Genomic DNA, 57671 nt, shown 5'->3' on the forward strand with positions numbered 1-57671 from the left:
AGAAAATCAAGATAAAAAAGAGAATCAATCAAATAATAAAAAACAAAGTGATTCTTTAAAAAAATCAAAAAATCAAACAAATAATCAAATTAATCAAGAAATATTAAAATATCTAGAAAATTTAGATAAATCTCAAAAAAATGATTTAAAAAACAACTTTAATATATTAAATCAAAATCAAGAAAACCAAGAAAATCAATGGTAAAGAGGTGTGAAATGCTAAAAAAGTTAATATTAATATTTTTTTTAATACAATATATAAGTTTTGCAGAAATAATATTAGATGTTAGTGATACAACCGTGTCATTAAATCAAACTTTTAATTTAAGTGTAATATTTAAAAATGAAAAACAAAAGAAATTTAAAATAAATGGAATAGAAAATTTTAAAATTTTAACTACTTCAACACAAAGTAATACATCTATAATAAATACTAAAGTTACAAAAGAGATAGTTTATAATTATAAACTTTTACCTATAAAAGAAGGTGAATTTAAACTTTTTATAAAAAATTTAAAAAGTAATGAAATATTTATAAAAGTAACAACTACTAGTACAAGTAATATAAATCAAAAAAAAGATATATTTTTTAAAACAAATGATTTAAAGAAAACATATTATTATGGCGAAAAAATAGTTTTTGAAAATCATTTGATTTCTAAGAAAAATATTAATGGATTAAATATTGTATCTCAGGATGATTTTACTAATTTTTCTAAAAAGGATATGACTCCTAAAAATTATGATGGTAAATATATTAGAATAGAAGGGGAAAAAGCTATAGATTTAACAATACAAAAATATATATTAACTCCAATTCAAAGTGGAAAATTTGAAATAAATCCTACAGTATTAGAAGTAACAACTACATCTTTTGATAGTTTTTTTGATAAAAATGAATATATTTCTTCTGAAAAAAAAAGTATAAACATTTTACCTTTGCCAGAAAAAAATAAACCACAAAATTTTTCTGGAATAGTAGGAGATTTTAAAGTAGATTATAAATATGAGAAGCAAAATAATAATATTGTATTAAAATTAAAAATAAGAGGAGAAGGAAATCTTGATTATTTAGAAAATTTAAATATAAATTCAAATGATTTTAATATATTTCAATCAGTAAAAAATAGTAATGAAATAGTAATGAATAATAAAGTTTTTGTAGAAAAAGAGTTTGAAATAATATTTATTCCAAATAAGAATGGTAAAGTAAAAATTTCAGAGATAAAAATACCTTATTTTAATATAAATAAAAAAGACTATGAAAATTTAATTATTAATAAACAAATATTTAATATATCAGGTGTTAAAGAAGAAAAAAAACAAGAAATTATAAAAAATAAAGAGAATAAAGAAAATAAAGAAAATAAAATAACAGAGGATATACAAAAAGAAAACACTAATAATATAGTTTATAAAGAAGTTGAAATAAAACAAATTAATAAACAAGATGACTTTAAATTATATTTTTATATTTTATTAATAGTAAACATTTTTTATCTATTAATAAAAATTGTTGTTATAATTTCAAATAAAAAAAATAGAAAAAATAAAATAAAATTAAAAAATTTAAAAAACTCTAAAAATATAAAAGAATTTTATAATAATTATATAGCGATTATAAAAAATAAATATAATATTAATTTAAAAAATACAAGAAAAAGTGAATTAAAAAAAATTAATCAAGAAATATTAGAAATTTTTGAAATATTAGAAGAAAAATTAGTTAAAAATAAAGATCTTAATAAGACAGAAAAAATAAATCTTATAAAAGAAATAAAAAAAATTTGCAAATAATTAAAATTCACTTATAATAGTATTAAGAATAAGTGAAGAGGTGTTTTAATGAAAAAAGTATTATTACTAATATTACTAATATTTTCAATAAATATATATTCTAATGAAGATAAAAAAATAGGTTTATCTCTTGCAGGAGGTGGAGGAAAAGGTTTTTTTCATGTAGGAGTATTAAAAGTTTTAGAAGAAGAAAAAGTTCCTATTGATTATATTGCGGGGAATAGTATAGGGTCTATTATAGGTTCTTTATATGCTATAGGATATACAGCAAATGATTTAGAAAAAATAACTACAATGATAGATTGGGTAACAATTTTTGATGACACCCCTTCGCGTAGAGAAAAACCTATGGATGAAAAAATATTTTCTGATAAATATGCTTTTGCTTTACCATATGAAAAAAATAAAGTGAGAACTCCACAGGGAGTTTTTTATGGTGAAAAAATATATTTAACATTAAAAGATCTTATGTGGAATGCAAGATATGTAAAAGATTTTGATGAATATCCAATACCATTTAGAGCTATAGCTACTGATTTGATATCAGGGAATCCCGTTGTATTTTCTAAAGGAGATTTAGCTAAAACAGTACATGCGAGTATGGCAATTCCTTCAATATTTGTTCCCGTAAGAATAAATGGTAAACTTTATTGTGATGGATTGGTTTCTAGAAATTTTCCTGTGAGTGATGTAAAAAAAATGGGAGCAGATTATGTAATAGGTGTAAATATTTCCGAACAAGAAGAAGAAATTGAAAATTTATCAGTATTAGGAATATTAAATCATATTGTTTCATATAGAGGATTTGATTCAACAAAACAAGAGAGAAAGTTAGCAGACTTACTTATAGAGACAAAAGAATTAAAAAACTATTCTCCAACAGATTATTCTAAAGCAAAAGAACTTATTAAACTTGGAGAAAGAATAGCTAGAGAACATATAGAGGAAATAAAAAAATTATCAAATCCAGAAAAATTTGAAAGATTACAAAAAAGAAAAAAAGAATTTTTAAAACAAGTAGAAAAAAATTATAGAGAATTAAATTTTATTTCTAGAGTAGAAATAAAAGGATTAAAAAAGATACAACCAGAACTTATTTATACAATACTTTTTAAAAAAGTTCCATTTTATATTACAAAAGAAGAGATGTTTGAAAAAATAAAAAAAATATATGCTACTCAACAATTTGATAAAGTATATTTTGAGTTTGAAGGAGAAAAATTAATTATTGAAGTAGAAGAAAGGGCAGCAAATTATTTAAGAGTTGGATTTGCTATTAATAGTTATACAGGTACAAAATTATTTTTAAGTACAGATATAAATAATTTTAATTTAAAGGGGTATAAAACAGTTATAGAAAGTGAAATTTCAGATACTCCTATGGTAAGTTTAGCACATTCATTTTTTTATGGGATAAGAAACAAATATGGAATGAGAGCAAAATTTAAATATAAAGCTAATAAATTTGTTTATAAAAATGAAAGATATAGAACAGGATTATATAATTTTGATAATTTTATTGGAACAATAAGTACACCTTATTTAGATGGTGGTATAGGTTTAGGAGTGGATTTTTTAAAAACAGAGTATAGTAATAAAAATTCTGAATTTGATTCTTCATATTTTTATTATATTTTTAGATATGATGACTTAGATAAAGATAATTATCCCGAAAAAGGACAACAATTAGTTTTAAAAAATAGATTAAATATTGATATATTTAATTTTGAAAAAAATACAAAACCTAATAAATTTGAATTTAAATACAAAAATTATATACCGATTTTTAAAGAAAAGTTAACTTTAATAAATGAATATTTTTATGATAATTTAAAAATGGAAACTAATAATATTGGAGATATCCACTATTATAGTAGAGTAGGAAGTATAAAAGATAAAGAAAATTTAGAATTTTATGGATTAAGAAAAGATGCAGTAATAACAGATAGCATAAATATCTATAGGATTGGATTACAAAAAAAATTAAATAATTTAACTTACTTAATAGGGAAAATTAATTTTGGAAATTATAAAGATGAAAATTCACAAAATAAATTTATTAGGGGTTATGGACTTACTTTAGGATATAAAAGTATAATAGGACCTTTAAACGTGAGTATTACTAACAATGCACTAGTATCTGGAAGTTTAATTCAATTTAATTTCAGATTTGAAATATAATTAAAAAGATGGCTATTTTATTTAAGCCATCTTTTTAATTATAATATAAAATTTTATATTTATTTTTTAATTTTTTTAAGGCTATTATTTGAATTTGTCGTATTCTTTCTCTTGTTAAATTTAGCATATTTCCTATTTCTTCTAAAGTATGAATTTTTTCATTAAATAATCCATATCTATAAATAATAACAACTTTTTCTTTTTCATTTAATTTGTTAAGTTGCTGCCATAATTCATAATATTCATATTGTGTGAGTAAGTTTTCTTCGATATAAGTTTCATCAGCGACCATACTATGTAGATCAACATTGTCTTGAAATGAATCTTCTAAAGAAACAAAAGATTGATTTGTTAAATGTAGATATTTTTCAACATCTTTAACTTTCATTTCTAGCTCATGGGCTATTAAGTTTAAAGGAGGAAGTTCTTCATTTTCTGACTTGTATTTTTGAATAAACTTAGATATTTTAGAGATGTTATCATGTACATATGCTGGATAACGCATGGCACCTTTTGTAGTTGAAAGTGCTCTTAGAATAGATTGCTTTATCCACCAAGTTGCATATGTAGAAAATCTTCTACCCAAATCAGGATTAAATTTTTCAACAGCTTTAATAAGGCCTATATTTCCTTCTTGAATAAGGTCTGGCAATGATAAACCACAACCAAAATATTTTTTAGCAACACTAACAACTAATCGTAAATTTGAATTTATAAGTTTTTCTCTAGCTTCATCTGAACCAGCCAGAGCTTTTTTTGAAAGCTGATATTCTTCTTCTTTTGTTAATAACGGATAATAGCTAATATCTTTTAAATATTCTGTTATATACATTACACCCTCCCTAACTTAAATATAAAACTTTGGTATTCATAATCCCATATTTATTATATGCTATAAATAAAAAAATCCTTTTTTATTTATAGAAATTTTTTATTTTTTATGTTAAACTTTAATACAGTAGGAGGAGTAATTATGATAATTTTAGGTATAGATCCAGGTACGGCAATAGTCGGATTTGGGATTATAGAGTATAAAAATAAAACATTTACTGTTTTAGATTATGGATGTATATATACAGAAAAAAATTTAGAAATGCCGAGAAGATTAAGTATAATTTATGAAGAACTTGATAAATTAATAAAAAAATATAATCCAGAGTATATAGCTATTGAAGATATCTTTTATTTTAAAAATAATAAAACAGTTATTTCAGTAAGTCAAGCTAGGGGGGTAATACTTCTTTGTGCTGAAAAAAATAATTTAAAAATATCTGCTTATACACCTCTTCAAGTAAAAATGGGGATAACAGGTTATGGAAGAAGTGAAAAAAAACAAATTCAAAAAATGGTACAAAAAATTTTAAAATTAAAAGAAATACCAAAACCAGATGATGCAGCAGATGCATTAGCTATAGCAGTTACACATATAAATGAATTAAATTCAAGATTATCATTGCATATTGCAAAAATAAATAAAAAAAAATTAAAGGATATACCTGATAAAATAACAGCAAATGAATTTAAAAATCTTTTTGCAGGAGAAAAAAAATGAAAAAAATCCCTTTAAGATTAAGGTTATTTATAATAAGTACAATCTCAATTTTTTTATTTATATTATTAAATGGAATTACAATATCTTCTTATTTAGAAAAAGTATTTAATAAATTTCAAGCAAACTTAAGAACAGAAGCAACAAATAATCTAAATAAAAAACTATTATCACAATCGAAGGTATTGCAAATTGAACTTAATAACAGAAAAGAAAAAGGAATATTATTGTTAAGCACTCTTTCTAATAATTTACAACTTTTAGAAAATACTTATAAAAATATAGGTGATTTAAAAACAAAAGAATATATAAATAATTTAATAAAAAAAGAAAATATAACATTAAAGTTATATGAAGAAATTGATATTATTTATGATATAGATAAAGAAAATTTGGAATCTTATAATAACTTAAAAAAATTAAAGAACAAAGAAATCCCATATTATATTAATTATTTTAAAGAAAAAGATTTTTTAGGTATAAAAATTTATAAAAGTATTTTTTATAATGAAAAATTTTTAGGGTTTTTAGTATACAAAGCTAATTTTATAAGTTATTTTGCAAAAGAATTATCTAATATAATTCAACTTGAAATAACTTTTTATAAAGATAAAAAAATATATTCTACTAGTTTATCTCCTTTTGTATTTTATGAAAAAAAATGGAATGTAATTGAAGAAGATTCTTTAAAAACAAATACTTTAATAATTCCTGTAAAAAATTATGAATTTGATAATAAAATATATAAATCAGCTTTTTATCCTATCAAAAATAATAATTCTAATACTATTGGAATGATTGCTATTAGTTTGAATTATAGTGAATTTGAAAATTTATTTAATAAGATTAATGATGATAAAGGGGTATTAATATTAAATTTTAAAAAAACAATATTAAAATTTACTATGTTTTTTTTATTGATATCACTTTTAGTAGTTTATATATTTATAACAAGAGTTTCAAAACCAATTAAAGAAATATTAGAAACTATACAAATAGTAAATGAAGGAAACTTAAACAGAAAAGCAAAAGTATATAATGATGAACAATTTGGAGAAATTGCTAAGAATTTAAATCAATTAATAGATAATTTGAAAAGTGTAGAAAAAATTAAAAAAGAATTTTTAACAAGAAATTTAAATGAACTAAAAACGCCGATAAGTGGAATAATAGGGATATCAGATTCCTTATTAAATAATGACTTAGGAAATTTAAATACTATTCAAAAAGAAAATATAAAAATTATTAATGAAAATGCTGAAAAATTATCAAATATAATTAATAAAATAATGGATTTTTCTATATATAATAAAAAAGAAAAAATATTAGAATTAAAAACAATAAATATAAAAAAAATAATAGATGAAAATATAATTAATATTTCTAATTATTATAAAAAAAATAATTTAGATATAAAAAACTATATTTCTGAAGATAAATCACATATTATGGGAGATTATAATAGTATTTATCAAATATTTAGTAATTTAATAGAAAATGCTTATAAATATACAGAGACAGGTTCAATAATAATAGATGCCAAAGATTTTGCAGATATGGTAGAGATAAGTATAATTGATACAGGAAAAGGTATAAATAAAGAGAAATTAAATAGAATATATGGAAGTTTTGAAAATGATATAGATTATGAAGGAATTGGATTAGGTATAGTAAATAAATTAGTTAATTTACATGGAGGAAAATTAGCAATTGATTCGAGAGAAGGAGAAGGTACAACAGTAAGTGTTACATTGAGAAAAAGTTATGAAAAATTTGCTAATAAAAATAATAGTATAAATAAACTAAAAGAGTTAATAGCAGCTAATAATTTAACAAAAGATAATAAACTTTCCTCAAAAATACTGATATTTGACAATGATTTTTTAAATATACAAGTAATAATGAATTATTTAATAGGAACAAATTATTATCTAAATGTAGTAGAAACAAAAGAAGAACTTTTTAGAGAAATAAGCATAAGAGAATATGAATTAGTTTTAATGGATTCTTCTGTACTTGGATTTGAAGGATATGATATTTTAAAAAAAATTAGAAGAAGATTTTCTATTTTTAAACTTCCAATAATGATTATTTTTCCACAAAATAGTGCAATAGGGATATCAAGATATTTTGAAAGTGGATTAAATGAATATATAGAAAAACCAATATATAAAGAAGCGTTTATTAGGAAAATTGATTCGATGCTAAAACTAAAAAACTCACTTGAGGAAATACTAAATGTAAATCAAAAATATAGAAAAGAAAAAAAAGAAAGATTAGTAGCAGAAAATTTGAAAAATATACATACTGAACTTACATCTACTTTGAATATAAAAGAGATATTTAGTATTTTATTTAAAAAAATAAAATACTTATTTGATTATGAAAGTGGAATGGTTTTATTAAAAGATAGTGATAGATATAGAGTAGTATTTCAAGATAAAGCATTAAAATCATCAGAAAAAAATGTTAGATTATTTAAAAGTAGATATTTAGATCCAATTACTAATAAAAAAAGAATAATAATACTTAGTGAATATAAATGTAAAAAATATTTTGGAGAAAAAGTAAAATCAGCAATAGTTATACCGACAGTATATGGAAATAATCATAATTGTGTAATAATTTTAAAAAGTAGTAATAAAAAACATTTTATGAAATTGGAAAAAGATAAAGTAGATGCGTTATTTTATCAAACAAATATAGCTCTTAAAAATGCAGCACTTTATCAAGAAGTTGAAGAAAAAAATAAGACTTTAAAAGATTTGATTGAAAAAATAAAAACAATTGAAAAATTGATTTCTGTTGTGTATAATGAAAAGGATAAAAATACAGCAATATATTATAATTTACTAATTATTATTAATCAATTAGGGCTAAATTATAAAGAAGGATATTTTTTTGAGTATAAAAAAGAGTTAAATTTATTAGAATGTAAAAGTTACTATTATAATGTAAATGTAGTATCTGAGAAAACAGAATCTAGTATAATAGAGCATGAATTATGGTCAAAAAATTTAAAAATTCCATTAACGATTAATAATATTTTAACAAAAGCATTTAATAAAAATAAAGATATTTACATGAAAAAAATAGATGAAAATAATAATATGCTTATAGAAAAATTTGAAAATGTTACAATTTTACCTATAAATTATGAAAATATTCGTTATGGGGTATTAGTATTAGAAGGAAATGGAATAAAAACAACTATAAATGAAGAGGAAAAAGAGATACTAAAAATATTTAGTTTGAATTTAGGAATTTATTTACATACCAGATATTTAGAAGAAAATAATCTTAAATATGAACAAATAAGAACAATGGGGAAATTTGCACAATCAATTGTACATGAACTTCGAACTCCACTTGTTGGAATAAAAGGATTTGTTTCTATTGTAAAATCTAAATTTGAAAAAATAAAATTAAATGATAAAATAAATATGTATTTAGAAGGAATAGAAAAAGAAACTGAAAGAATACTAGATGTAGTAAATCAAGTAGTAAATTTAGTAGATTATGATAATAAAAAATATGTTTTTAAAGAAGAAAATATTAAAAATGTATTTGAAGAAGTTGTAGATAATTTTAAAAGTGAAATAAAAGAAAATGAATTATCGCTAGATATATCTTTAGAAGAACAATATTATTCTATTGATAAAACAGAATTTAAAAAAGCAATAATTCATATATTAAAAAATTCTATTGAAAACGTTGATTTTGGAAAAACAAAAAATATATTAAAAATAAAAATGGAATCAATGGATAAATTTGATAGAATTATAATAGAAGATAATGGTGTAGGAATAAAAAAAGAAATATTAGAAAATATTTTTAAACCACTTGTATCTACAAAACTTCAAGGAACAGGATTAGGATTAACATTAGCAAAATCAATAATAGAAAAACATGGGTTTGAACTTTTTATAGTATCAAAATATTTACAATATACAAAAGTAATAATCCAGATTCCTAAAATTTTAGAAAGGTGAGAAAGATGAATATAGTTTTATTAGAACCAGAAATACCATATAATACAGGAAATATAGGAAGAACATGTGTTCTTACAAATACAAATTTGCATTTGATTAAACCTTTTGGTTTTTCTTTAGACGAGAAACAAATTAAAAGAGCAGGTCTTGATTATTGGAAAGATGTTAAGCTATATATACATGATAGTTTAGAAGAATTAATAAAAGCAAACAAAAATTCAAATTTTTATTTTGCTACAACTAAAACAAAACAAAAATATAGTGAGGTAAAATATAATAAAAATGATTTTATAGTATTTGGACCTGAATCAAGAGGGATTCCAGAAGATATATTGAATAAATATAAAGAAAACAATATTACTATTCCAATGACTCCTATAGGACGTTCATTAAATTTATCAAATTCTGCAGCAATTATTTTATACGAAGCACTTAGACAAATTGATTTTGATTTTTCTTAAATATAGGAGATTACTGTGAAGAAGAAAAAATTATTTTTAATATTAATATTAGTAATAACAGCTATAAGTATTAAATTGTTTTATAAAATTAAATATTATGAAGAAATATACTTTTATTCAAAAAAATATAATATAGAAGATAAATTATTATTGGCTATAATAAAAGTTGAAAGTAATTTTAATAAAGAAGCAATTTCTTATAAAGGAGCAGTAGGCCTTATGCAAATAATGCCTTCTACTGCTCGTTGGATAACTAAAAAATATGATTTTAATAGAGAGTATGATTTATTATTTCCTATTGATAATATTGAAATAGGAACTATATATTTAAATTATTTGACAAAAAAATTTAATGGGGACTTAAAAAATATATTAATTGCATATAATGCAGGCTCACAAAGAGTGTATAATGATAAATGGAAAGATATAAAAGAAACAAAATTATATATTTATAAAGTTAAAATTGCTTACTTTTTTTATAAATATATTGTTTGACTTTATTTAAGATTATGATATAATAAATTATTGGAGGTATATTTGTGAATAGAATAGCAACCTTATCTATTTTTATTGAAAACAAAGATAGTATAAATAAAGTAAATCATATTCTATCAGAATATTCAGAAATTATTATTTCAAGAATGGGGATTCCTTATAGAGAAAAGAGAATATCTGTAATAGTATTAATAATTGATGGTAGTAATGAAAATATTGGTGCTCTTTCTGGTAAAATAGGCAATTTAAATGGAGTATCAGTAAAAACAGCAATGAAAAAATAGTTTTAAATTATATTATTAAGCATAAGTATTAATTTTTTTAATTTAAATGGCGAATAAAATTTTATTAATAAAAGTTCCTGATTACAAGGAGTAATCTAAGTAAAAGGGAAGGTATATTTGAAAAAAATATTTATATTTTTTGTTTACCTTCCTCTTTTTTTAAGTGGAAGCTTTTTTATTTTATGGAGGGAAATATGAATAAAGAATTATTAGGTACAACATGGCAAGAGGAAGTAAAGGCAGAAAGTTTTGTAAATGAAGAATTATTAGAAACATTATTATTAGAAACAAAAAATCCTAGTGAAGAAGAGTTCAATGCAGTAATGGAAAGAGCAAAACATCAAGAAAGATTAACTCTTAAAGAAGTAGCAATTTTACTAAATACTGAAGATAAAGATAAAATTCAAGAAATATTTCATTTAGCAAAATCGATAAAAGAAAGAGTGTATGGAAATAGAGTGGTGTTATTTGCACCTTTATATTTAGGAAATAAATGTACAAATTTATGTACATATTGTGGATTTAAAGCAACAAACCAAGATACATTAAGAAAAACACTTTCTTTAGAAGAAGAAAGAAAAGAAATAGAAGCTTTAATTGATGAAGGACATAAAAGACTTATACTAGTGTATGGAACACATCCTGATTATAAAGCGGATTATATTGCAGAAACAGTAAAATTAGCGTACTCAATAAAAAATGGTAATGGTGAGATAAGAAGAGTAAATATAAATGCAGCACCACAAACGATAGAGGATTATAAACTTATAAAAGATGCAGGAATAGGAACATATCAAATATTTCAAGAAACTTATCATCAAGAAACATATAAAAAAGTTCATATAGCAGGAGAAAAATCTAATTTTAAATGGCGATTATTTGGATTGAGTAGAGCAATGGAGGCAGGACTTGATGATGTAGGAATAGGAGCTTTATTTGGTTTATATAATTGGAAATTTGAAGTATTAGGACTTATGCAACATGTAGAACATTTAGAAAAAGAATATAATGTAGGACCACATACAATATCTTTTCCTAGATTAAAAGAAGCAAATGGATTATTAAAAAATGAAAAATATTTAGTTAATGATGATGAATTAAAAAGAATAATAGCAATATTAAGACTTGCAGTACCATATACAGGACTTATCCTAACTGCAAGAGAAGAACCAGAATTAAGAAGAGAATGTATGGAACTTGGAGTATCACAAATTGATGCAGGAACTCAAATAGAACTACAAGGATATTCAAAACACAAAAGGGAGCAAGATTTAAAAAAAGAACAATTTAAAATAGGTGATAGTAGAAGTCTTGATGAAGTAATGAGAGAACTTATGCAAGGAGGATTTACACCATCATTTTGTACAGCTTGTTATAGATTAGGGAGAACAGGTGAACATTTTATGGAGTTTTCAAAACCTGGATTTATTCATAATTTTTGTACTCCAAACGCTGTCCTTACATTAGCTGAATATTTAGAAGATTATGCAAGTGAAGAAACTAAAAAAATTGGATATGAATTGATAGAAAAAGAAATTGATAAATCAAATGTAAAAGAAGACATAAAAGTTACATTAAAAGAAAAATTAGAAAAAGTAAAAATTGGTCAAAGAGATTTATACTATTAGGAGCTTAAGTATGAATTATAGAATAGAAAAAGATAGTTTAGGACAAGTAAAAATAGAAAAAAATAAATATTATGGAATAAATACTAAAAGAGCTTTGGAAAATTTTGAACATAAAGGTAAAAAATTAAACTTAGAAATTATTAAATCTATGGCCATTGTAAAAATGGCTGCTGCTATTGCAAATAAAAAAATAAATAAATTAGATAAAAAAATGGCTGATTTTATAATAGAATCTTGTGAGGAAATATATAGTGGGAAATATAATACTGAATTTCCATTGTATGCTATACAAGGTGGTGCAGGAACTTCGATTAATATGAATATAAATGAAGTGATTGCAAATATTATATTAGAAAAAATGGGCTATGAAAAAGGAAGATATGATATAGTTAATCCTATTGAACATATAAATTTGTCTCAATCAACAAATGATGTTTTTCCTACTGCAGTGAAAATAAGTGTAATAAGAATTCTTAGGGAATTAATAAACGAAGTAATGAAATTACAAGAAATTTTACAAGAAAAAGAAACTGAATTTTCAAATGTATTTAAAATAGGAAGAACACAATTTCAAGATGCTGTACCAATGAGTGTAGGATCAGAATTTTCAGCTTATGCAGAAGCTGTCTCTAGAGATAGATGGAGATTATATAAAATAGAAGAAAGAATAAGAAGAATAAATATTGGTGGAACAGCAATAGGAACAGGAGTTGGAGCTAGTTTAAAATATAGATATTATGTAAGTGAGGAACTTAAAAGACTTACAGGATATGGATTAGCTAGAGCAGAAAATCTAATAGATGCAACACAAAATATGGATGTATTTGTAGAAGTATCTAGTTTATTAAAAACACTTGCGGTAAATTTAAATAAAATGGCAAAAGATTTAAGAATATTGTCTAGTGGACCAAATGCTGGATTAAATGAAATAAATCTCCCAAAATTACAAATAGGTTCTAGTATAATGCCAGGGAAAATAAACCCCGTAGGTCCTGAATTTATCCAACAAATATATTTTAAAATTATAGGGAATGATCTTACATTAACTATGGCTTGCGCAGATGGTGAATTAGAATTAAATGCATTTACACCAATAATTGCAGAATCTATATTAGAATCAATAGAGCTTTTAAGAGATGGGATAAAAGTATTTGCTGAAAAAGTTGTAAAAGGAATAACTGTAAATAAAGAAACATGTAGAAAATATGTAGAAAGTAGTTTAACAAAAGCAACAGAGCTTATTGATAAATTTGGATACGAGTTTTTATCTGAGATATTGAAAGAAAGCAATAAAACAGGAAAACATTATTTAGATATTTTAAAAGAAAAAAAATTAATTTAATAAAACCACCTTTTGGCCAAGCCAAAAGGTGGTTTTATTATTGAACACATTTTTTAATTGCATTAGCTACATTTTCAACAACTTTTTTATTAAAAGCGTCTGGAATAATATAATTATCTGCTAATTCTTCATCTGGTATAACATTAGCTATAGCATATGCTGCAGCTATTTTCATTTCCTCAGTAATGGTTTTAGCTCTAGCATCTAAAGCACCTCTAAATATTCCTGGAAAAGCTAATACATTATTTATTTGATTAGGATAATCGGATCTACCTGTACCAATTATTTTAGCTCCTGCTTTTTTTGCAAGTTCTGGCATTATTTCAGGAGTAGGATTGGCCATTGCAAAAATAACTGGATCAGTATTCATAGATTTTATCATGTCTTTAGTTACTATATTAGGAGCAGATACTCCAATAAATACATCAGCATTTTTTAAAGCAGTGGCTAAAGATCCTTTTATTAAATTATTATTAGTAATTGATGCTATTTCATTATGAAGAGGATTTTCATAATGAATATTTTTATTTAAAATTCCATTTATATCACAAGCTATTATATTTTTAGGATTTAACTGTTTTATCATTTTTATAATAGCACTTCCAGCAGCACCTATGCCATTTACTACTATAGTAGCTTTTGTAATATCTTTTTTAAGATATCTATAAGCATTTATTAGTGCAGCAGTTACAACTATAGCAGTACCGTGTTGATCATCGTGAAATACTGGTATATCAAGCTCTTCTTTTAATCGTCTTTCTATTTCTACGCATCTGGGAGCTGAAATATCTTCTAAATTTATTCCACCAAAATTTGGAGCAATAAGTTTTACAGTTTTAACTATTTCATCTACATCATTTGTATTTAAACATAAAGGAACAGCATTTACACCAGCAAATTCTTTAAATAAAATAGCTTTACCTTCCATTACAGGTAGACCAGCATAAGGACCAATATCTCCAAGTCCAAGAACAGCACTGCCATCACTAACTACAGCAACAAGATTTCCTTTAGAAGTATACTTATAAATGTTTTCTTTATTTTTTACTATTTCTCTACAAGGTTCTGCTACTCCTGGAGAATATGCTAAAGTTAAATCATTTTTATTTTTGACATTAATTTTTGATATTACTTCAATTTTTCCTTTATTTTTTTCATGCAATTCTAACGCTTTTTTGTATATATCCATTTTTTCCCCCGATTATTTTAATTTTTTTATTATAAACAAGTAGTTTCATATAGATCATTACCATAAGTATCATTTACTACAAAAACAGGAAAATCTTCTACATATAATTTTCTTATAGCTTCTGTTCCAAGGTCTTCATATGCAATAAGTTCAGCACTTTTTACACATTTTGAAAGCAAAGCAGCAGTCCCACCAACGGCTGCAAAATAAATAGCTTTATTTTTTTTAATAGCTTCTTTAACTTTTTTATTTCGAGGCCCTTTTCCAATCATTGCTTTTAATCCATGTTCAAGTAAAATTGGAGTATAATCATCCATTCTATAACTTGTTGTTGGACCACATGGACCTATAATATCTCCTGGTTTTGCTGGAGCTGGACCAACATAATAAATTATTTGATTTTTTAAATTAAATGGTAATTCTTTCCCATTTTTAAGTAATTTAACTAATCTTTTATGAGCTAAATCTCTTGCAGTATATATATATCCTGAAATATATACTTTTTCCCCACATTTTAAGCTTTCCAAACTTTTTGGATTAATAGGTGTTGTAATTTTCATTATTCCCCCTTTGTAAAATTATATATTAAAAATATTTATTAGTTTTTTTAATACCCCATTATTATCATTTTTATCTATTACTTCGAGATGTGGCAAACTTTCCTTTAATTTATAGTGTGCATTACCCATAATAAATCCTAAACCAGATTCATTTAAAAGTTCATAATCATTAAAACCATCACCAAAAGCTATTGTTTCATGCTTATCAATATTAAAATTTTTAAGTATAGAAAATACAGCATGAGCTTTTGAAGTATTAGCATTAATAATTTCTAAAGAGTATTCTGTAGAAAACATTGTCTTTATTTTATTGCTTATAGATTGTATATCTTTTTCTAATTTCAATAATTTTTCATGATCACCAATATATACTAGTTTTGTAATGTTTTTATCTCTAAAATTATTAAAATTAGATATTTTGTATTTATATCCTGTTTTTTCTTGGTATTCAACTATTTCTTTTATAAAAATATCTTTTTCTACAAACCAATCTTCGTTGTAATATAAATTAGGAATAATATCATTGTCAATTTTTAAATCTAAAATTTCATTAACAATATTTTTGTCTATTTCATACTCTTTAATAAGTTTATCTTGATAGTAAATTCTACTACCATTATTTGTAACTAAAGGAGTATCTAAAGATAATTCTTTTTTTACAGGAAGAGCATCATATAAACATCTACCTGTAGCAATTATTACTTTTAAACCAGAATTTATTAATTTCTGTATATATAAATTTGTTTCTTTATCAATTTTTCCATTACTTTTAAGTAAAGTTCCGTCTAAATCAAATGCGATAGCTTTTATATGTTTCATTTGTCATCACCTATTTTTTTTATTATATTATAACATAAAATCAAATAATCATAAACAAAAAAAGTACACCTAAATTTTAGGTGTACTGAAATTAACCTATATATTTTTCAATACCAGACAGTCCAAAGAATTGTTCAAATTCGTCGTTATCATTAACAATTACAAGCGAAGGAACGCTTCTTACACCATATTTAACGGCTAAGTCCATATTTTCATGAGCATCAATGTGTATTATATCTTTATGTGTTTTTAATTTTTCTTTTGCAGTTGGACAATTTGGACAAGTATTAGTTGTAAATAAATATTTTTTAGTGATATTGTTAATAGCTTTATTTTTTTGATTTTCTATTTGAGTATATTTAATTTCTTTTATTTTTAATCTAGATTTTTCAATAATATATTCTTTTCTATTTTTATATTCAGAAGATTTTCCATCATTCCAATGTTTTAAAGGTCTATAATATCCAGTGATTCTACTATAAACTTCAGTTTCTTCATTACAGTCTGGACAAGTATATACTTCGCCTTTAATATATCCATGATTTTTACAAATAGAATATGTTGGTGATAGAGTATAATAAGGTAATCTATAGTTTTCAGCTATTTTTTTAACTAAATTTGCTGTTGTTTTCCAGTCACTTATTCGTTCACCAAGAAATGTATGAAAAACAGTTCCACCGGTAAATTTTGTTTGTAATCTATCTTGAATATCTAAAGCATCAAAGATATCTTCTGTAAAATCTACAGGTAAGTGACATGAATTTGTATAAAATGGTTTATCACTTTCTGGAGCTGCTGTAAAAATATTAGGATATCTTTCTTTATCCATTTTAGCAAGTCTATATGTAGTACTTTCTGCTGGAGTTGCTTCTAAATTGTATAAATTTCCTGTTTCTTCTTGATAATCAGCTATTTTATTTCTCATAAATTCAAGAACTTCTTCGGAAAATTCTATAGCATTAGGTTGAGTAAGGTTTTCTTTTATCCAATTAGCATTTAAACACATTTCATTCATACCAATTAGCCCAATTGTAGAAAAATGGGTATCAAAATTTCCTAAATATCTTTTTGCATATGGGAATAACCCCTCATCAAGTAATTTCGTAACGACAGTTCTTTTTATTTCTAATGAACGTTTGGCTATATCTAATAAATGGCTTAATTTTTGATAAAATTCTTTTTTTGTTTCAGATAAATAGGCAAGTCTTGGAAGATTTAAAGTAACAACACCTATAGAACCAGTTTTTTCACCACTTCCAAATAAACCACCAGTTTTTTTTCTAAGTTCTCTCTTATCAAGTTGTAATCTGCAACACATACTTCTTACATCACCAGGATCTAAATCACTATTTATAAAGTTTTGAAAATAAGGAGTACCATATTTTGCAGTCATTTCAAATAAAAGTTTTGCATTTTCACTATCCCATAAAAAGTCATCAGTTATATTATAAGTAGGGATTGGATATTGGAACCCTCTTCCATTTGCGTCACCTTCAAGCATAATTTCAATAAAGGCTTTATTTATCATATCCATTTCTTTTTGTAGTTCTCCATATTTAAAGTCTACTTTTTTTCCGCCAATAATAGCATATTCATCAGCTAAATCTTTTGGAGGTGTCCAATCTAGTGTAATATTGCTAAATGGAGATTGAGTTCCCCATCTACTAGGAGTATTTACTCCATATACAAATGATTGAATACATTGCTTTGTTTCTTTATAAGTCATATTATCTTGTCTTACAAAGGCAGCCAAATAAGTATCAAAACTACTAAAGGCCTGTGCACCTGCAAATTCATTTTGTAAAATTCCTAAAAAATTTACCATTTGATTGCACAAAGTAGATAAATGCTTTGCAGGAGAAGAAGTAATTTTTCCATTTACTCCCCCAAGTCCTTCTTCGATAAGTTGTCTAAGAGACCAACCAGCACAATAACCAGAAAGCATAGATAAATCATGTATATGAAAATCCCCATTTTTATGTGCTTTTGCAATTTCATCATCATATATTTCTGATAACCAGTAGTTAGCTGTAACTGCACCAGAATTATGTAAAATCAATCCACCAATTGAATAAGTTACAGTTGAATTTTCTTTTACTCTCCAATCTTCAACTTTTAAATAAGAATTTATCACATTTTTATAATCAAGAACTGTATTGGACATATTTCTTAATTTTTCTCTTTGTTTTCTATAAAGAATATATGCTTTTGCAACTTCTGTATATCCTGTTTCACTTAAAACTTTTTCTACAGAATTTTGAATATCTTCAATATTAATTTTTCCATGACTAATTTTTTCTTGGAAATCAGCTGTAGTTTTTAGTACTAAAGTATCTAGAATATCATTAGTATAATAATAATTTACAGATTCAAATGCTTTTTTAACAGCATTTTTAATTCTAGACATATCAAAATTACTTTCACTACCGTCTCTTTTAATTACAATCATAATTCTACCCCTTTATTTAATTTGATATATAAAATTATATCTTAAATAATATAAAAAGTCAAATAAAAAACACTATATATAGGTGTACTTTTTATGTACACAACTATATATAGTGTTTAAAATAGTTTTAATAATAAAAGTATCAGATATGTAACACTTCCTCCAAGAGCTGCACCAAAAAAAACTTCTGAAAAATTATGAATTCCATTTTTTATACGTGATTGTGCAACTAGTACAGCAATAAAAAATCCAAGAGCTACAATAACTATATTATTAGAAATAAAAAGTATAGCTGCCCATGCTGAAAATGCAAGTGCACTATGTCCACTTGGTTTACCTCCTTCTAAAGGAGAACCACTTTTATAATAAGACTTTAAAGCAATTACTAAAATAGATACAATAACAAAAATAACTGCAAGTGTATGAGCATAAGAGCTTTTTAAAAACTTAAAGATTTGCATAGAGCTTTTTCTTAAGTGACCAATAAAAATTAAATATCCAATAAATGTTGCTAAAACAGCAGACACAAATACAGCTCCAGAAGCTACATCTTTTATAAATTTAACCTGTGGATGATATTTAGGTTCTATAATATCAGCAAAACCTTCAATAGCAGTATTAATAAGTTCTGTTATCCATACTATACCTATTGTAATACCTAAAATAGCTAAACTTATAATATCTAACTTTAAAAAAAGAGATATTATAACAACAAAAATAGTAACTATTACATGAATTTTCATATGCCTTTCTATTATAATAGCATTTATTATACCTTCGATAGCATAATTAAATGAGTCTAAAATACTATGTTTTCTATTGTTATGATTTATTTTTTTATGTTCGAACATATCCATTCCTTTCAAGTATTTCTTCTTCTTTTGCCCGCATAATCTTTTTATCTTCTTCACTTATGTGGTCATAACCTAATAAGTGAAGAAGACCGTGTGTAAGGACATAATAAAATTCTCTTTCAAAAGAATGTCCATATTCTTTTGCTTGAGATTTAACACGTTCTAAAGAGATTATTATATCACCTAATGTTTCAATAGGTCCTTCTAAAAAATCTTCAGAATCTCTATAAGCAAAAGAGATAACATCAGTTTCAATATCTTTATTTCTATAATCTCTATTGATTATTTGTATATTTTCATTTCCTGTAAGTAATAGAGAAAGGTATATATCTCTATTTGAATTATATTCATCTTCAAGTAAAGTGACTATAAAATCTTTTATAGCTGTTAAATCTATTTTATCTTCATATCCTTCAATTCCTTTAGTTATATCTACAATGATTGCCATTTTTCTCCTTTCTATTTTTGACCTGGGTATTTTATTCTGCTATGATAAACGCCTTGGAATGTTTTTACAAAAGAATTAATAATAAGCTCAATTTCTTTGAGTGTAAGATCAGCATCAGAAAGTTGTGCATCCTCCATTTTATTTCCTATTATTCTTCTTACCATTTTTTCAACTTCAAGGGGATTTTTATCATCCATAGATCTTACAGCTGCCTCTATTGAGTCAGCAAGCATTATAATAGCAGATTCTTTAGTTTTGGGTTTTGGTCCATCATATCTAAAATCACTTTCATTTATATCGGGATTATTTTTTTTAACTTTATTATAAAAATAAGCAAGTAAAGTAGTTCCTTGATGTTCGGCCATGATATCTCTTATTTCTTTCGGTATTTTATATTTTTTTCCCATTTCTTGTCCATCTTTTGTATGTGCTTTAATAATCATTGTACTTAAAGTGGGAGATAAATTATCATGAGGATTTACGCCACTATGTTGATTTTCGACATAAAAATTTGGTCTTTTCATTTTACCGATATCATGATAATAACAAGCAACTCTTGTAAAAGTAGAATCAGCTCCTATACATTCTGCAGCTTGTTCAGATAATGTAGCAACAAGCATAGAATGATTAAATGTACCAGGTGCTTCAAGAGCCATTTTCCTAAGCAAAGGATGAGAAAGGTCTCCAAGCTCAACTAATTTTAGTTTTGTAAGAATATTAAATGTTTCTTCAAAATAAGGTAATAGAGCTATTGTAAGCATTCCTGAAAATATTCCAGATCCAAAAAGCTCTGAATTCATCAAGATAATATTAACTATATTTTTTTTACTAATGAGTAATACAGCAGTACCAACAAGTATTTTTATTAAAGAAATATATAAACCTACAGAAACCATATCAGTTCTATTTTTTATAGATTTTATTAAACCACTAGTAAAAATAAGTGAAAAAAGTAAGATAATAAATAATTGATAATTATAACCAAAAATTGGGAGCAAGTAAAGTAATAAAAATCCATTTATGATTAGTGAATAATTAATATTTACTAAAAGACCTAAAATTAAAGTTATTGCTTCAAAAGGTAATAGCCAAAATAAGTTTTTAGCTATAAATCTCGAAGTAATAAAATAAATTATGGTAATAATAGCTGTAGCTAAAAAAATATTATTATTTAAAATTTTATCTTTTATATTTCTTTCAAGTGCAAAATAAAATATTATTGATAAAATAATTAAATATATAAATGTACCAAAAAATATTTTAAAATTATCACGCATGTTAAATAATCCTAGTTGATTTAACATTTTTAATTTTTCCTTAGTGATGACTTCATTTTTTTTTAATATAATATCTCCAGCATTAATTGTTATATTAACGTCTTTTATATTTAATAATTCATTTTTTAGTTTCTCTTCAGTTTTTTCATAACTAAATATATAATTAGATTTTAAAAATGAAACTGCAATTTTTTTTGGTAATTCTGAATTAGAGTTTAAACTATTTTTGATTTTAATTAAATCTTTTTCTTTTATTCCTTGATTAAAATAATTATTTAATTCTAATAAGATTTGAGAATGAAGCTTATCATAATCTTTTATATTTAAAAGTTTTTCTATATCAGTTTTTGAAAGCAAAGGAAGTACTGCATTTATATAATCAATTTTTAATTTTGAATTTTCATACTTCATTGCATTAATAAAAGTGCTTAAATCCTCAAATACTTTTTGCTCAACAACTCTATTTCTTTCGTAAATGCCTTCACTATTTTTTATAAGATTATCTATAATTTCTTTTTTCTTTTCTTCATCGCTATATTTAAATGTAAAAGGAGCAATAATAGGTTTTTGTAGTGTATCTCCTATTTTATAAGGGTTTTTTCTAAAGATTTGTATATAATTACTAATAGAAAAAAAGAATAAAAACAATATAAAAAACATTATTCTATTAATAAATATTTTATCATCTGGAAGTTTTTTCTTTTCTTTTTTGGTAGAAATTTTTTCAATTTTAAAAATAAATTTTCTACCAAAAAAATCAAAATTAATCATATATCCTCCATTATTAAAAATAAATTTATGAAAAAATCCGATACACTTTTAGAGTATCGGATTTCACTTTACAATTATACTATATATTTTTTTTAATTACAAGTTTTTTAGCTCTTTTACTTTTTCAATAATTTTTTCAATATCACCATTATTTTCTTCAATAATTTTAACTATTGCAGAACCAACAATTATTCCATCAGCAATTTTTTCAAATTTTTCGACATCACTTCTTTTTGAGATTCCAAAACCAATAGCTAAAGGTAAATCAGTATATTTTTTTACTTTATTTAAATAGTTTTCAATATTGATTTCAAAATTATCTCTAACACCTGTAACTCCCATAGAAGATACACAATATACAAATCCCTGACTATCCTTAACGATATCTTTGATTCTATTATTTGAATTTGGAGCAACTAAAGGTATTAAATCTATAGATTTTGGAAGTGGTAAAATTTCATTTCTTTCCTCAAGAGGAAGATCCGGAATAATTAATCCATCTATTCCAACTTCTTCACAATTTTTTATAAACTTATTTTTTCCATAACTAAATATAATATTGTAATAAACTAAAAAAACTAAAGGGATATCAAGAGATTTTCTAATAGTTTTTACCATATTAAAAATATCATCTACTTTTATTCCATTGTCAAGAGCTCTTTTAGCAGCTCTTTGAATAACAGGGCCATCAGCTGGTGGATCAGAAAAAGGAATTCCAATTTCAATAATATCAACGCCTGCTTCTGCTTGAGCATATATTAATTTTTCTGTTTGCTTTATATTTGGATCACCAGCAGTTAAATATGTAATAAGAGCTGTTTTGTGTTCTTTTTTTAATTTATCAAAACATGTTTTAATTCTACTCATATTTCCCCCTATATATCTTTTTTCATAAATTTTGCAATAGTATGTATATCTTTATCTCCTCTACCAGAAACATTAACAATAATAACTTTATCTTTTTGCATATTAGGAGCAATCTTCATAAGATAAGCAATAGCATGAGAACTTTCAAGTGCAGGAATTATACCTTCTTCTTCACATAAAAGTTTAAATCCTTCTAGAGCTTCATTATCAGTTACTGAGACATACTGAGCTCTTCTTGTTTCGTATAAATAAGCATGTTCAGGACCTGTACCTGGATAATCAAGGCCAGCAGAAATAGAATGAGCTTCATGTATCTGTCCATCAGTATCTTGAAGAATATATGTTTTCATTCCATGAAGGACTCCAATTCTTCCTTGAAATGCAGCAGCATGTTTTCCAGTTTCGATTCCTTTACCAGCAGCTTCTACTCCTATAAGCTTTACATTTGTATCTTTTATAAATGGAGCAAAAATTCCCATAGCATTACTCCCACCACCAACACAAGCAATTATTGTATCAGGAAGTCTATTTTCTACTTCTAATATTTGTTTTTTTGTTTCTTCCCCAATAATTTTTTGAAATTCTCTAACTATTGTAGGATAAGGATGTGGACCAACAACAGAGCCAAGGACATAAAAGGTATCTTCTACGGTTCTAACCCATTCTCTAAGAGCTTCATTTGTAGCATCTTTTAGAGTGGCAGTACCACTAGTGACTGGGATAACTTTTGCACCAAGAAGTTCCATTTTAAAAACATTTAATTTTTGTCTTTCAATATCTTCTGCTCCCATATATACTCTACATTCCATTCCAAAAAGGGCAGCGCCGGTAGCAGTAGCAACCCCATGTTGTCCAGCGCCAGTTTCAGCTATAACTTTTGTTTTTCCCATTTTTTTTGCAAGTAATATTTGACCAATAACATTATTTATTTTATGGGCACCTGTATGATTAAGGTCTTCTCTTTTTAAATATATTTTAGCACCACCAAGTTTTTTAGTAAGTTTTTCAGCAAAATAAAGTGGATTTGGTCTTCCAACATATTGTTTCATATAATACATATATTCATTTTTAAATTCTTCTGTAAAACAATGTTTTTTAAATGCTTTTTCTAATTCAATGAGTGGATTCATTAATGTTTCAGATACATACTGACCACCAAATTCTCCAAATTTTTTTCTAAGCTCCATAAAATCCTCCCTTAGTTTATAATTAATTTTTTATGAATTATATATTTCTAATTAAATTAATGATATTTTTTATTTTTTCTTCATCTTTATAACTATTTATTTCAACCCCAGAACTAATATCAATAATACTAGGATTTACAATCTTTATAGCTTCTTTAACATTATTAATATTTATTCCGCCAGCAAGAGCTATTTTATAATTTTCGCTTAAATTTTTAGCATATTTCCAATTAAAGGTTTTTCCGGTACCACCTTTACCATTATCTAATAAAATTATCTCTACATATTTTTTATATATTTCCATTTGTTTTTTAATATTTTTATTTTTTACAGATAAAGCTTTCCATACGGTTTTTTTAATATTTTTTATATATTCAATATCTTCATTTCCATGAAGCTGGATAATATCTAAATTACAAATATTACTAATTTCATTTACTGTATCAAAAGTTTCATTTACAAAAACACCAACTTTTTTTATATTAGGATTTAAATTATTTAAAAATGGTGCAATAATATTTGGTTTGATATATCTTTTGCTTTTAGGATAAAAAATAATACCTATATAATCAGGATTATATTTATTTATAATATCTATATCTTCTTTTCTTCTTATTCCGCAAATTTTTATTTTCATAAATTACTCCTCAAAGGCTTTTTTAAATGATTTAGCTAAATGATTTATGTTACTACTTTTCATAAAACTTTCTCCAACTAATATTCCATCAATATTACCTTTTTTTAAATGTTTAATATCATTTTTGTCAAAAATACCGCTTTCACTTATTAATATTTTATTTTTTTCAATATATTGTGAAAGTTCAAGAGTAGTATTAAGTGATACAGAAAAATCTTTTAAATTTCTATTATTGATCCCAATAATATCTACATCTATATTAAGCGCTCTATTTAATTCCTTTAAATTATGAATTTCTACAAGACAATCAAGCTCTAATTCTTTTGCTAATGAATAAAAGTTTTTAATTTCATCATCACTAAGAATAGACACAATAAGTAGTATAGCTGAAGCACCAAGATATTTTGCTTCATAAATCTGTATAGGATCAATAATAAAATCTTTTCTAAGAAGAGGGATATCAACATTATTAGATATATCTTTTAAATATTCAGCTTTCCCCATAAAAAAATTTTCTTCTGTAAGAATAGACATAGCATCAACAATATTATTATATTCTTTAGCTATTTCAATCGGATTGAAACTTTCTCTAATAATTCCTTTTGAAGGTGAAGCTTTTTTGACTTCTCCAATAATAGATAAACCTTCTTTTTTCATTGCATTATAAAAATTTGGCTTCTTTATAGAAAAATCAATATTTTTTTCAAAATTAGATATGGTAAAATCAAAGTCGTATATAGAATTTTCTTTTAATTCTTTTAGTCGTTGTTTTTTTCTATTTACTATTTTTGCAAGTATAGTTTCCATAATCCTCCCTTTTACTAAGCTATAAATATATATTATATAAAGAATAAGAGCATCAAGAATATTTAAAGCTAGTATTTTATACAAATAATAATTATAAAAATCATTTTAAACTATGAGCTTTATAATTGTTTTCTGTAGAATTCTTTTTTTATGATTTCTTTTATTTTTTAAATTTATTAGTAAACTCTATAAATTGATTTAATTTTTCAAATGCTTTTCCAGATTCTATAATATCTTTTGCTAAATAAACCCCTTCTCTTATATTTTCAGCTTTTTTACCTACATAGAGAGCAGCACCAGCATTAAGAAGTAATATATCATATTTAGCACCTTTTAATTTATTTTGAAGAAGTTCTTTTATAATATTTGCATTTTCTTCGACAGTTCCACCTTTTATTTCGCAACTGTCATATAAAGGCATTCCAAAATCTTTTGGTGAAATATAATAAGTTTGAATTTCACCGTTATTTAATTCTGTTATTTTTGTATTATTACAAGAACTTATTTCATCTAATTTATCCATACCATAAACAACTAAAGCTCTTTCTAAACCCAAATTTTTTAGAGCAGAAGCTATGATTTCTGTAAGTGATTCATCAAATACCCCTAAAACTTGACCTTTTGCAAATGCTGGATTAGTAAGCGGTCCAAGAACGTTAAAAATAGTTCTTTCTTTTAATTCTTTTCTTACTGGTACAGCATACTTCATAGCTTTATGAAAATTTGGAGCAAACATAAATCCAAGGCTTGTATTTTTTACACACTCTTTTACTTCTTCTGGAGTTAAATTAATATTTACACCAAGTTTTTCTAATACGTCAGCACTTCCACTTTTACTGGAAACAGAACGATTTCCGTGTTTTACTACTTTTATTCCAGCTGCAGCAGCAACAAACGCTACAGTAGTAGATATATTATAAGTATTAGCTCCATCACCTCCAGTGCCACAAGTATCTATAGTATATTCATTTGAAATATTAACTTTTTCAGCTTTTTCTCTCATTACATATGCTCCACCAGTTATTTCATCAGCTGTTTCACCTTTCATTCTAAGTGCTGTTAAAAATGCAGAAATTAATACTTCTGATACTTGTCCTTCCATAATCTCTGTCATGACTTGTTTCATTTCTTCTTGACTTAAATCTTGCTTTTGAAATAATTTTTTTATTGCTTTTCTTATCATATATAATCCCCCTTTTTGTTTTAATATATTATACTACGCGAATTTTTTAATTAATTAAAAAATTATAAAATTATTAATAATAAAATATTAAATTATAAGTTTACAAAATTTTCTATCATTTTTAATCCTTCAGGTGTATAAATTGATTCTGGATGAAATTGCAATCCAATTAATTTATATTTTTTATGTCTAATTCCCATTATTTCACCATCATCAGTTTTTGCAGTTATTTCAAAATCATTACTTAAAGTACCATCTATAATAGCAAGAGAATGATATCTAGCTACTTGAGTAGGATTAGTAATTTTTTTAAAAACACCTTTTCCATCATGTTTTATCATAGAAGATTTACCATGATAAATAGCTTTTGCATAACTAATGGTAGCGCCAAAGGCTTCTCCGATTGATTGATGGCCAAGGCATATTCCAAGGATTGGAATTTCTTGATGCAATTTTTGAATAAGTTCTACACATATCCCTGCTTCTTTTGGTGTTTTAGGACCAGGTGAAAGTACAATTTTTTCAGGATTGAGAGCTTTAATTTCTTCTACACTCATTTCATCATTTCTAATAACTTTTATATTTTTTTCAAATGTTCCCAAATATTGATATAAATTATAAGTAAAAGAATCATAGTTATCTATTAAAATTATCATTTTTTCTCCTTTCATTTTATGAAATTTTCTAATATAGTCTGCATAATTTTATTATTAATTTCAATGTTTTCTAATTGATTTAAAATTTGATTTTTAGATTGAATGTAATTTTTATTTTCAGTTAATTCATCATTAGAATTATCAATTATAGATATAATATTTTCTTTTTTCATTTCTAAATGAAATTGTAATGCAATTATGTTATTAAAAATAAATCCTTGATTGTCACAAGCTTCACTTTCAAATATTTTTTCTGCTTTATCAGGTATTAAAAACTTATCACCATGCCAATGCATAGTTTTAAATTCAGTTGGCACATTGTATAAAAATTTATGATTAGATACTTTTTTTACATTAAACCATCCTATCTCTTTTTCTTTATTTTTAACAACTTTTGAGCCAAGTAAATCTGCTATTAATTGAGCACCTAAGCAAATTCCAATAATTTTTTTATTAGCATTAATGACTTGCTTTATAAATGTTTTTTCTTCTTTTAAGAATGGATATTGTTTTTCTTCATAAATATTCATAGGACCACCAAGAATAACTAAGATATCAATATCATTAATATTTGGTAGTTTATAGTTTTCATACATTTTAATATATTTAAATGTATAATTATTTTTTATAGCCCAATTTTCTATTATGCCTGGATCTTCAAAAGATACATGTTTTATACAGAATATATTCATTGACATCTCCTTTTTTTATAATTTAGCTTTTTATAGCTGTTAATAGAGCTTTTACTTTATTTTTTGTTTCTTCATATTCCATTTCCGGATTTGAATCAGATGTTATACCTGCTCCAGCTTGCATATATACTTTATTATCTTTTATTATCATAGTTCTTATTGCGATACAAGTATCCATATCACCATTATATGAAAAATATCCGGCAGCACCTCCATATATTCCTCTTTTTTCCTTTTCAAGCTCTTCAATTATTTCCATAGCTCTTATTTTAGGAGCTCCTGATAATGTACCTGCAGGTAAAAATGATGATAATATAGAAAAAGCATCTTTGTCTTTTCTTTTTTCTCCTTCAACTAATGAAACTATATGCATTACATGAGAATAATAATGAATTTTCATAAATTCAGTTACTTTAACACTACCAATTTTTGATATTCGCCCCATATCGTTCCTAGCTAAATCGACTAACATAATGTGTTCTGCTTTTTCTTTTTCATCATTTAATAAATCTTTTGCAAGTAACAAATCTTCTTTTTCATCTTTTCCTCTTTTTTTAGTACCCGCAATAGGACAATTAAATACTTCATCTCCTCGAAGCTCTACAAGCATTTCAGGAGAACTACCAGCTACTTGATAATTACCAAAATTAAAATAAAATAAATATGGAGAAGGATTTAAACTTCTTAGTTTTCTATATAAATTGAATGGATGTTCATTTGTTTCTAGTGTCCATCGTTGAGAAAGAACTACTTGAAAAATATCTCCTTCAAATATATATTTTTTAGCTTTTTGAACCATTTCTATAAATTCCTCTTTTGTTGTATTACTTATAGCCTCATTTTCAATTTTGATTTTATTAATATTATAAAAATTAATCGGTAAAGTTGTAGTTTTGATAATGTTCTCAATTTCTTCGATTCGTTTATATGCTAATTCTTCATTGTTTTTATCTTCAAGAACAATAATAGAAATATCTTGATGATAATGATCATACATAATAAATTCTGTTAAAAACATCATATTTGATTCAGGAAGGTTTAAATTATCTGGGTTTATTTTTGGAAGTTTTTCATATTGTTTTATTATATCGTATCCAATTACACCTACAGCACCACCACAAAAAGGAAGACTAGAATCTTCAATAATTTTGATATTCTCAATTTCTTCTTTTATTGTATCAAGAACTCGTCCATTTTTTTTTAAAATTTCTCCATTTTTTTTAATTTTTATACTTGATTCATTTGATTCAACAATAATAAAAGGATTTTTACCAATAAAAGAATATCTTCCTTTTATAGAGTCTCTACTTTCAAGTAATATTCCAATATCATTATTTATATATTTTTTATATAAAGTAATGGGTGTTTCTATATCCCCAGATATTTTTTTTTTAAATACTTTTAACTCTTTCATAATTTTCCCCCTTAGTTATAAATTTTAAATTATTGATTTTATTATTTTAAATTGATATTTTTATAGTTCTCTTAGTTTTTTATTATTGATATATAATAAAAAAAGACCGTTCTAAGAACAGTCTTTATGTATAAATTATTTATCTATAAAAATTATATCTTAAAATTACTAAAAGATATAATCTAATAGATAGTATCGTTCTTAGATATGATACTACAGATTATATATTTAGTTGATTCAAGATATTCGTTTTTCCACCAGCTTTTAAATATAGTAACCATATCTAAAACACTCCTTTTTTATTATTTGTATTAATGTTATCATACTAAAAAACATAAATCAAGTTTTTTTTGAAATTTTAAAATTATTTTTCTAAAATTTTATTAAGAATATCAATTTGTTGTTTTATAGCAAAAATTTCGTTTTTTTCTAATGAAAAATTATTTAACAAGTTAGTAGGAATATTTTTTGCTTTATTTTTTAAATTTCTTCCTTTTGTAGTAAGAGAGATTATTAGATTTCGTTCATCAAATTTATTTCGATTTCTTTTTATGTATTCTTTTTTTTCAAGCTTTTTTAAAAGAGGGGTAAGAGTTCCAGAATCAAGAGAAAGAATTTTTCCTATTTCATTTACATTTATTCCATCTTTTTCCCATAATACAAGCATAGTAATATATTGAGTATAAGTAAGATCAAGTTTATTTAAAAGGGGTTTGTAAATTGTATTTATATTTTTCATCAATTTATATACACTAAAACAAAATTGATTTTCAATTTTTAAAATATCATTCATTTTTATTACCAACCTTTTTAAAATTTCTATTTAAATTATAACAAAAATAAAGTTAAAAATAAAGTTAAAAAATACATTATAATTAAAATAAATCTCAATAAATAAAAAAATTCTTTATGAATAAAAAAACAAAAAATAATATATATTTTTAAAAAAAATATGCTATACTAAATTGATTAAACTAAATAAAGGGGAGGATAATTTATGAAAAAACAACTTTTAATAAGAGCAATAGAAAATAAAGATGTGTGTGCAGTAGAAAGTGATGCATTAATTACAGCAGTTGATTCTAAAGGTATTTGGTGTGGACAAGTGGATATGGCTATTCGAAAAAATGTAGGTGATTATTATCATCAAGCATTATTAGGACATATTAGACAAAAAACAGGAACTTCTTTATTTGATGATGGGCAAGTAGTTTTAGTTGAAAAAGATGAAGGAATGAAAACAGCATTTAATAATATTATTTTTGTGATTGATGATTTAAGAAAACCTTTATCAGAAATTATATATAGTGGACTAGTAAAAGCTAATGAAGAAGAATATAAAATAGTATCCATGTCATCAATTAGAGCAGGAGAATCTTTTGGTAAAAAAGAAAAAACTTATGAAGAAATGGCAAAAGAAGTATTTAAAGGAATTAGAAAATTTTTAAATGAAACAGAAGAAGTAAAAATAGATAGATTGTTTATTTTAACATATGATAATGAAAAATATAAAAACCTTTTAATACAAGAATTTAATACAGATGAAGATTTAGTAGCAATATACTAAAATTTTTGTTTAATATTTATAAATTTTTATTGACAAAACATTAAAATTAATATATACTAATTTAGTCAAAAAAGCAAGTTATCAAGAGAAGTGGAGGGACCGGCCCAATGAAACTTCAGCAACCTACTGTAACCTTATTTAGTGTGGTGCTAATTCCGAGAGATGATAGAGAGTAGAGTAACCTCTTTCATTTCTGAAAGAGGTTTTTTATTATCTAAATATTTAGAAAAGGAGAAAAAAATGATAGAAAAAGGAAGAGTATTTTTCACTTCTGAGTCTGTTACTGAAGGTCATCCAGACAAAATGGCAGACCAAATCTCAGATGCTATACTTGATGCAATTTTAAAAGAAGACCCAAAAGCTAGAGTGGCTTGTGAAACTATGCTTACAACAGGACTTGTTGTAATAGCAGGTGAAATAACGACTGCAACTTATGTTGATTTTCAAAAAATTGTAAGAAATACAGTAAAAGAAATAGGATATACAAGAGCAAAATATGGATTTGATTTTGAAACTTGTGCAGTGATAAATTCTATTCATGAACAATCAGCAGATATAGCTATGGGAGTAGATGAATCTTTAGAAATAAAAGAAAACAAATCAAAAAAAGAGGATGAAAGAGAATTACTTGGTGCAGGAGACCAAGGAATTATGTTTGGTTTTGCTACTAATGAGACAGAAGAATTGATGCCAATGCCTATTATACTAGCACATAAATTAGCTAGAAAATTATCAGAAGTAAGAAAAAACAATACATTAGATTATTTAAGACCAGATGGAAAAACTCAAGTAACAGTAGAATATGTAGATGGAAAACCAGTTAGGATAGATGCAATAGTAATATCAACTCAACATGATTCTGATATTACACATGATAAAATAGAACATGATATGAAAAAATATGTTATAAATTCAATAATTCCAGAAGAATTATTAGATGAAAATACAAAATATTATATAAATCCAACTGGAAGATTTGTTATTGGAGGCCCTCACGGTGATGCTGGTCTTACAGGAAGAAAAATCATAGTTGATACTTATGGTGGAATGGGAAGACATGGTGGAGGAGCATTTTCTGGAAAAGACCCTACGAAAGTAGATAGAAGTGCCGCTTATGCTGCAAGATGGGTTGCTAAAAATATAGTTGCTGCAGGACTTGCTGATAAATGTGAAATACAGTTATCTTATGCAATAGGAGTAGCTAGTCCTACTTCAATAGCAGTAAATACTTTTGAAACAGGAAAAGTAGCAGATGATACTATAGTAAAAGCGGTAAAAAAAGTATTTGATTTAAGACCAGGGGCAATAATTCAAGATTTAGACTTAAGAAGACCTTTATATAGACAAGTAGCAGCTTATGGACATTTTGGTAGAATAGACTTAGATTTACCATGGGAAAAAACTAATAAAGTAGAAGAACTAAAAAAAATAGTAGAAGAATTAAAATAATTAATAAAAAGAGTGTATTTATATTTTATAAATACACTCTTTTATATTGTTTAAATTTTAGTTATTTAATTTTTAAAAAATCTGCGATAGTATCTTTCATTTTATTAGGATTAATTACAGTTTTATGTAAAATTTCTTTTTTATTAAGTTCGAAAACAGCTTTTGGGATTTCTAAATTTGTAATTTTAGAAAGTTCTTCAATTAATTCAAAATCAGATTTATTATCAAGATTTTTATCAATGATAGATTCTAATACTGCTCTAGTAAATTTAAAAGGGCTAGCAGTAGAAGCTATAAGAGTTTTAGTATCAGTATCATTTGTTTCTTCTAAATAATTTTCATATACTTTATATGCAACAGCAGTATGTGTGTCTATAACATATGAATATTTTTCATATACATTTTTAATTGTAGATTTTGTAGATTTATCATCAGCAAATCCACCATAAAATTTATTTAATTTTTCTTTTAAATTATTTGGTAATTCGTATTTACCATTGGTTTTTAAAGAATTCATTAATTCAATAATAAGTTTATCATTTTTATCTGTTAATGATTCAATAAATCTTTCAAGATTACTTGAGATTAGAATATCCATTGAAGGCGATATTGTAGTGTTAAATTCTCTATTTATATCATATATTCCAGTATTTAAAAAATCAGTAAGAACGTTATTTATATTACTTGCACATATAAATTTATTTACTGGTAGTCCCATTTTAAAAGCGTAATATGAAGCTAATATATTACCAAAATTTCCAGTAGGAACTACTACATTTATTTTATCTCCAGTTTTTATTTTATTATTTTTTATTAAATTAAAATATCCGTAAAAATAGTAAATGATTTGGGGAACTAACCTACCTATATTTATTGAATTAGCGCTAGAAAAAACATACCCGTTTTCATTTAAAATTTTATTAAATTCAGTGTCATTAAAAATATCTTTTACACCACTTTGAGCATCATCAAAATTTCCATTGATAGCTACAACAAATGTATTATCTCCAGTTTGAGTAACCATTTGAGCTTTTTGTACTTCGCTTACACCATCAGTAGGGAAAAATACAATTATTTTAATCCCTTCATTATTTGCAAAACCTTCTAAAGCAGCTTTTCCTGTATCACCACTTGTTGCAGTTAGGATAACTATATCTTTTTTTTCATTATTTTTTTCTTTTGAGAGCTTCATAAATTTAGGCAAAATAGAAAGAGCCATATCTTTAAATGCTAAGGTAGGTCCTCTATATAATTCTAAAAAAGAAACATTTTCAATATCTTTTATACTAACTATATCTTCTGTTTCAAATTTTTCATTATATGCTTCATTTATACACCATTTTATCTCTTCTTCATCAAAATCATTTAAAAATTTTGAAAGTATATCAAAAGCTAATGATTTATAATCAACTTCTAGATATTTTTTATTAAAAATATCTATTTTTTCAAAATTTTCAGGTACAAAAAGTCCTCCATTTGTTGACAAGCCTTTTAATACTCCTTCAGAAAAAGATACTTTTTCATTTACATTTCTAGTACTATAATACATTTTCATATATATTCCCCCAAACTTTGTCTAAAAATTTTATACAATGGTTATAAATTTTAAATACTTTTTTAGATATTTTATCATAAAGTTTAAAATATTCAAATACTTTTTTCGAATTATTTATTGATATTAATCAATAATATAGCAAAATTATTAAAATTATCAGAATAATATGGAGTTTTAAAATTAAGGATAAAAATGATTAAATGCTTTCATAAAATTAAAATAAGTAATAAAAATAATGTTATGCTACTATTTAGATTCCTTGAAATACTAAGTAAATTATGCTATAATAGTCCAAAAGTATTTTTTGTAGGAGAAAAGATGAGTATACTTGATAATTTAAATGAAAATCAAAGAAAAGCAGCAGAAATAATAGAAGGACCATTATTGATTTTAGCTGGTGCAGGAAGCGGAAAAACTAGGACATTGACATATAGAATAGCTCATATGATAAAAGAAAAAAATATTGAACCCTATTTTATATTAGCGGTAACATTTACAAATAAAGCAGCAAAAGAGATGAAAGAAAGAGTTGAGTCATTAGTAGGTATTGAAGGAGAAAAAGTAATGATATCAACATTTCATTCTTTTGGAGTAAGACTTCTTAGAATGTATGCAAAATATATAGGATATGATTCGAATTTTGGTATATATGATAGTGATGATCAATTATCCATAGTTAAAAGAATACTAAAAGAAATAGGTCGAGAGATAAATTTGACACCAAATAAAATTGTTTCAATAATAAGTAAAGCAAAAGAAGATGGAATAACTCCAGAAGAATTTGAAGAAAAGAGAGTATTTTTTCATGATTACAAAACCATTGCAGAAGTTTACAAAAGATATCAAAAAGAGCTTCTTAAAAATAATAGTATGGACTTTTCAGATCTTTTAATTTATACAAATAAACTTTTAGATATAGAGGAAGTTAAAGAAAAATTACAAAATAGATATAAATATATTATGGTAGACGAATATCAAGACACAAATGATATTCAATATCAGATTGTAACTAAAATTGCTTTAAAATATAGAAATTTATGTGTTGTAGGAGATGAAGATCAAAGTATATATGGATTTAGAGGAGCAAATATTGATAATATTTTAAATTTTGAAAAAGATTATAAAGATGCAAAAGTAATAAAATTAGAAAGGAATTATCGATCTACAGAAATAATATTAGAAGCTGCAAATTCAGTAATAAAAAATAATACTACTTCAAAAGGTAAAAAACTTTGGACAGATAAAAAAAGTAAGGATTTAATAACTGTATATGAAGCTAAAAATGGTATTGATGAAGCGTATTTTGTGGCACATAATATTATAAAAAACGTAGATAATGGTAGAAATTATAGAGAGTTTACTATTTTATATAGAACAAATGCACAATCCCGTATATTTGAAGAAGTTTTTTTAAAACATAATTTACCATATAAAATATTTGGTGGAATGCAATTTTATCAAAGAAAAGAGATAAAAGATATATTAGCATATTTAAATGTTATAAATAATCCAAATGATGATGTTAGTTTACTTAGAATAATAAATGTGCCAAATAGAAAAATAGGTGCAAGAACAATTGAAAAAATAAGAGATATTCAATATAAAAAAGGAATTAGTTTATTTGAAACTTTAAAATATATAGAAGAAGCTACAAGTGTGAGAAGTAATACGAAAAATTCTATAATTGAGTTATATAATTTCTTTAAAACACTTATAGAAGAAAAAGAATTTTTATCAGTTACAGAAATATTTGATGAAGTAATAGAAAAAACTAGATATTTAGACAGCTTGGAAGAAGAAGTTAGAGTAGAAAATGTACTCGAGTTAAAAAATTCTATAATAGAACAAGAAACTAGAGAAAATAATATACAACTTAGTGAATATTTAGAAAATATATCTCTAGTAAGTACAACTGATAATTTGGAAGAAAATCAAGATTATATAAAGCTTATGACTATTCATAATTCTAAAGGGCTCGAATTTCCAGTAGTTTATTTAGTTGGAATGGAAGAAGATATTTTTCCTGGTAAAAAGGTTGAATTTGATGATAAAGAACTTGAAGAGGAAAGACGACTTTGTTATGTTGCAATAACTAGAGCGGAAGAAAAACTTGTAATAACATATGCAAATGAAAGAAATATTTATGGAAGAATAGATAGCTTTAGAGATAAATCAAGATTTTTAGATGAAATACCAATGAACTTGTTAAAATATATAAATAGAAAAGAAGAAAAAACTATTATTAAAAAGGAAAAATCTAAAAAAATAGAAAATTTTAATCCATTTTCATTAAAAAACAAAGGGTTATTTAATGTTGGTGATAAAATATATCATAATAAATTTGGAAATGGAATAATTAAAAATATTGAAGAAAATAAAAGATTGATAATTAAATTTAAATACGAAGAAAAAAAAATAGCCATTGCCGTAGCTGAAAAAGTACTAAAAAAAATATAGTGTTATTTTAGGAAGGAATTTTTATGAAAAGAAAAACGATATCTAAAAATCTGAAATATAAGGGAATAGGGTTGCATAAAGGAGAAGATATCATTTTAAGACTTAAACCAGCTCCGGTTAATACTGGAATAGTTTTTTATAGAAAAGACTTAAAAGATGGGGAAAATAAAATAGTTTTAGATATAGATAATGTATTTGATTTAACTAGAGGAACAAATTTAATTAATGAATATAAAGCATCTGTTTATACAATAGAACATTTTTTATCATCACTTTATGTATTTGGGATAACAGATATTATTGTTGAAATAGACGGTAATGAATTACCTATTATAGATGGAAGTTCTAAAAAATTTATAGAATTAATAAAAGAAAATATAAAAGAATATAAAGAAGAGGTTGAAGAATTGATTATAAAAAAACCTATATATGTTACACATGGTGATAAACATGTAGTAGGACTTCCTTATGATGGATATAAAATTACTTATTCTGTCAATTATAATCACTCGTACTTAAAATCTCAATTACTTGAAATAGAAGTAAATGTAGATAACTATGTAAATGAAATTTCAGGAGCTAGAACTTTTTGTTTTGATTATGAAATAGAATATTTAAAGGCAAACAATTTAGCACTTGGTGGAAGCTTGGATAATGCAATTGTAATAAAAAAAGATGGAATATTAAATCCAGGAGGGCTTCGATATCAAGATGAATTTGTTAGACATAAAATTTTAGATCTAATAGGAGATTTAAAAGTATTAAATAGACCTATAAAAGGTCATATTATAGCAGTAAAAGCAGGACATGCAATAAATATTGATTTTGCAAGAGAGTTAGTTAAAAATTTTTTATAAAAATATTAAGAAAATTTGATATGGAGGAATGTTAATATGAAATTAGATGTTATGGAAATAATGAAAAGAATACCACACAGATACCCATTTTTATTAGTTGATAGAATTGAAGAATTAGAGCCAAATAAAAGAGTAGTTGCATATAAAAATGTAACTATAAATGAGGATTTTTTTAATGGACACTTTCCAGGTCATCCAATAATGCCAGGAGTATTAATAATAGAAGGTATGGCACAAGCTTTAGGTGTTTGTACAATGCCTGAAGGAGAAGAAAAAGTACCATATTTTATGGCAATAAATAATGTTAAATTTAGAAAACCTGTAAGACCAGGAGATAAATTAATTTATGATGTAGTAGTAGATAAATTAAAAGGTAAAATATTAAAAGCTACAGGAAAAGCTCTAGTAGATGGAGAAATAGTAGCTCAAGCAGAACTTATGTTCTCGATTATGGACAAATAAATTAGGAGGAGTATTATGATTCATGAAACTGCTATTATAGAAAAAGGAGCAGTAATTGGAGAAGATGTTGAAATAGGAGCTTATTGTTTTATTGGCAAAGATGTTAAAATAGGAAATGGTACTATTCTTAAATCACATGTAGTAGTAGAAGGTAAAACAACAATAGGTGAAAATAATATTATTTATCCTTATGCTTCTATTGGGCAGGATCCGCAAGATTTAAAATACAATGGAGAAGATACAGAACTTATTATTGGAGATAATAACAAGATAAGAGAATTTTGTACTATTAATAAAGGAACAACTGCTTCAAATAAAACAGTAATAGGGAATAATAATTTACTTATGGCATATGTACATGTTGCACATGATGTAGTAATAGGTGATAATTGTATATTTGCAAATTGTGCAACACTTGCAGGACATGTAGAAGTAGAAAATTTTGCAGTTGTTGGAGGACTTACAGGAGTGCATCAATTTTGTAAAATAGGTGAATCTGCGATGATAGGGGGAGCCACTAGAATAGTGCAAGATGTAGCGCCATTTGTTACTGTTGAAGGTAATGATGCAAAAACTAGAGGATTAAACTTATTAGGACTTAAAAGAAGAGGGTTTTCCAGAGAAGATATAAGAAATATAAAAACTGCATATAAAAAAATATTTATGTCAAAAATTAAATTAGAAAATGCATTAAATGAATTAGAGATAGAATTTAAAGATGATAAAAACATTATACATATGATAAAAACGATAAGAAGCTTTGATAGGGGGCTGACGAGATAGATGCAAAAGATAGGATTAATAGCTGGGAAGGGAGAACTACCTAATTATTTTATAAAACAAGCTGAAAAAAAAGGAATAGAAGTGTTTCCAATTGGATTTTTTGATGAAATAAATGATGAAATAAAAAAGCATAAAAATTTTATAAAAGTAAATATAGGAGAACTTGGGAAAATAATTTCTTATTTAATCATAAATAAAATATCAAAATTAATGATGATTGGTAAGGTAGAAAAAAATACTATATTTCAAAATATAAAATTTGATGAAACTTTTTCGGATTTACTTTCAAATCTTCCAGATCAAAAAGACGAAACACTTTTAATGGGAATAATAGGAATTCTTCAAAAAAGTGGAATAGATATATTGCCACAAAATTATATGTTAGACGATTTAATTACTGAAGAAAAAGTATATACGAATATAGACGTAGATTTAAGTGATATAGAAACTGTAAAAGTTGGAATAGAAGGCGCGAAAGCCTTAACCTCTATTGATGTGGGACAAACTGTTGTTGTAAAAGATAAATCTGTAGTAACTCTAGAAGGAATAGAAGGAACAGATGAAACAATAAAAAGAGCTTATAAATATGCTGGTGAAGGATGTATTATTGTAAAATTGGCAAGGCCTAATCAAGATTTAAGAGCAGATACGCCTGTAATAGGATTGGATACAGTAAAACAAGCTGTCGAAATAAAAGCAAAAGGAATAGTAATAGAAGCTAATAAAATGCTATTTTTTGAACAAGAGGAATCTATAGCTTTAGCAAATAAAAATAAATTATTTATTAAAGCTATAAAAAGATAGGAGGAAGGGTGAAATATTTTGTATCTACTGGTGAGTTATCTGGAGATGTTCACTTATCATATTTATTAAATGAAATAAAAAATGAAGATAAAAATGCTGAGTTTTATGGAATGGCAGGTGATAACTCAAAAAAAGTAGGTGTGAATTTACTTCAACATATAGATGATATTGCTGTTATGGGTTTTAAAGAAGCAGCAATGAAATATAATTATTTAAAGAAAAAGTTAGACTTTTTTATAAATTTTATTTTAAAAAATAATATTAAAAAAGTTATTTTAGTAGATTATGGAGGATTTAATATAAAATTTTTAGAAAAATTAAAACAAGTAGATAGTAGAATAAAAGTTTATTATTATATTCCACCTAAAGTATGGATATGGGGAGAAAAAAGAGTAGAAAAACTTAAATTAGCTGATAAACTTCTTGTTATTTTTCCATGGGAATTAGAATTTTATAAAAATAAGAATATTGATGTAAAATATTATGGAAATCCTTTCATTGAAAAATATAAAAAAATAGAAAAAAAAGGGGAAAAAATTTTAATATTACCAGGAAGTAGAAAGCAAGAAATAACTAAAATATTACCTACTTTATTAAAAGTAGTAGATAAATTAAAAAATGAAAAATTTATTTTGAAATTAGCTAATAAAAAAAGTTTATCATATATAAAAAAAGATTTATCAAAATATCATAATTTAGAAGTAAGCTATGATGAACTTAATAATTGTATAAAAAAATCAAAATATGCTATAGCAACTTCAGGAACCGTAGTTTTAGAATTAGCATTATTGGGATTACCTGGTATAGTTGTTTATAAAACTTCAATTATTAATGAAATAATAGTACGATTATTTATTAAACTAAAATATGTTTCATTACCAAATCTTACTTTAAATGAAGAAGTATATCCAGAATTATTACAAAATAACTTTAATTTAGATAAAATAATAGAAAAAATAGAATATATAGAGAAGAATAAAAAAGAAATAAATAAAAAAATAAATGAAATAAGAAATAAATTAGGGGGCAAAAATATAGTGAAAAAATATGCCCAATATATAATTAATAATTAATAAGAGAGGAGTCTTTTTGTGAAAAGAGATGATGGAAGAACACTTAATCAATTAAGAAAAATAAAAGTTACACCTAATTTTATAAAACATGCTGAAGGTTCTGTTCTTATAGAATGTGGAGAAACAAAAGTAATATGTAATGCTACAGTAAATGAAAATGTACCACCTTTTTTAAGAGGGAAAGGTACTGGATGGATTACAGCTGAATATTCAATGTTACCAAGAGCTACAGAAGACAGAAATATGAGAGAATCAGTTAAGGGAAAATTATCGGGAAGAACTATGGAAATACAAAGATTAATAGGAAGATCTCTTAGAGCGTGTATTGATTTAGAACAATTAGGAGAAAGAACAGTTATTTTGGATTGTGATGTAATACAAGCTGATGGTGGGACAAGAACTACTTCTATTACAGGAGCTTATATAGCATTAGAAATAGCTATAAAAAAATTGTTAAAAGAAAAGAAAATAAAAGAAAACCCTTTAAAATCACAAATAGCAGCTATAAGTGTAGGAATAAATAAAGGACAAGTAATGTTAGATCTTAAATATACAGAAGATAGTACTGCTGAAGTTGATATGAATGTAATTATGAATGATAAAGGTGAATTAATAGAAATTCAAGGAACAGGCGAAGAGGCCACGTTTACTAGAGAAGAACTTAATCAAATGCTTAATGTAGCAGAAGAAGGATTAAAACAAATATTTGAATTACAAAAAAAATATGTAGAAGAGGCATTTTAATGAAAAAAATATTTTTAGCTACTAAAAATAAAAAAAAAATTGAGGAAATAAAAACGATATTATCAAATTATAATATAGAAATAATATCAATAAATGATGGATATGATATACCTGAAGTTAAAGAAGATGGACTTACATTTATGTATAATTCTCAAAAGAAAGCATTGGAAATAGCTAAATATTTAAATATAATAACTATTGCTGACGACTCTGGTCTTTGTGTGGAAGCATTAAATGGAGAACCAGGAGTATATTCTGCTAGATATGCAGGCGAAGATACAGATGATAAAAAAAATAATGAAAAATTAATTAAAAATCTAAAAAAAATAGATAATAGAAACGCAAAATTTGTATGTGTAGTAAGTATAGCAAAACCAGACGGAACAGTTAAATCATATACTGGAGAAGTTATAGGAGAGATAATTGATATACCAAGAGGAACAAATGGTTTTGGATATGACCCACATTTTTATTATGAACCTTTTGACAAAACATTTGCAGAATTAACAAAAGAAGAGAAATCAAAAATAAGCCATAGAGGAAATGCATTAAAATTATTGAAAAAAGATTTAGTTGATTTTATAAAATAAGACTCAAAAGTTTCTTTTGAGTCTTTCTCTTTTATTGTAAAATAGTAAAAAATAGTATATAATTTATAAGATAAAAATAAAATATGAGTACTTTAAAAGACTAGTTAAGAAGATATTATTTAATTAATAAAAATATTAAAAAACTTAAGAAGACAATAAGTATAATAATTAATAAGAAATATAAACTAGGAGGAATAATATGCTAAAAGATAAGTTCACACCAAAAAAAATTGTAGAAGAGCTAGATAAATATATAATCTCTCAAGATGAAGCAAAAAAAAATGTAGCAATATCTCTTAGAAATAGATATAGAAGAAAGCAGATAGTGGATAAAAAATTGCAAATAGAAATAACACCAAAAAATATAATTCTTATAGGGCCTACAGGAGTTGGTAAAACTGAGATAGCAAGAAGACTTGCAAAAGTAACGGATTCTCCATTTATAAAAGTAGAAGCAACAAAATTTACTGAAGTGGGTTATGTAGGAAAAGATGTAGAGGCAATAATTAAAGATCTTGTAAATTTAACTTATCAAAATATGAAAAAAAGAAAAATAGAAGAACTAAGAGAAGAGTATCTTCCTATTATTTACAATAAAATAGCAAAAAAATTAAAACCTTATGAGCTATTAGATGAAGAAAAAGCTAAAATTATTGAAGAGATAAAAAAAGGTAAGTATGATGAAGAAAAGATTGAAATAGAAAGAAAACCAAAATTTGATATACCTGTAATTGAAATAAATGCTAGTTCACCTGACGAAGGCTTAAAAAATTTATTTGATTCAATATCACCTTTTGGGAAAAAAGATAATAAAAAGAATATAAAAGTTAAAAATGCAATAGATTATTTATTAAAAGAATTAATTGATGAAAGTATAGATACAGAAGAATTTATTCCAGAAGTATTAAAGAAAGTAGAAGAGGATGGAATAGTTTTTATAGATGAAATAGATAAAATAGCAGAAAGAGAATCATATAGTAGAGGGGAAGTTTCAAGACAAGGAGTTCAAAGAGATATATTACCTATTATAGAGGGTACCACAGTTATTACAAAATTTGGACCAGTGAAAACAGATCATATATTATTTATAGCGGCTGGAGCTTTTTCACAATCAAGTCCTAGTGACCTTATGCCTGAATTACAAGGAAGATTTCCAGTAAAAGTAGAATTAAAAAGTTTAACTAAAAAAGATTTTATTGAAATACTTACTAAAGTAGATAATAATTTATTAAAACAATATATAGAATTGTTAAAAGTAGATGGAGTAGAGCTTGAATTTACTAAAACAGCAATAGAAGTAATAGCAGAAATATCAATTGATTTAAATACTAAAGTAGAAAATATAGGAGCGAGAAGATTACATACTGTATTAGAAAGTGTATTAAAAGAGATAATGTTTGAAGCACCTTTTGAAAAAGAGAAAAAAATAAAATTGAATAGAAAAGATATAGAAAAAGTTTTTGATATAAAATCAGATAAAGAAAATCTAAATAATTATATTTTATGATGGAGAGATTATGTACTTAAAAAGCTTAGAAATTAATGGATTTAAATCATTTTCAGAAAAAATAGAAATAGAATTTATAAAAGGTATAACTTCGATAGTAGGACCTAATGGTAGCGGGAAATCTAATATATTAGATGCAATATTATGGGTATTGGGAGAACAATCCTATAAATCAATACGTGCAAAAGAAAGTCGAGACGTTATATTTCACAGCGCTAATAAAAGTAAAAACTTTGCAGAAGTAGTATTAGAGATTGACAATACGGATAGGCAATTAAAAATAGATGAAAATATAATTAAAGTAAGCAGAAAGCTTTTTAAAGATGGTAAAAATGAATATAGAATCAATGGAAATAAAGTTAGATTAAAAGATATTTCAGAATTATTTTTAGATACAGGAGTTGGAAAATCAGCTTATTCAGTAATAGGGCAAGGAAAAGTAGAAAGAATAATATCTTCATCTACAAAAGAGATAAGAGATATTATAGAAGAAGCTGCAGGAGTAAAAAAAATAAAGCTTCGAAAAGAGGAAGCTGAAAAAAAACTTGAAAAAGTAAAAAATGAAATAGAAAAAATAGGTTATGTAGAAACAGAACTTTTTAAAAATTATAAAACACTTGAATTACAATCACAAAAAGCTACGAAATATTTAGATATAAAAAATGAATTAGATAAATATAAAAAATTTATATATACAAATGAAAAGAAAGAACTCGAAAATCAATATAAAGAATATACAATTGAGTTAAAAGAGATAGAGAAAAGTATCAATAGAAATGATAAACTTTTTAAAAAAGAAGAAAAAGATTTAGAAAATATAAATAATTATCGACAAGAGATAAATAATATTATTGAAAAAAATAATAATGAAAATAAAAATTTAAGAAAATATATTGGAGATATAAAAAATCAAATAACTCTTTTTAGTGAAAGAAAAAGTAATTATAATAAAGAAATTGAAGAAAATGAAATAGTAGAAAAAAAATTAATAGAAAAAATTAGAAAATTGGAAGAAGAAAGAATTGAATTAAAAGAATCTATTGCTATAATTGAAAAAGAAATAATAAAAAAATTAGAGGTAAACAAAGAATATGAAGAAGAATTAAATAATAAAAGAACATTTTTAAAAAATAAGGAGTTAAATTTAAATTTTTTAAAAGAAAAAAGTATGAATCTTGAATTAGAAAAAATAAAATATCAAAATGATATAGAAACAAGTGATAAAAAAGTCAAATCAATTGAAAATAGAATAAATGAATTAAGAAAAGAATATGAAAAAAATAATAATGAATTATCAATTATAAATAAAGAAAAAGAGGAATTAGAAGAAAAAATAGAAAATTTAAAAAAGCTATTTGAAGAGTGTATAGAAAATAAAAATAAAGAAAAAGAAGAATTAGAAGAAAAGATAAAAGAAAAAGAAATTTTATTAAAAGAAAAAAATGAGATTATCTTTTTAAATAATAATTATATATCTAAATATGAAAATTTAAAAAAATTAGAAAAAAATAACGAGGGATTTATAAAAGGAGTAAAAGAACTAACAAATCAAAAAATATTTGGAGTATATGGTCCGCTAATATCCCTTATAGAAGTAGAGGAGAAATATCAAAAAGCAATAGAGGCAGCATTAGGGGGTAGTTTTCAAGATGTAGTTGTAAAAAATAGTGAAGTAGCAAAACAATGTGTTAAATTTTTAAAAAAAAATAAAATAGGAAGAGCTTCTTTTTTACCATTAGATATATTAAAATTTAAAGAACATAATTTTAATGAAAATATAGAAGGGGTTATTGGAATTGCAAGTAAATTAGTAAAATATGATAAAGAAATAGAAAATGCAGTGAAATATACACTTTCTAGAATATTAGTTGTAGACAATCTCGATAATAGTTTAAAAATATTAAAATCTAAAAATTTTAAATTTAACATAGTAACTTTAGATGGTGAATATTTGTCATCAAGTGGAAGAATAAGCGGTGGAATGAGTCTAAAATCTAATAGTTCACTTATATTTGAAAGAAGAAGAGAAATAAAAAAATTAGAAAAAATAATAGAGAAAAATAAATTGCTTATAGAAAGCAAAGAAAAAAAATTAGAAAATAAACTTAATAAAATAAGTATATCAACAGAAAAAATTAAAGAGTATGATATAAAAAAAGAAAATATAAAAGAAGAAGCAGAAAGAATTAAATTAGAAAAAAATGAATATGAAGTAGAAAAAATTAAACTTGAAAAAAGTATATCTATCTTAAAATATGAAATAGATGATTTAAAAGAAAATTTAAAAGAATTTACAAATTTAAAAGAAATTTCTAATAAAAAAATAAAAATAGTAGAAAAAAATTTGGTAGATATAAATAATAATATAGAAAATTTAAAAGAAGAAATAAAAAAAATAAGTGATGAAATAGAAAAATATGAAATAGAAAATTCAGATAAACAAATAGAAATATATAGTAAAAAAGAAAGGGTACGACAAGATAAGAATGTATTAGAGAAACTAGAATTAGAGATTAAAGAAAATCAACTTGAATTAGAAGAAAAAAGAAATAAAATAAAAAATTTGAAATTAAATTATGAGGATTTAAAAACTAGATTAGTTAATTTACACAGAAAACTAGAAGAAAATGCTGCAAATTTAGTAGTAGATGAAGAAAAATTAGAAAAATATAGAAAGGAGCTTTTAAATTTAGAAAAAAAAGAAAAAGAACTTATAATTTCTATAAAAAATTATGAAAAAGAGTTATTTAAATTAGAAAATTCTAAAATAAATTTAATAGATAGAAAAAATAAAATAGAAAGTTATATATTAAATGTAAAAGAAAAATTAAAAGAAATAAAAAATGTAGAATATATAGAATATAAAAAAGATGTAAAATCTATAAAAAAAGAGATATATAAATTAGAAATTGAATTGAAATCTATGGGGAATGTAAATCTTTTAGCAATAAAAGAATACGAAGAGGTAAAAAAAAGGTATGATTTTTTATTAGAGCAAAAAAATGATCTTTTAGGAAGTAAAGAAAAATTAAAAAACATTATAAAAGAGATTGAAAATAATATTGTAAATAATTTTTTAAATGCATATAAGTCTATTAATAAAAATTTTGGATATATGTGTAAAGAGATTCTTAATAATTCTATTGGGAAATTAGAATTAACAGATAAAGAAAATTTATTAGAAAGTGGAGTTGAACTTATTGTTAAATTTGCTAATAAAAAATCGCAAACATTAACTTTGTTATCAGGTGGAGAGAAATCAATGGTTGCAGTTGCTTTAATAATGGCTATATTTATGTATAAGCCAAGTCCGTTTACATTTTTTGATGAAATTGAAGCAGCTCTTGATGATACAAATACAAAAAGACTATTAAATAAATTAAAAGATTTTACAGATAAATCACAATTTATATTAATTACACATAATAAGCAAACAATGAAAGAATCAGATGTTTTATATGGTGTCACAATGGATAAAAAAATAGGTGAATCAAAAATATTAAGTGTATCTATGTAAAAAAGAGAGGGAACATGTATAATTTAGAAATTTTATTAAATCAGATAGATGGTATGGGATATAAAGGATATAAAGATATAAAAGGTAGTTATGATTTTAAAGAATATATTTTAAATATAATAAATGTACAAGGAGATCCTTTTGCATCTCCTTCATTTTTTGAAATAGAAATAGATATTAAAAATTTAAAATTACCAATGGAAGTATTTAAAGAAGATATTAAAATAGCCACAGAAGATTTTTTATTAAGAGAAATTTCAAAAAATATAAAAAGAATAAATACCAATCAAATAGGTAGTGGAAAAAGTGGGCATATTTATATTTTAAAACCAAGTAATAAGATTTTAAAAAGAAGTGCAATAGAAATAATTAAGAAAAAATTAAGTATAAAATTTTATGTAGGATTACCTGCTAAAGGAAGAAGAATTTTAGGCAGAGAAGCAATAAAAATAATATTTGAAAAATTGCCTGGAATATATAAAATTATTAAAAATGTAAATATTGAAAAATTAAAAAATCATATAAATTTATATAGAAATATTCAAAAAATAAGGGAATACTTAAAAAAAAATAATTATATTCTTTTTATTGCAAATGATTCTATACTTCCTAGAGAAAGTAGTATTTCAGAAAAACCTATGAAAAATGCGATAAAATTTCAATCACCTAAAGAACTAGAGATAGAAATACCTTTAGATAAAAATAAAATTATAAAAGGAATGGGGATCAAAGAAGGGATTACAGTTATAACTGGTGGTGGTTTTCATGGGAAAACAACACTTTTAGAAGCTATTGAAATGGGAATTTATAATCATATATATGGTGATGGAAGAGAATATGTAATAACAAGAGAAGATGCGATAAAAATAAAAGCTGAAAATGGGAGATTTATAAATAATACTAATATAAGTAGTTTTATACAAAATCTTCCAAATAAAAAAGATACAGAAAAATTTTTTACTGAAAATGCAAGTGGTTCAACATCACAAGCAGCAAATATAATAGAAGCATTAGAAATAGGGAGTAGATTTTTTTTAATAGATGAAGATACTACAGCAACTAATTTTATGATAAGAGATGATTTTATAAAAAAAATTATTGCAGACAATAAAGAGCCTATTAGACCTTTTATAGAAAACATTAAGGCATTAAAAGAGCAAAATGATACTTCAGTTATAATGATTGTAGGAAGCTTGTCAGAGTATTTTAAAATAGCAGATACAGTATTAATGCTTGATGAATATAGAGTAAAAAATATAACAAATAAAGTAAAAAAAATATTAGTGGATGATGTAATGCATAAAAACAATAAAATAATTGTTACTGATAGAAAATTAAATATTGAATATTGTAGAAATATTGTATTTAATAATAAATTTAAGATAAAAAATAAAGGTTTTGATGAATTGAATTTTGGAAATTATAATATTGATTTTAGAAATATTGAACAAATAGTTGAAGAAGGTCAAATAATTTTTATTGGCGAACTTATAAAAAGAATATTTAAAAGAAAAAATCAAACAGAATCATTATATAATATTTTAAATAGCTTAGAAAATAGACTTGAAAATGAAAATATTAGTGAAATACTAAATGCTAAAAGTGGAAAATATTGTGGTATAAGAAAATATGAAATAGCTATGGCTATAAATAGACTAAGAGAGCAAATTATAAAATAATCTTTAAAATAAAGATTATATGTGTTAAAATAATAAATATTTAAAAGAAAAATAGAAAGAGGAAAAAATGAAATTGCTATCATATTTATTTTTACTAATAACAACAATAAGAAATTTTTTATATGATAAAAACATATTAAAATCAAAAAAAATAGATGATTTATATATTGTATGTATAGGAAATGTTACTGTTGGAGGAACAGGGAAAACACCAACAGTACAATATTTAACAAATAAATTTATAGAACAAAATAAAAAAGTAGCTGTTGTATTGAGAGGATATAAAGGAAAAAGAGATATAGACCCTTTAATTGTAAGTGATGGAGAAAAAATATTTGTAACTGAAAAAGAAAGTGGGGATGAAGCATATTTACATGCAAAAAATTTATCTGTTCCTGTAGTTGTAGGAAAAGATAGGTATAAAGCTTGTAAATTAGCTAAAGATATTTTTGATGTTGATACAATTATATTAGATGACGGATTTCAGCATAGAAAATTATTTAGAGATAAAGATTTATTAGTTATAGATGCAAGTAACCCTTTTGGAAATGGGTATTTATTGCCTTATGGAAATTTAAGAGAAAGTTTAAAAAATATTGATAGGGCAGATGAAATTATTATAACAAAATCAGAACAAGTATCAAAAGAAAAATTAGATAAAATAATAAATGAATTAAAAAAATATAAAAAAAAAATAACAATTTCAGCATATAAAAATCTTTATTTTTATAATAAAAATAAAGATAAGGAAGAATTAAATATAATAAAAAATAAAAAAATATTTGTATTTTCAGGGTTAGGAAATCCTGAGCCTTTTTATAATAGTTTAAAAAAATTAAATCCAATAGATATTAAAATAAAAACTTTTCCAGATCATTATTCTCTAACAAAAGAAGAATATGATGATATATTAAAAGTAGCAAAAGATTTTGATTATATAATAACAACAGAGAAAGATTTTATCAAGTTAGATTTAGATAAAACTCCTGATAATTTATTAGTGCTAAAAATAGATTTTACAATTTTGGAGGATAATTTATGTGTATAGAAAATAAAGATTTTTTAGATATTTTAAGAGAAAAAGATTATAATAATTTTGAAAAAGAATATAATAAAGGGATGTTAAATTTTTTAATTAAAATAGCGCCATTTACTAATAAAAGAACATATTTTAAAATATATAATAATGGAAATATAATAAAATATGGATTTAATAAAATATATCTTTATTTAGCTTTTTTAAATGAAATATCTACAGAAAAATTAATTGATTTTTTAGATAAAAAAAATAGAATTAAATTTAAAAAAATAGATAGATTAAGTGGAATATCTACAAAAAAATTAAGTCAGAATATATTTAAGATTTTTTATAATAGAGATTTTAATATTGCAATAAAATATTGTAAAGAATTGTATTTAAAAGATAAAAATTTATTTATAGAATTGATAACAAAATATGTATTAATGAACGATATTTATTCAGAAAAATCTTTATTTTTTATATCTTTTATAGAATTAACAAAATATATAGAAAATAAAAATGATATTGATTATATTTTATATCCATTTATTTATTATTTAGTAAATAGAGAATCAGATTTTTATGAATATGAAAATTCTAAAGAAGAAAAAATTGATATAGAAACTAAAATTTTTGAAAATTATGATAAATTATTATGTTTAGAAGGATTAAATATACTAGCATATTATATTCTCTTAAAAAAATCAAATATAGAAAATAAAGATAGATATTATTTTATAATATTAAATAAAATAGACACTTTAAAAGTAAAAAATAAATTATCAAAAGAAGAAGAAAAAATTATAGGTAAATTTTTAAATATTATAAAAGGGTGATTGCGTTGAAATGTTTAAATTGTAATACAGAAATTACAGATATAAAGTGTAACAATTGTGGAACAGATTTAAAAGACTATTTTTATAAGTTGGCTGATGATGCGCAAGTAAATAGACGTTATAAAGAAGCTATGAAATATATGCTATTTTTACAAGAAAAAATAGATGATGAAGAAGAATTAAATGAAATAGAAAAAAAAATAGCTAGACTTGAATTTGCAATGACAGATTTAACGGGAAAAGAATTAGATAAAAAAAGATTTAATATAGAAAAGATAATAAAATTATTAGCAGGAATTTCTTTATTATTATTATTATTAGCTTTAGGAATGCGAACTTATATAAATAATGGGAATGTTAATACATTAAATACAACAGTGTTATTAAATATAATAGAAGATAATCCTAAAAACAGAAGTGAAAATATAAAAAAAATAGAAAAAATATTAACCTATATAGAAAATAATAATTTTAAATATAATCTTAATATTAACGGAATATTATTAAAATATATATCGCAAAACAGAAAAGATATAATAGAAAAAATAAATAAATTAATAAAAAAAGACAAAGTAGAAATAGTAGCAAGTAGTTATTCTGGTGGGATTTTAGCTGCTTTTACTGATGAAATAATAGATTTACAGATAAAAAAAGATATAGAATTAAAAGAAAAGTTATTTAATAATAAACCAAAAGTTTTTTATTTAAATGGAGGAATATGGGATAGTAAAATAAGTAATAAATTAAAAGAAAATGGTATAAAACTTATAATATTAGAAGATAAAATTATAAAAAATAGTAGTAATAAATATAATGAATATGTTGTTAGACAATTAAATGATATGTATTTATTAAGTGATGATAAAGATTTTATTGTTAAATTAGAAGAATATTTATTTTATAAAAAAGATGATATTTTTAATGAAATTAAAAATTATATAAATAAAATAGCTAAATTAAATAGTAATGAAAATTTTGTTTTAAATTACTCTTCAAAATTTATTTTAGATGAAATTGATGAAGAAGATGTAGAAAAAATGTTGAAATATTTAGAAAATATAGATAATATAATTTCATTAAATTATAATGAAATTTATAATAAAAAAGATCTAGTTGTGGAAAAATTAAAAAATGTTCAAAATGGAACATCAATTTTTACAGATGTATTAGTAGAGAGATTGGGAAATTATAATAATTGGTTTGAATATAAAGATAATTCACCAGATTTTAAAAAAATATCAAAATATTTTGAACTTCAATATAATAATTTATTAAAAATAAAAAATATAAATGAAAAATTTTATAATATATATTTAAATTATTTTTTAAAAGCTCAATTTAAATATGGATTTCCAAATAATTTTAGTACGGAATATATTAAAAATTTAAATGATATTTATATTCTAAGCACTTTATTATTAAATAATACTAAAGAGATAAAGAAAGATAATAAAGAATATATATTTAATGAAAAAACACTTTATATTTTAGAAAATAAAAAAATATTGTTTTATTATAATTTGGATACAGGAAATTTAATAGATAACTTAGAGAGTAAAAAAGCTATCAATATAGCTTTAAAATAGGAGGGAATAATGATAAATTATTTAAATTCAAAACTTATTTTATTTGAAGATAACAAAACAGATAAAAAACAAATTTTAAAAAAAATAGTCGATATAATGTATGAAAATAGTGATAAAATAAAAAATAAAGATAAATTTTTAGAAAATATATTTAAAAGAGAAGAAGCTGGGACTACAGGAATTGGAAGACAAATTGTAGTTCCACATGCTAGATGTGAAGAGTTAGAAGGTATAGTTATGAGTGTAACATTATTAAAAACTCCTATTGACTTTAACACACCTGATGGAGAACCAGCAAAAATAATAATAATGGTAGGAGCACCAACAACTAAAAATACAGAATATTTAAAATTATTATCAAGAATATCTAGAGTATTTAGAGATAAAAATATAAGAGAAGATATTATTACTTCTGAATCAAAAGAGGAAATATTAGAAATAATAGCATCAATAGAGTTATAGAATGGTGGTACTTAAATTATGAAAATTGGAATATATGGAGGAAGTTTTAATCCTATACATTTTGGACATATTTTTTTGGCTGAATATATAAGGGAAGAATTAAAATTTGATAAAATATTATTTATACCTGTAGGAATTCCTTCGCATAGAGAAAATAATTTAATAGATTATAAGCATAGAGTAAATATGATAAAATTGAGTATACAAGATAATAAATATTTTGAATTGTGTGAAATAGAAAAAAATAAAATTTCGTTTACTTATGATACTTATAAAGAGTTGAAAAAAAAATATCCTAAAGATGAACTGTATGAAATAATAGGAGAAGATTCTGCTGCATATCTTTATAAATGGAAAGATTATGAAGAGATGATAAAGCATGTAAAATTTATAGTAGCAAAAAGATCAAATAGTAGTTATAAATCAAGTGAGAAAAATATAATAATTTTAAATAGTCCTATTATTGAAATAAGTGCATCAGATATTAGAAATCGTATTAAAATAAGAAAAAGTATTAAATATTATTTACATCAAGATGTGAAAGAATATATAGAGAAAAACAAATTATATTATTAAGGGGGAAAAATGCTACTAAAATTTAATGATACTACATTAATCGAAACAATAAGGCCAAGAGAAGGAAAAGGCAAAATAAAAGGATATAGATATTTAGAGAATATTGAATTAGAAAATAATTTAAAAGGATTTTATGTAAATGAACTTGAAGTAGGATCAGAAGTAGGTTATCATCAGCATATAGAAGATGAAGAAATTTATTATGTTTTAGAAGGAAAAGGAATTATAAATGATAATGGAGAAGAAAAAGAAATATCAGTAGGAGACCTTATTTATACAAAAGATGGTGAAAGACATAGTATAAAAAATACAGGAGATACTAGTCTTAAATTTATAGCTTTTATTATAAAAAAATAGAGGATGTTATGAAGAATTTAATAATTTTTTTTAAAGGATTTGCAAGTATTCAAGAAATGTATACAGGGTTTATACCTCAAGGATATGATTATGTATTTTATGATGAATTAGAGTCAAAAAATATAAAAAATATAGTAAAGAACTATAAAACTATAATATTTTTAGGGTGGTCTTTAGGCAGTTTATTAGCTATTAAAAGTATTAATGAGATCAAGCCAAATAAGTTGGTGTTAATATCACCGACATTTAATTTCACTGAAAATTTTTCTAAACAAATTTTAGAAAAAATGCAAAAGAATATATTGAAAAACAAAGAATTAACATTAAAACAATTTTTTAAAAATTGTTTTTTTTATAAAGAAAATTATAAAAAATTTATTGAAAAATATTTTAATAATATAAAAAAAATTGAAGAAAAAAAGCTTATAAAAGAATTGGAATATTTGAAAAATATAAAAATAAAAGAAGAAAAATTTAATATTGAGTCATTAATAATATATTCAAATAAAGATAAAATAATTTTTAAAGAATCATCTATAAAAGTATTTAATAATTTTTTTAATTCAAAAAAAATAGAAATAGATAATTGTGGACATATTATTTTTTTTGAAAAAGATATTTATGAAATAGTAAGGAGTTTTATAATTGATAAATAAAAAATATGTACAAAATAATTTTTCAAAAAGTGTAAATAGTTATGATTCTTATGCAAAGATACAAAAAATAATGGCACAAGACTTATATAATTTTTTACCAAATATAAAAAATCCTAAAATATTAGAAATAGGATGTGGAACAGGAATATTTACTGAATATCTTTTTAAAAAATATGAAAATATGACTTTAGATGTAGTTGATATATCAAACGATATGATAGATATAGTAAAATTAAAATATAAAGACAAAATAAATAGTTATATTGTTTGTGATGCTGAAGAATATCTTTTTAAAAATCAAAAATATGATTTAATTGTATCAAATGCAGTATTTCAGTGGTTTAATAATTTAGAAAAAACTTTAGACTATTATAAAACAATATTAAATAATAATGGTAAAATAATTTTTGCTACTTTTATAGATAAAACTTATTATGAATTAAGAAATGCATTTTATGAATATAATAAAGACTTTATATTTTCTCAAAAATTTATTAAATTAGAGTATTTTAAAAAAAGAAAAGATATTGAAATATTAAAAAATGAACACTACATTGAAAGATATAATAATTTATTAGAGTTTTTAAAAAGTATAAAAAAAATAGGTGCTAATAGTGCGTTACAATCAAGAAAACTATTAACTAAAAATATATTGAGAAATGTAGAAAAAAAATATATTGAATTGTATAAAGAAATAAAAGTTACAAATGATATAATATATGCTAAAATAGAATTATTATAAAAAACAAAAAAATTATTTATAATGAATAATTTATCTTTATTTTTAATTGACAAAATACAATAATAATATTAGAATATACCTCATGATTAAAAGAGGTGATAAAAATGAGCAAAAAAATAAATTTAACGACTGGAAATATCTATTTAGCTTTATTAAAATTAGCATTACCAATAATGGGGACTTCATTTTTACAAATGGCATATAATTTAACGGATATGATATGGCTTGGGAGATTAAGTAGTAATGCAGTAGCGGCAGTGGGAACAGCTGGTTTTTTTATGTGGTTTGGATTCTCCGTAACTCTTATTAGTAAAACAGGAGTAGAAGTTTTAGTAGGTCAATATGTTGGGGCAAATAATTATAAAAAAGCTAAAGAAGCAAGTGAAAATGGAGTGATGTTAAATAGCATTTTGATATTTATATATTCAATTGCGATCCTTATATTTAGGCATAATATTCTTAGCTTTTTTAATTTAACTGGAAATACATTAAAGGTAGCAAAAGATTATCTTTTTATTGTTGGAATGTTTTTTGTACCAGGATATTTAATCCAAATATTTTCTAGTATAATAACAGGATATGGAGATAGTCATACACCATTTATTTATAATACTGTAGGACTTATTTTAAATATAGTATTAGATCCTTTATTTATATTTGGATTTAAATTTAATGCAATAGGAACAGCAGTTGCAACGATTTTATCTCAGGCTGTAGTTTTTATTTTATTTGTGGTTAAGATAAAAAATTATCCATTTGAGAATTTTAAGTTTTTTAATAAAATAGACATAAAAATAATAAAAAAAATAATAAAAATTGGGATACCAGTTGCATTTCAAAATATGTTTTTTGCAACAATATCTATGAATATAGCTAAAATTATTTCTAATTGGGGGGAAGTGGCCATTGCAATACAAAAAATAGGAGCACAAATAGAATCTCTTTCTTGGATGACAGCAGGGGGAATAGCAACGGCTCTTGGAACTTTTACGGCTCAAAATTATGGAAATAAAAATAAAGAGAGAATAATAAAAGGGTATTATAGTGCATTAAGTATAACAGTGATAATAGGTTTAATTGCTACTTTATTATTTTATATCTTTAGAAGTGAAATATTTAAATTTTTTGTTCCAAATGATAAAAAAGTAATATTACTTGGTTCGGATTATTTAAAAATATTAGCAATTTCACAAGTTTTTATGTGTCTTGAAATAACAACAATGGGATTATTTAATGGTGTATCTAAAACTATACCACCTGCAATAATAAGTATTGTATTCACGGGACTTCGTATACCAATAGCTATATACTTTGCATATAATTTAAATTTAGGACTTAATGGGGTCTGGTGGAGTATTTCAATATCTAGTATTATAAAAGGTATAGTAGCAATAATATGGTTTTATGTTGACTTTATTATAAAGAAAAAAATATTTGTAATAGAGGGGTAATCCCTCTTTTTTTATTGAAAAAAATTTTTTTTTATATTATACTATATGAAATATAGGAGGTTATATGAAAATAAAAAGTACAATAAAAAATATTTTTTACCATACAATTATTTTTATAATCATAGTATTATTTTTCTTTATTTTATTTTCTTATATATCATTTAAAAAGATAGAAAATGAGAGATTAGATAAAAGAATGAGTAATTTTTCAAATAATTTATCAGAAAAATTAGAAATGATAAACAAAATTTATTTTTTATTAGAAGAAAAAAGTGATATTTTGCTTAAAACAAAATTAGAAAAAATAAACAAAAATTATGAAATTTATGGAAAAATAGAATTAGAAAAATTTAAAGAAGATTTTATAGATTTATATGTAATTGACAATAATTATAAAGTTATAAAATCTACTAATAAATCTAATATTGGATTAGATTTTAATAAATATAAATATTTTAGAAAAAATTTAGAAAAAATATTAAATAATCAAAAATATGTATCAGATAGAATAAATCAATCATTAAAAGGTAAAAAAATATTGAAATATGCATATTTACCTTCAAATGACAAAAAATATATTTTTGAAGCTAGTATAGATATGGATTATTACAATAAAATTTTAGATAAAAATTCTATATATAAACTTACTAATTATAATAAAGAGTTATTTCCAGAGATAAAAGAAATAAATCTTTATAATAAATTTGGGGTAAACTATATAACAAAAGAATCAATAAAAAAAGATAAAATTAAATATGAAAATATAAAAAAAACTTTTGAAATAGGTAAATTATATAGATATGAAATAAAAAATAATAATTTTAGAGAAGTATATATTTATATTCCATATATTATTAAGGGAAAGTTAGGGACATCGTTAAATATAATATTAGAACTAAAATATGATAATGAATTAATTAATAAAAAATCTATATTATTACTTTTAAAAAATATTTTTATAGCAATGTTATTTATATTTATTTTATTATTTATAAATTATAAATATAAAAAATCTATATTATATCCTATGGAAAAATTATTAGAAGCTATTGAACAAATAAAAATAGGAGATTTAAATACAAAAATAGATATAAAAAATAACAATAATGAAATCAAAGTAATTGCAGATGCAATAAATGAAATGGTATATAAATTAAAAACAGTAATAAATGAAAAAGAAATCTCTAATTCACTAATAGAAGCTACTCTTGAAAAAAGTGAAAAAGGGTATTTAGAAACTGTAAAAGCATTAGCTACAGCAATAGATGCAAAAGATAGTTATACTGGTGGACATTGTGAAAGAGTAATGGAATATTCTTTAATGATAGCAGATAAATTAAAAATTCCAGATAAATTTAAAAAAGATCTTAAATTTGCAGCAATATTACATGATATAGGAAA

General features: G+C 23.5%; 51 protein-coding genes and 1 riboswitch (1 of these 52 running past the window's edge). Of the genes, 33 read left to right on the plus strand and 18 right to left on the minus strand.

Translation table 11 applies throughout. The annotated features are described in order from the left end of the window. From EV215_RS10495 to EV215_RS02660, 3 genes are all read left to right on the plus strand, one after another. Positions 1–205: hypothetical protein (locus EV215_RS10495; protein ID WP_371682580.1), on the plus strand; the 205-nt coding region annotated here is incomplete at its 5' end. Between the two features lie 11 nt (positions 206–216). Continuing rightward, positions 217–1797, plus strand: a complete 1581-nt coding sequence (locus EV215_RS02655) for a BatD family protein (protein WP_166667325.1) — start codon at positions 217–219, stop codon at positions 1795–1797. 48 nt (positions 1798–1845) lie between these two features. Further along, the gene (locus tag EV215_RS02660) at positions 1846–3978 is read left to right on the plus strand and encodes a patatin-like phospholipase family protein (RefSeq protein ID WP_134112444.1); all 2133 of its coding nucleotides are present in this window, start codon (positions 1846–1848) and stop codon (positions 3976–3978) included. 34 nt (positions 3979–4012) lie between these two features. On the opposite strand, the gene EV215_RS02665 is transcribed toward EV215_RS02660, so the two are convergent. Then, the gene (locus EV215_RS02665) at positions 4013–4810 is read right to left on the minus strand and encodes a sigma-70 family RNA polymerase sigma factor (protein WP_134112445.1); all 798 of its coding nucleotides are present in this window, start codon (positions 4808–4810) and stop codon (positions 4013–4015) included. Positions 4811–4951: 141 nt separating this feature from the next. Between EV215_RS02665 and ruvC the strand changes: the two genes are divergently transcribed. The 7 genes from ruvC to EV215_RS02700 all read left to right on the plus strand — a co-directional run bounded on the left by ruvC (position 4952) and on the right by EV215_RS02700 (position 13729). After that, positions 4952–5530 (plus strand): crossover junction endodeoxyribonuclease RuvC, encoded by a 579-nt coding sequence (ruvC, locus tag EV215_RS02670; protein ID WP_134112446.1) that lies wholly within the window; start codon positions 4952–4954, stop codon positions 5528–5530. Next, positions 5527–9519 carry an ATP-binding protein gene (locus tag EV215_RS02675; protein WP_134112447.1) on the plus strand — a complete coding sequence of 1331 codons (3993 nt, stop codon included), beginning with the start codon at positions 5527–5529 and terminating at the stop codon, positions 9517–9519. Before ruvC ends, EV215_RS02675 begins: the two co-directional genes overlap by 4 nt. Positions 9520–9524: 5 nt before the next feature. After that, positions 9525–9980, plus strand: coding sequence for a tRNA (uridine(34)/cytosine(34)/5-carboxymethylaminomethyluridine(34)-2'-O)-methyltransferase TrmL (gene trmL, locus EV215_RS02680; protein ID WP_134112448.1), 456 nt, complete (start codon positions 9525–9527; stop codon positions 9978–9980). 15 nt (positions 9981–9995) lie between these two features. Further along, positions 9996–10475 (plus strand): lytic transglycosylase domain-containing protein, encoded by a 480-nt coding sequence (locus tag EV215_RS02685; RefSeq protein WP_166667326.1) that lies wholly within the window; start codon positions 9996–9998, stop codon positions 10473–10475. A gap of 44 nt (positions 10476–10519) precedes the next feature. Next, positions 10520–10759 carry a TM1266 family iron-only hydrogenase system putative regulator gene (locus EV215_RS02690; RefSeq protein ID WP_134112450.1) on the plus strand — a complete coding sequence of 80 codons (240 nt, stop codon included), beginning with the start codon at positions 10520–10522 and terminating at the stop codon, positions 10757–10759. Between the two features lie 194 nt (positions 10760–10953). Further along, positions 10954–12387, plus strand: a complete 1434-nt coding sequence (hydG, locus tag EV215_RS02695) for a [FeFe] hydrogenase H-cluster radical SAM maturase HydG (RefSeq protein ID WP_134112451.1) — start codon at positions 10954–10956, stop codon at positions 12385–12387. Between the two features lie 10 nt (positions 12388–12397). Then, the gene (locus EV215_RS02700) at positions 12398–13729 is read left to right on the plus strand and encodes an aspartate ammonia-lyase (protein WP_134112452.1); all 1332 of its coding nucleotides are present in this window, start codon (positions 12398–12400) and stop codon (positions 13727–13729) included. Between the two features lie 37 nt (positions 13730–13766). Here EV215_RS02700 and EV215_RS02705 read toward each other — a convergent pair whose 3' ends face one another. The 16 genes from EV215_RS02705 to EV215_RS02780 form a co-directional block, all read right to left on the minus strand. Further along, on the minus strand, positions 13767–14918 hold the full coding sequence (locus EV215_RS02705) for an NAD(P)-dependent malic enzyme (protein ID WP_134112453.1): 1152 nt from the start codon (positions 14916–14918) through the stop codon (positions 13767–13769). Between the two features lie 29 nt (positions 14919–14947). Then, positions 14948–15478 carry a Fe-S-containing hydro-lyase gene (locus tag EV215_RS02710; protein ID WP_134112454.1) on the minus strand — a complete coding sequence of 177 codons (531 nt, stop codon included), beginning with the start codon at positions 15476–15478 and terminating at the stop codon, positions 14948–14950. Positions 15479–15496: 18 nt separating this feature from the next. Then, positions 15497–16297, minus strand: a complete 801-nt coding sequence (locus EV215_RS02715) for an HAD family hydrolase (protein WP_134112455.1) — start codon at positions 16295–16297, stop codon at positions 15497–15499. Between the two features lie 91 nt (positions 16298–16388). Continuing rightward, positions 16389–18746: a ribonucleoside triphosphate reductase gene (locus tag EV215_RS02720; protein ID WP_208320322.1), complete on the minus strand. Its 2358-nt coding sequence runs from the start codon at positions 18744–18746 to the stop codon at positions 16389–16391. Positions 18747–18862: 116 nt separating this feature from the next. Beyond that, complete coding sequence (locus EV215_RS02725; RefSeq protein ID WP_166667327.1) at positions 18863–19597, minus strand: diacylglycerol kinase; 735 nt, start codon at positions 19595–19597, stop codon at positions 18863–18865. Further along, positions 19584–20048 (minus strand): rRNA maturation RNase YbeY, encoded by a 465-nt coding sequence (gene ybeY / locus EV215_RS02730; RefSeq protein WP_134112458.1) that lies wholly within the window; start codon positions 20046–20048, stop codon positions 19584–19586. Before ybeY ends, EV215_RS02725 begins: the two co-directional genes overlap by 14 nt. Before the next feature lie 11 nt (positions 20049–20059). Then, positions 20060–22096: an HD family phosphohydrolase gene (locus EV215_RS02735; RefSeq protein WP_134112459.1), complete on the minus strand. Its 2037-nt coding sequence runs from the start codon at positions 22094–22096 to the stop codon at positions 20060–20062. Between the two features lie 96 nt (positions 22097–22192). After that, on the minus strand, positions 22193–22963 hold the full coding sequence (gene trpA, locus EV215_RS02740) for a tryptophan synthase subunit alpha (RefSeq protein WP_134112460.1): 771 nt from the start codon (positions 22961–22963) through the stop codon (positions 22193–22195). 8 nt (positions 22964–22971) lie between these two features. Then, positions 22972–24150, minus strand: coding sequence for a tryptophan synthase subunit beta (trpB, locus tag EV215_RS02745; RefSeq protein ID WP_134112461.1), 1179 nt, complete (start codon positions 24148–24150; stop codon positions 22972–22974). Positions 24151–24187: 37 nt separating this feature from the next. Further along, positions 24188–24787, minus strand: coding sequence for a phosphoribosylanthranilate isomerase (locus EV215_RS02750; RefSeq protein WP_134112462.1), 600 nt, complete (start codon positions 24785–24787; stop codon positions 24188–24190). 3 nt (positions 24788–24790) lie between these two features. Then, on the minus strand, positions 24791–25594 hold the full coding sequence (trpC, locus tag EV215_RS02755) for an indole-3-glycerol phosphate synthase TrpC (RefSeq protein WP_134112463.1): 804 nt from the start codon (positions 25592–25594) through the stop codon (positions 24791–24793). Positions 25595–25754: 160 nt separating this feature from the next. Continuing rightward, positions 25755–26777, minus strand: coding sequence for an anthranilate phosphoribosyltransferase (gene trpD / locus EV215_RS02760; protein ID WP_134112464.1), 1023 nt, complete (start codon positions 26775–26777; stop codon positions 25755–25757). A 92-nt stretch (positions 26778–26869) separates the two neighbouring features. Continuing rightward, positions 26870–27433: an anthranilate synthase component II gene (locus EV215_RS02765; protein WP_134112465.1), complete on the minus strand. Its 564-nt coding sequence runs from the start codon at positions 27431–27433 to the stop codon at positions 26870–26872. Positions 27434–27444: 11 nt separating this feature from the next. Further along, a complete protein-coding gene (locus EV215_RS02770) occupies positions 27445–28125 on the minus strand; it encodes a type 1 glutamine amidotransferase (RefSeq protein WP_166667328.1) in 681 nt (226 codons plus the stop codon). A 22-nt stretch (positions 28126–28147) separates the two neighbouring features. After that, positions 28148–29539 carry an anthranilate synthase component I gene (gene trpE, locus EV215_RS02775; RefSeq protein ID WP_134112467.1) on the minus strand — a complete coding sequence of 464 codons (1392 nt, stop codon included), beginning with the start codon at positions 29537–29539 and terminating at the stop codon, positions 28148–28150. A gap of 364 nt (positions 29540–29903) precedes the next feature. After that, a complete protein-coding gene (locus tag EV215_RS02780) occupies positions 29904–30332 on the minus strand; it encodes a MarR family winged helix-turn-helix transcriptional regulator (protein WP_243832384.1) in 429 nt (142 codons plus the stop codon). 204 nt (positions 30333–30536) lie between these two features. Between EV215_RS02780 and EV215_RS02785 the strand changes: the two genes are divergently transcribed. Both EV215_RS02785 and metK read left to right on the plus strand, forming a co-directional pair. After that, a complete protein-coding gene (locus EV215_RS02785; protein ID WP_134112468.1) occupies positions 30537–31106 on the plus strand; it encodes a hypothetical protein in 570 nt (189 codons plus the stop codon). A 75-nt stretch (positions 31107–31181) separates the two neighbouring features. Next, a riboswitch (SAM riboswitch) is annotated at positions 31182–31275 on the plus strand. 71 nt (positions 31276–31346) lie between these two features. Then, positions 31347–32555, plus strand: a complete 1209-nt coding sequence (gene metK / locus EV215_RS02790) for a methionine adenosyltransferase (protein WP_134112469.1) — start codon at positions 31347–31349, stop codon at positions 32553–32555. A gap of 61 nt (positions 32556–32616) precedes the next feature. Here the strand turns inward: metK and thrC are convergent, their stop codons facing one another. Beyond that, positions 32617–34110 (minus strand): threonine synthase, encoded by a 1494-nt coding sequence (thrC, locus tag EV215_RS02795; protein ID WP_134112470.1) that lies wholly within the window; start codon positions 34108–34110, stop codon positions 32617–32619. A gap of 318 nt (positions 34111–34428) precedes the next feature. Here thrC and EV215_RS02800 point away from each other — a divergent pair, with 318 nt between their 5' ends. The 21 genes from EV215_RS02800 to EV215_RS02900 form a co-directional block, all read left to right on the plus strand. Further along, a complete protein-coding gene (locus EV215_RS02800) occupies positions 34429–36567 on the plus strand; it encodes an ATP-dependent helicase (protein WP_134112471.1) in 2139 nt (712 codons plus the stop codon). Between the two features lie 23 nt (positions 36568–36590). Beyond that, a complete protein-coding gene (gene lpxC / locus EV215_RS02805; protein ID WP_134112472.1) occupies positions 36591–37424 on the plus strand; it encodes a UDP-3-O-acyl-N-acetylglucosamine deacetylase in 834 nt (277 codons plus the stop codon). 36 nt (positions 37425–37460) lie between these two features. Beyond that, positions 37461–37886 carry a 3-hydroxyacyl-ACP dehydratase FabZ gene (gene fabZ / locus EV215_RS02810; protein ID WP_134112473.1) on the plus strand — a complete coding sequence of 142 codons (426 nt, stop codon included), beginning with the start codon at positions 37461–37463 and terminating at the stop codon, positions 37884–37886. Between the two features lie 15 nt (positions 37887–37901). Next, positions 37902–38669, plus strand: a complete 768-nt coding sequence (gene lpxA / locus EV215_RS02815) for an acyl-ACP--UDP-N-acetylglucosamine O-acyltransferase (protein ID WP_134112474.1) — start codon at positions 37902–37904, stop codon at positions 38667–38669. Beyond that, complete coding sequence (locus EV215_RS02820; RefSeq protein ID WP_134112475.1) at positions 38670–39473, plus strand: LpxI family protein; 804 nt, start codon at positions 38670–38672, stop codon at positions 39471–39473. A gap of 8 nt (positions 39474–39481) precedes the next feature. Beyond that, positions 39482–40546 carry a lipid-A-disaccharide synthase gene (lpxB, locus tag EV215_RS02825; RefSeq protein WP_134112476.1) on the plus strand — a complete coding sequence of 355 codons (1065 nt, stop codon included), beginning with the start codon at positions 39482–39484 and terminating at the stop codon, positions 40544–40546. 18 nt (positions 40547–40564) lie between these two features. Continuing rightward, entirely contained in the window at positions 40565–41290 is a 726-nt protein-coding gene (gene rph, locus EV215_RS02830; protein ID WP_134112477.1) for a ribonuclease PH, read from the plus strand. Further along, positions 41290–41880 carry an XTP/dITP diphosphatase gene (locus tag EV215_RS02835; protein WP_134112478.1) on the plus strand — a complete coding sequence of 197 codons (591 nt, stop codon included), beginning with the start codon at positions 41290–41292 and terminating at the stop codon, positions 41878–41880. Before rph ends, EV215_RS02835 begins: the two co-directional genes overlap by 1 nt. Before the next feature lie 199 nt (positions 41881–42079). Beyond that, entirely contained in the window at positions 42080–43387 is a 1308-nt protein-coding gene (gene hslU, locus EV215_RS02840; RefSeq protein ID WP_134112479.1) for an ATP-dependent protease ATPase subunit HslU, read from the plus strand. A gap of 10 nt (positions 43388–43397) precedes the next feature. Then, the gene (gene smc, locus EV215_RS02845; RefSeq protein ID WP_134112480.1) at positions 43398–46904 is read left to right on the plus strand and encodes a chromosome segregation protein SMC; all 3507 of its coding nucleotides are present in this window, start codon (positions 43398–43400) and stop codon (positions 46902–46904) included. Positions 46905–46918: 14 nt separating this feature from the next. Further along, positions 46919–48583 carry an ABC-ATPase domain-containing protein gene (locus EV215_RS02850; protein ID WP_134112481.1) on the plus strand — a complete coding sequence of 555 codons (1665 nt, stop codon included), beginning with the start codon at positions 46919–46921 and terminating at the stop codon, positions 48581–48583. A gap of 67 nt (positions 48584–48650) precedes the next feature. Continuing rightward, positions 48651–49631: a tetraacyldisaccharide 4'-kinase gene (gene lpxK / locus EV215_RS02855; protein WP_134112482.1), complete on the plus strand. Its 981-nt coding sequence runs from the start codon at positions 48651–48653 to the stop codon at positions 49629–49631. Further along, positions 49622–50440, plus strand: a complete 819-nt coding sequence (locus EV215_RS02860) for a hypothetical protein (protein ID WP_134112483.1) — start codon at positions 49622–49624, stop codon at positions 50438–50440. Before lpxK ends, EV215_RS02860 begins: the two co-directional genes overlap by 10 nt. 5 nt (positions 50441–50445) lie before the next feature. Then, positions 50446–52026, plus strand: a complete 1581-nt coding sequence (locus EV215_RS02865) for a hypothetical protein (RefSeq protein WP_134112484.1) — start codon at positions 50446–50448, stop codon at positions 52024–52026. A gap of 9 nt (positions 52027–52035) precedes the next feature. After that, positions 52036–52488: a PTS sugar transporter subunit IIA gene (locus tag EV215_RS02870; protein WP_134112485.1), complete on the plus strand. Its 453-nt coding sequence runs from the start codon at positions 52036–52038 to the stop codon at positions 52486–52488. Positions 52489–52506: 18 nt separating this feature from the next. Beyond that, complete coding sequence (gene nadD / locus EV215_RS02875; protein ID WP_134112486.1) at positions 52507–53064, plus strand: nicotinate (nicotinamide) nucleotide adenylyltransferase; 558 nt, start codon at positions 52507–52509, stop codon at positions 53062–53064. 9 nt (positions 53065–53073) lie between these two features. Next, entirely contained in the window at positions 53074–53421 is a 348-nt protein-coding gene (locus tag EV215_RS02880; protein WP_134112487.1) for a cupin domain-containing protein, read from the plus strand. Positions 53422–53429: 8 nt separating this feature from the next. Next, positions 53430–54077 (plus strand): alpha/beta fold hydrolase, encoded by a 648-nt coding sequence (locus EV215_RS02885; RefSeq protein ID WP_134112488.1) that lies wholly within the window; start codon positions 53430–53432, stop codon positions 54075–54077. Then, positions 54067–54819 (plus strand): methyltransferase domain-containing protein, encoded by a 753-nt coding sequence (locus EV215_RS02890; RefSeq protein ID WP_134112489.1) that lies wholly within the window; start codon positions 54067–54069, stop codon positions 54817–54819. The genes EV215_RS02885 and EV215_RS02890 overlap by 11 nt, the downstream gene beginning before the upstream one ends. A 104-nt stretch (positions 54820–54923) precedes the next feature. Then, positions 54924–56270, plus strand: a complete 1347-nt coding sequence (locus EV215_RS02895) for an MATE family efflux transporter (RefSeq protein ID WP_134112490.1) — start codon at positions 54924–54926, stop codon at positions 56268–56270. Positions 56271–56334: 64 nt separating this feature from the next. After that, a protein-coding gene (locus EV215_RS02900; protein ID WP_134112491.1) for an HD-GYP domain-containing protein crosses the window boundary here: on the plus strand, positions 56335–57671 show its 5' portion. 391 nt of this gene lie beyond the right edge of the window; 1337 of the gene's 1728 nt are visible here — the first part of the coding sequence; its start codon is at positions 56335–56337; its stop codon lies beyond the right edge, outside the window.

It is taken from the genome of Hypnocyclicus thermotrophus (assembly GCF_004365575.1).
Classification (GTDB): domain Bacteria; phylum Fusobacteriota; class Fusobacteriia; order Fusobacteriales; family Fusobacteriaceae; genus Hypnocyclicus; species Hypnocyclicus thermotrophus.

What these genes read in the sequence shown, in the direction of transcription:
- hslU (WP_134112479.1), top strand. Translation starts at nt 42,080, where the DNA reads ATGCTAAAAGATAAGTTCACACCAAAAAAAATTGTAGAAGAGCTAGAT.
- EV215_RS02705 (WP_134112453.1), bottom strand. Translation starts at nt 14,918, where the DNA reads ATGGATATATACAAAAAAGCGTTAGAATTGCATGAAAAAAATAAAGGA.
- EV215_RS02800 (WP_134112471.1), top strand. Translation starts at nt 34,429, where the DNA reads ATGAGTATACTTGATAATTTAAATGAAAATCAAAGAAAAGCAGCAGAA.
- EV215_RS02880 (WP_134112487.1), top strand. Translation starts at nt 53,074, where the DNA reads ATGCTACTAAAATTTAATGATACTACATTAATCGAAACAATAAGGCCA.
- EV215_RS02770 (WP_166667328.1), bottom strand. Translation starts at nt 28,125, where the DNA reads ATGAATATATTCTGTATAAAACATGTATCTTTTGAAGATCCAGGCATA.
- EV215_RS02765 (WP_134112465.1), bottom strand. Translation starts at nt 27,433, where the DNA reads ATGATAATTTTAATAGATAACTATGATTCTTTTACTTATAATTTATAT.
- EV215_RS02665 (WP_134112445.1), bottom strand. Translation starts at nt 4,810, where the DNA reads ATGTATATAACAGAATATTTAAAAGATATTAGCTATTATCCGTTATTA.
- EV215_RS02660 (WP_134112444.1), top strand. Translation starts at nt 1,846, where the DNA reads ATGAAAAAAGTATTATTACTAATATTACTAATATTTTCAATAAATATA.
- ybeY (WP_134112458.1), bottom strand. Translation starts at nt 20,048, where the DNA reads ATGGCAATCATTGTAGATATAACTAAAGGAATTGAAGGATATGAAGAT.
- metK (WP_134112469.1), top strand. Translation starts at nt 31,347, where the DNA reads ATGATAGAAAAAGGAAGAGTATTTTTCACTTCTGAGTCTGTTACTGAA.
- thrC (WP_134112470.1), bottom strand. Translation starts at nt 34,110, where the DNA reads ATGAAAATGTATTATAGTACTAGAAATGTAAATGAAAAAGTATCTTTT.
- EV215_RS02655 (WP_166667325.1), top strand. Translation starts at nt 217, where the DNA reads ATGCTAAAAAAGTTAATATTAATATTTTTTTTAATACAATATATAAGT.
- EV215_RS02785 (WP_134112468.1), top strand. Translation starts at nt 30,537, where the DNA reads ATGAAAAAACAACTTTTAATAAGAGCAATAGAAAATAAAGATGTGTGT.
- hydG (WP_134112451.1), top strand. Translation starts at nt 10,954, where the DNA reads ATGAATAAAGAATTATTAGGTACAACATGGCAAGAGGAAGTAAAGGCA.
- EV215_RS02725 (WP_166667327.1), bottom strand. Translation starts at nt 19,597, where the DNA reads ATGTTCGAACATAAAAAAATAAATCATAACAATAGAAAACATAGTATT.
- lpxC (WP_134112472.1), top strand. Translation starts at nt 36,591, where the DNA reads ATGAAAAGAAAAACGATATCTAAAAATCTGAAATATAAGGGAATAGGG.
- EV215_RS02710 (WP_134112454.1), bottom strand. Translation starts at nt 15,478, where the DNA reads ATGAAAATTACAACACCTATTAATCCAAAAAGTTTGGAAAGCTTAAAA.
- trpB (WP_134112461.1), bottom strand. Translation starts at nt 24,150, where the DNA reads ATGGAGCTTAGAAAAAAATTTGGAGAATTTGGTGGTCAGTATGTATCT.
- EV215_RS02895 (WP_134112490.1), top strand. Translation starts at nt 54,924, where the DNA reads ATGAGCAAAAAAATAAATTTAACGACTGGAAATATCTATTTAGCTTTA.
- ruvC (WP_134112446.1), top strand. Translation starts at nt 4,952, where the DNA reads ATGATAATTTTAGGTATAGATCCAGGTACGGCAATAGTCGGATTTGGG.
- lpxA (WP_134112474.1), top strand. Translation starts at nt 37,902, where the DNA reads ATGATTCATGAAACTGCTATTATAGAAAAAGGAGCAGTAATTGGAGAA.
- EV215_RS02850 (WP_134112481.1), top strand. Translation starts at nt 46,919, where the DNA reads ATGTATAATTTAGAAATTTTATTAAATCAGATAGATGGTATGGGATAT.
- fabZ (WP_134112473.1), top strand. Translation starts at nt 37,461, where the DNA reads ATGAAATTAGATGTTATGGAAATAATGAAAAGAATACCACACAGATAC.
- lpxK (WP_134112482.1), top strand. Translation starts at nt 48,651, where the DNA reads ATGAAATTGCTATCATATTTATTTTTACTAATAACAACAATAAGAAAT.
- trpD (WP_134112464.1), bottom strand. Translation starts at nt 26,777, where the DNA reads ATGATAAGAAAAGCAATAAAAAAATTATTTCAAAAGCAAGATTTAAGT.
- smc (WP_134112480.1), top strand. Translation starts at nt 43,398, where the DNA reads ATGTACTTAAAAAGCTTAGAAATTAATGGATTTAAATCATTTTCAGAA.
- EV215_RS02720 (WP_208320322.1), bottom strand. Translation starts at nt 18,746, where the DNA reads ATGATTGTAATTAAAAGAGACGGTAGTGAAAGTAATTTTGATATGTCT.
- trpC (WP_134112463.1), bottom strand. Translation starts at nt 25,594, where the DNA reads ATGGAAACTATACTTGCAAAAATAGTAAATAGAAAAAAACAACGACTA.
- EV215_RS02860 (WP_134112483.1), top strand. Translation starts at nt 49,622, where the DNA reads ATGTGTATAGAAAATAAAGATTTTTTAGATATTTTAAGAGAAAAAGAT.
- EV215_RS02715 (WP_134112455.1), bottom strand. Translation starts at nt 16,297, where the DNA reads ATGAAACATATAAAAGCTATCGCATTTGATTTAGACGGAACTTTACTT.
- EV215_RS02885 (WP_134112488.1), top strand. Translation starts at nt 53,430, where the DNA reads ATGAAGAATTTAATAATTTTTTTTAAAGGATTTGCAAGTATTCAAGAA.
- EV215_RS02750 (WP_134112462.1), bottom strand. Translation starts at nt 24,787, where the DNA reads ATGAAAATAAAAATTTGCGGAATAAGAAGAAAAGAAGATATAGATATT.
- trmL (WP_134112448.1), top strand. Translation starts at nt 9,525, where the DNA reads ATGAATATAGTTTTATTAGAACCAGAAATACCATATAATACAGGAAAT.
- trpE (WP_134112467.1), bottom strand. Translation starts at nt 29,539, where the DNA reads ATGAAAGAGTTAAAAGTATTTAAAAAAAAAATATCTGGGGATATAGAA.
- nadD (WP_134112486.1), top strand. Translation starts at nt 52,507, where the DNA reads ATGAAAATTGGAATATATGGAGGAAGTTTTAATCCTATACATTTTGGA.
- EV215_RS02835 (WP_134112478.1), top strand. Translation starts at nt 41,290, where the DNA reads ATGAAAAAAATATTTTTAGCTACTAAAAATAAAAAAAAAATTGAGGAA.
- EV215_RS02820 (WP_134112475.1), top strand. Translation starts at nt 38,670, where the DNA reads ATGCAAAAGATAGGATTAATAGCTGGGAAGGGAGAACTACCTAATTAT.
- EV215_RS02870 (WP_134112485.1), top strand. Translation starts at nt 52,036, where the DNA reads ATGATAAATTATTTAAATTCAAAACTTATTTTATTTGAAGATAACAAA.
- EV215_RS02735 (WP_134112459.1), bottom strand. Translation starts at nt 22,096, where the DNA reads ATGATTAATTTTGATTTTTTTGGTAGAAAATTTATTTTTAAAATTGAA.
- EV215_RS02675 (WP_134112447.1), top strand. Translation starts at nt 5,527, where the DNA reads ATGAAAAAAATCCCTTTAAGATTAAGGTTATTTATAATAAGTACAATC.
- EV215_RS02780 (WP_243832384.1), bottom strand. Translation starts at nt 30,332, where the DNA reads ATGAATGATATTTTAAAAATTGAAAATCAATTTTGTTTTAGTGTATAT.
- EV215_RS02700 (WP_134112452.1), top strand. Translation starts at nt 12,398, where the DNA reads ATGAATTATAGAATAGAAAAAGATAGTTTAGGACAAGTAAAAATAGAA.
- trpA (WP_134112460.1), bottom strand. Translation starts at nt 22,963, where the DNA reads ATGAGTAGAATTAAAACATGTTTTGATAAATTAAAAAAAGAACACAAA.